We start from the raw sequence: 56,413 nt of genomic DNA, 5'->3' as shown, positions 1-56,413 counted from the left end.
CCCGCCAGCAGCGGGAAGGTCGCCAGGACGATCGGCACCGCGCCGCGCAGGCCCACCCACGCCACCATGCTCTTCTCGTTCAGCGGCATCTTCGCGCGGGCCAGCGCCAGGTACACGCTGACCGGCCGCGCCAGGAACACCAGCACGAGCGCGCACGCGATCGCCAGGCCCGCCGTGGGCAGGAGGTCGTGCGGGTTCACGAGCAGACCCAGCGTGAGGAACATCGCCACCTGCATCAGCCACGACAGCCCATCGTGGAAGCCGATCAGGGACCGCTTGTGGATGAAGTCCGCGTTGCCCAGGATCACGCCCGCGATGTAGATCGCCAGGAAGCCGCTGCCGCCCGCGACCGCCGTGCCCGCGAAGATCGTCAGGGCCAGCGCCAGCGACAGCACCGAGTACAGGCCCTCGAACTGCAGCTGCAGGCGGTTCAGGACCCACAGCGCCGCGCGGCCCAGCACCACCCCGAACACGGCGCCCAGCAGCATCTGCTTGACGAACAGCGGCACGATGCTCAGCACGCCCAGCCCCGGATTCGCGATCAGTTCCAGCAGGCCCACCGTCAGGAAGACCGCCATCGGGTCGTTCCCGCCGGACTCGAACTCCAGCAGCGGCGCCACGTCCCCCTTCAGGCCCAGCTGCCGCTCCTTGAGGACGCTGAACACCGCGCTGGCGTCCGTGCTGCTGACCACCGCGCCCAGCAGCCACGCCGTCAGCCAGGGAAAGCCGAACGCGTAGTGCACGAACGCCGCCATGATCCCGGCGGTGCCCAGTACCCCCACCGTCGCCAGACTCAGGCCGCGGCGCACCACGGGCCGCGTGTGCGCCCAGTTCGTGTCCAGTCCGCCCTGGAACAGGATGAAGCACAGCGCCACCGTCCCGATTGCCTGCGCCAGCCGGTAATCGTGAAACTGGATGCCCAGCCCGTCGGACCCGGCCAGCATGCCCACCCCCAGGAACAGGAGCAGGCCCGGGATGCCCAGGCGCCCCCCGATGCGGCTCATGAGCAGGCTGCCCAGCAGCAGCACCCCGACAATCAGCAGGAACAGTTCGGCGTGTACTTCACCCATGCGGTCTCCAGATCATGTGTGTCATCTTTTCATGCGCCTGGACACGCAAAACAGGACCGGCCGCCCAGAAGCGGGCCGCCGGTCAGGAACGTGAAGACTAGATGAAGATCAGAGGTCCTTCGCCAGCCAGCGCACGATGTTCTTACCCATCGTGGCGTTGCTGAGGTTCGGCCAGTTGTTGTACGTGCCGGTGCTGCCGTCCGAGTACGTGTTGTCCCCGAAGGTGCTGCTGTCGCCCCACATCGCCACGCGGCCCGACCCGACGCTGTTCACCGCGAGGTACGTCTTGCCGCCCGTGCCCATCAGCGCCGTGCCCGCCAGGACGTCCACGCTGGTGCCCACGTACACCCCGGCGCTGCTCACGCCGTTGAGGATCGGGTGCGTGGTGACGGGGGTCGCCGTGAGGACCGGGTCGCTGAAGCTGGAGTTGAACGACGCGTTCAGCCCGAAGATCACGTCACTGTTCAGGCTCGCCTGCAGGCTCGTACTGACGCTGGCGGGCGTGCTGCCGTCCCAGCCGTCGAACACTTCCGGGCTGTCCCAGCCGCTGTTGTTGCGGTCGCTGACGCGGTGATCGGTGATCATGAACACCCCACCGCCGTTCTGCACGAAGGTCTGGATCGCGGCGCGCTCCGCGTCGCTGAACGGGTTCTGCGGCTCGGGAATGACCAGCACCGACGCGCCCGACAGGCTGGTCGAGGTGATGCTCGTCCCCGTGATGCTGCTCACCGTGTACCCCAGGCCGCGCAGAGCGTTCGCGTAATCGCTGTACGCCCCGTCGATGCGCCAGTCGGCGTTCCCGGCGTCCTCGGCCTTCGTCAGGTCGAACAGGACCTTCTTCCCGGTCGTGCCGCCCCCGCCGCCGGTCCCGCCCCCGTTCGCCGAGCCCGGCGTGGCGGCCTGGACCTTGAAATCAACGCTGTTCGCGTTCGTGTCCGACCCGTCCGGCACGCGCGCCAGGGCGCTGCCCGCCCCGGTCGTGGGCGCCGAGCTGCCCTCGCCCTTGTTGCTGGTGGGCGAGCCGTACGCCACCGCGTCGATGATCGTGGTGCTCTTCAGCAGGCGCAGGCTCCCCGCCCCGTTGTTCAGGTCCGCGCCCGCATTCACCAGATTCCGGCTCGCGACCGTCGTGTCCTGCGCCACCACGAAGTACCCGCTCGCCGGGATCGTCCCGGACAGGGTGATCGTGCGGTACTGCGTGCCCGCCGTATCGAACGCCGCCAGCGTGTACCCGCTCAGGCTCGCGCCCGCCGGGCCCTTCAGTTCGATGAACGTCCCGGCGTCCGTGCCCGGCGAGTCGTAGTACAGCTCGTTGATGACCGGCTCGCCCGCCGCCGCCAGGGCAGACAGGTTCGGCGCCGCCGAGGCGGGAGTGCGACCACAGGAAGACAACGCAAGGGAAACGGAGGCCAGCAGCACGAAGCCGCGCCGGACAGTTGAATTGAACATCGGAATACCATTCTGCCCCCAGTTGTCAAGCAGATGTCAACACCGTCCGGTCACTTGTGCCCCGCCCGCCCCCGGACCTGCTACCCTGAACCCCATGACGCCCCGGACCGGTACACCTTCGCCGTTTACCCGCACCGGGGTCACGCTCGCCTGAACAGGTCGCAGCGCGTCACCCCGCCCGCACCCGCGAGGCGGGGCTTTTCATTGCCAGACTGTTCATTCCCCCCACCGGAGGACCCATGCAGCACGAAGCCATTCCCGAAATCCAGGCGGCCACCACCCTCGAAGCCCTGCAAGCCGTCAAGACCAAATACGTCGGCAAGAGCGGCCTCGTCACCCGCGAACTCGGCACCCTCGGCAAACTCCCCCCCGAGGAACGCAAGACCCGCGGCGCCGAAATCAACGCCGTCCGGCAGGCCATCCAGGACGCCCTCGACACCCGCGAAACCACCCTGAAACGCGAAGCGCTCGACGCCCAGCTGGCCAGCGAAGCCATCGACGTCACCCTCCCCGGCCTCCCCCTCCCAGCAGGCGGCCTGCACCCCATCAACCGCGTCTACGACGACCTCACCGGCATCTACGAACGCCTCGGGTACACCGTCGTCGAAGGCCCCGAAGTCGAGGACGAACACCACAACTTCGAAGCCCTGAACGTCCCCTGGTACCACCCCGCCCGCGACCTCCAGGACACCTTCTGGCTCGAGGACGGCCGCCTGCTGCGCACCCACACCAGCCCCATGCAGATCCGCTACATGGTCGACCACGAACCCGACCTCAAGATCGTCGTGCGCGGCAAGGTCTACCGCTACGAAGCCACCGACGCCACCCACGAAAGCATGTTCCACCAGCTCGAAGGCCTCGTCGTCGGCGACCACATCAACATGGCCGACCTGAAAGGCACCATCGCCGAGATGGCCCGCGGCCTCTACGGCCCCCGCGCCAAGGTCCGCTTCCAGCCCAGCTACTACCCCTTCGTCGAACCCGGCGCGGACTTCGCCGTGTACTGGGACAACCCCCGCGGCGAGAGCAAATGGCTCGAACTCGGCGGATGCGGCATGGTCCACCCCAACGTCTTCAAAGCCGTCGACGACCTCCGCGAAGCCCAGGGCAAGGAGCGCGTGTACGAAGGCAAGACCGGCTTCGCATTCGGCCTCGGCCCGGAACGCATCGCCATGCTCAAGTACAAGATCCCCGACATCCGCTACTTCTACGCCAACGACCCCCGCGTCATCGGACAGTTCCGGGGAGAACTGGAGTGAGAGCCCGCGCCGTCGCCATCATCCTGAACGACGCCACCACCGACAGCGCCGAGGTGCTCCTCATGCTCCGGCGCAAGGCGGGCCGCGCGTACGCCACGCTGCCCGGCGGCGGCATCGAAGATGGCGAGACGCCTGCCCAGGCCTGCGTCCGTGAGGTGCTGGAGGAAGTGAACCTGACCGTCGCCGTCGGCCCCGAACTGCTCGTGCTGGAGAACATCGGCAACCTGGAGCACTACTTCCAGGCGCAGGTGCAGTCCGGTGAGATGCGCCTCGGCGACGGCCCCGAAGCGATCCGCAGCAGCGACGAGAACTGGTACTCGCCGCAGTGGGTGCCCCTCACGGACCTGGAAAGCGTGAACCTCGTGCCCGAGCGGGCGAGGGAACTCGTGCGCGAGGTGGCGCACGGACCCCTCACCCCAACCCCTCTCCCCACGGGAGAGGGACTGACAGAAAGCTGAAGCCAGAGCGTTTTTCTCCCTCTCCCCAAGGGAGAGGGCCGGGGTGAGGGGTTCCCTACCCCCCGACCAACTCAAGAGGTTACTCAATGAAAATTCCGTATTCGTGGTTGAAGGAACTGGTGCCGGGTCTGCCGGTGGTGTCGGAGCTGGAGCCGATTTTCGCGCAGTTGGGTCTGCCGCTGGAGGGTGTGGAGGAGGTCGCCGCGCCGCCTGCGGGGGTGTTGCTGGTGGCCGTGAAGGCGGCGGAGGCGATGCCGGGCACGCAGTTGACGCGCCTGACGCTGGATGTCGGTGAGCATGGCGAGCGGGTCATCGCGTCGGGTGCGGGGAACGCGGTGGGGCTGCCGGCGGGGACGATGCTGGCGCTGGTATCGCCGGGCACGGAGCTGGGCGGCATGACGTATGGCGTGCGGGCGTTGCAGGGCGTGGAGTCCTGGGGCATGGCGGCGAGCGCGAAGGAGCTGGGCCTGGGCGAGAGCAGCGCGGGGCTGATGCTGTTCCCGGCCGGGACGGCGAAACCGGGGACGCCCATGCGGGAGCTGTGGGCGGCGGATCACGTGCTGGACGTGGAGGTCACCCCGAACCGCGCGGACGTGCTGAGTGCGCTGGGGTTGGCGCGGGATCTGGCGGCGTTCCTGAAACTGGATCTGGTGCAGCCCCCGATGGGGCCACAGGCGGTGGGGGAGGGCGAGATCCGCGTGTCCCTGCCGGAGAAGGGCATCCGCATCGAGCGGGACCCGACGCAGAAGCTGCGTTTCGGCTGCGACCGCTTCGTGGCCCGCACGGTCGGCGGCCTGCGGAACGGCCCGGCGCCGCTGTGGATGCAGCGCCGCGTGACCCTGTCCGGCATGCGCTCGATTGACCTGATCGTGGATACCAGCAATTACGTGATGCTGGAACTGGGCCAGCCGACGGCGCTGTACGACCGCCGGGACGTGCGTGGCGATCAGATTCTCGTGGCGTTCGGGCTGCGGCAGGGCGAGCGGGTGCGGGACCTGATGGGCGGCGAGCATGAGGTCGGCCCGGAGGACCTGCTGATCCTCGACGGCGCGCAGCCCGAGGTCTCCACCGTCGCGGAGGCCTTCGAGACCGCCGGGCAGCCCAGGCCGGGCGACACGGTGCTGGGCATCGCGGGCATCATGGGCGGCGATCACGGGCACGTGCGCGCCGACACGACGGACGTGGTGATCGAGGTCGCGCACTTCGACCCGGTCCTGCTGCGCCGCACGAGCACCCGCCTGGGCCTGAAGACCGACGCCGTGTACCGCTACGAGCGCGGTGTGGACCCCCTGCTGCCCGAACGCGCGGCGGCCCGACTGGTGGGCCTGCTGGGCGACGCGGGCGGGCAGGTGCACCCCGGCGCGACCGTCGTGGGCGACCCCGAGATTCCGGGCCGGATCGAGGCGACGGGCGAGCAGATCCGCGCGCTGCTGGGCATGCCGGTGGACACCGACGAGATGCGCGGCATCCTCACCCGCCTCGGGTGCGTCGTGGAGGGCGAGGGGGACGCCCTGAGTGTCGTGCCGCCCTCATGGCGGGTGGACATGGCGATCTGGCAGGACCTCGCCGAGGAGGTCGCGCGCCTGCACGGCTACTCACATCTGCCCGAGAGCCTCCCCACCCTGCGCGTCCACGAGAGCAACGTCGGCGCGGAGAGGGAGGGCGTGGCCCGCGCGACGCTGCGCCGCACCCTGGCCGGACTGGGCGCGCAGGAGGTCGTCACGTACACCTTCACCAGCGACGAGGAAGCCGGGAAGGCCCGCACCGAGCGGCCCGGCGTGCGCCTGCGCAACCCCCTGACCGCCGACCGGACCGGCATGCGCACCGCGCTGTACCCCAGCCTCGTGAAGGCCGCGCAGGCCCACGCGAAAGGCGACCGCGTGCTGATCTTCGAGATGGGCCGCATCTTCCCCACCAGCGGCGAAACGGAACGCGTCGGCCTGCTCATGCGCGGCCCGCTGGCGCCCCGAACCGATCAGGCGGGCATTGCCGGAGACTTCCGGGCGTTCAAGGGCCTCGTCGAATCGCTGGCGGGCACCCTGGGCGCCAGCTTCGAACTGCGCCAACTGCGCGGCGAGGCCGTCCCTGCGGCCCTGCACCCCGGCATCGCGGGCGAGGTCGTCTGGAACGGGCAGAGCGTCGGCTGGCTCGGCGCGCTGCACCCCGAGATCGCCCAGGCATTCGGCCTGAAGGGCGACACCTTCCTGATGGAAGCCGCGCTGCCCCTGCCGGGCCGCGAATGGGCATTCCGCGACCCCAGCCGCGCGCCCGCCGCGTGGCGCGACCTCGCCGTCATCACCCCCGCAGGCGTCAGCTACGGCGAGATCGCCGCCCTGCTGCGCGAACACGGCGGCACCCTGCTCGAAAGCGTGGAACCCTTCGACGTGTTCACCGGCGAGCAGATCGGCGCAGGCAACCGCTCCGTCGCCGTGCGCCTCGTCTTCCGCGGCGACAGGACCCTCACCGACGCCGAGGTGGACCCCGTCATGGACGCCCTCATGAACGCGGTGCGCGCGCAGGGCTGGAGCATCCGCGAGAAATAACGGGCTGTGCGCTCTGAGCCACGAGCTCTGAGCAGGCAGAGGAGGCCAGGGCCGCGTGCTCTGGCCTCCTTCCCATGCAGGTGCAGCGGCGGGGCTGCGCGGGGGCGGGTAGGCTCGGGCATGACTTCCGAGACGGTGACGGCAGACGTGCGCGGCTTCCAGGGTGAGGCGCTGCCCTGCATGGTGAACCGCCACCCGCCGGGCGAGGCGGTGGGGGCGGCGCTCCTGCTGCCGGGGCTGAGGTACGGGGCGCGGCAGCCGGGCCTGCTGTACCCGGCGCTCCTGCTGGATGAACTGGGCTTCGACACGCTGGCGCTCGACACCCGCTGGAACGTCCCGGCGTTCATGGACGCCCCGCCGGAGGAGCGATTGGCGTGGCTGCGGGAGGACGTGCTGGCCGCCTGCCACGCGATCCTGCCGGAACCGGGGGGCGCGTGCGTGGTGGCGAAATCCATCGGGACCCTGGGCCTGACCCTGCTGCTGCACGGGGGAGCGGTGCCGCCCGGCGCGCGGCTGGTGTGGCTCACGCCGCTGCTGGAACGCCCGGAGGTCCGCGCGGCCATCGCGGCGCACGCGGCGACCTCGCTGGTCGTGATCGGCACCCAGGACGGCCAGTACCGCCCCGAGTGGATCACGGAACTGACCGGCGCGGGCGTGCGGGTGCTCGTGCTGGACGGCGTGAATCACGGCCTTCAGGTCGAGGGGAACGTGGTCGGCACGCTGGGGGCGCTGCACGCCCTCATGCGGGAACTCCGCGCGTTCCTGACCGGGCAGGCGGGGTGAGGGCCCGCCCGCTGAGTCGGGTCAGCCGTGCGTGCGCCACCAGCGGAGGTTGGCGCGGATCAGTTCGCCGCTCAGTTCGTTTTCGGGGGGGAGGTCGTCGGGGCTGAACCAGCCGACGTCCAGTACCTCGCCGTCCTGCGGGGTGAGGGTGCCGGTGACGCCGTGGGCGCGGTACAGGACCGACACGAAGTCCACGACGTGTCCGTTGGGGTACGTGAAGCGGTACTCGGGTCCGGCGAACAGGTGCAGCGGGTCCAGGTGGGCGGCGCGCAGGCCGGTCTCCTCGTGCAGTTCCCGCGCGGCGGTCTGGGCGAAGGTCTCGCCGGGTTCCAGGCTGCCGCCGGGGAGCGTCCACAGGCGGGTGTGCCCGTGCCGCAGCAGCAGGAGGCGGCCCCCGTCGTCGGTGACGAGGACGTTCGAGCCGGGCGCGAACCAGGGGCGCGGGCCGATCACGCGCCGCAAGTCCATCAGGAAATTCCCGACCGGTGGCGCGGGTGGCGTGGGCATCAGCGGCAGGGGCGGCAGGCCCGCGCGGGCACGCAGGACGTTCAGGCTGGCGCGGTTGGCGTTGTTGCTGAGGTCCGGCAGGGCGTCCAGCGGGAACCACTGGAGTTCCAGCGTCTCGCCGCTGTCGTCCGGCGCGGCCCGTTCCAGCGCGGCGGCGGGGAGCGTGCCGTGGGCGCGCATCCCGATGATGTAGATCTCGTGCCCGTTCGGGTAGCGGTGGAACAGCTCCGGGCCGTCCTGAAGCCCCTCGGGCAGCGGCAGCAGCGTCAGGTTCGGGCAGTCCAGGCCGGTCTCCTCCAGCAGTTCGCGGCGGGCGCCGGTCAGGAAGTCCTCGCCGGGTTCCAGCGCGCCGCCCGGTTCGCTCCACAGGCCGTCGTCGCCGCGGCGTTGCAGCAGCACCCGGCCGTGCTCGTCCTGGAGCAGGACGCCCACGGCGGCGGCCATCAGGGGGCGGTTGCCCCATACCTCACGCAGTTGCATCAGGGTCATCAGGGCTTACGGTACCCTGGCGTTCGATGAGGACCGATGCTGCGCCGCTGCGCGTGCTGTTCGTGACCGACGCGCCCGCCGTGGGCGGCAGCGAGGTCTACATGCGCGAGATCATTCCCCCCATGCGCGCCCACGGGGTGCACGCCGAGGTCGCCATGCCGGACGTGCCGGGCACCGCCGACTTCCGCGCGCAGCTGCAGGAACGCGGCATTCCCGTGCACGCCTACCGCACCCTGGACGAGGTGGCCCGCGTGGAGCGTGCGGGGCAGGGCTTTGATCTGACGATCCTGAGCAGCTGGAATCCGCGCGGGTACCGCAAGTACTACCGCGCGCTGCGCGGGCCGTTCGTGTCGCTGGTGCACGATCAGCTGATGCTGCACATTCCGGGCCTGCCGCAGGGCGTGTACCGCGCGTGCTACGAGTGGTTGCAGGCGGGGGACATCCGCGGCGCGCAGCACGTGATCACCGTGTCCGAGTGGGGTGCCGAGTATCTGCGGCGGCACCACCGCATGACCCAGGTGCACGCGGTCCCGAACGGCGTGGACACCGTGAAGTTCCGCCCCGGCGACCCGCAGGAACGCGCCGCGCTGCGTGAGCGGCTGGGCTTCAAAGGGTTCACGGTGCTGAACCCGGCCCGCATGAGCATCGAGAAGAACCACCCGGCGGTCATCGCCACGGCGTGGCAGGCGCCGGAACTGCACTTCGTGCTGGTCGGCACCGGGTACCTGGAACCCGCCCTGAAACGCGCGGCGCCGCGCAACGTGACGTTCCTGGGCAAACGGCACGACATGCCGGACCTGTACCGCGCGGCGGACGTGGTGCTGCAACCCACCATCGCGGAGAACCAGTCCCTGGCGACCCTGGAGGCATTGAGCAGCGGCACGCCGGTCGTCACGAACGACATTCCCGCGCAGCGCGAACTGATCCGCATGGGCCAGGAGGGCCTGCTCGTGCGCGGCGGCGCCCCCGGCTACGCGGCGGCCCTGCGCGCCCTGGCCGCCCACCCGGACGCCCTGTGCCGTATGGGCTTCGCCGCGCGCCAGAGCGTGCTGGAGGGGCACACGCTGGACGGCAACGCCCGGCACCTCGCCACGCTGCTGAAGGAACTGGCTCAGGCGGAAAGGGTCGGGCGCTGACCGCGCGGGACAGTCACTGATACGGATTCCGTCTGTTTCGTTGACAACCCGGAACCACACCGGGTTGCCAACTCCACGCCCGGAACCCGTTTTTCTCCCACTCGCTCCGCTCGGATTGAACGGCTTTGTCAGCCATTCAATCGGAGTCCGTATGAGTCTCAGCCGTCGTAGAAGGTCTCGATGCGCTGGCGGGCCAGTTCGGGGCTGAGTTTCAGGGCGGCGTTGCGCAGCAGCCGGGCCGGGCCGCGCAGCTGGCCGATCTGGCCCAGGTGCCGGGACTGCTGCACCATGCTGTTCGCGGTGCCCTCCCGGGCGCGCTGGTAGGCGGGCAGCGCCAGCGAGAGCGGCAGCCCGCTGCACAGCGCCTGCGCCAGGGCGTCGGCGTCCTGCAGGGCCTGCGCGGCGCCCTGCCCGAGATTCGGGGTGGTGGCGTGCGCGGCGTCCCCGATCAGGACGGCCCGGCCCCGGTGCCAGTGGGGCAGCGGGTCGATGTCGCTGAGTTCCACCGGGTGGATGTGGTCCTCCTGCGTGTGGGCGATGAGTTCGATCACCTGGTCGGGGAAGTCGCGGTACTCGCGCAGCAGGTCGGTCTTCCTGCGGGTCTGCCCGGGGGCCGTGTGGATGGGGGCGTGCCAGTACGTGACGCCGGGCGCGATCCGGAAGAACGTGAAGCGGTGCCCGCGTCCCCAGAACTCCACGAAGGAATCGCGGAATTCGGGCAGCGGGTCGATGTTCGTCAGGCCCCGGTACGCGATCTGCCCGGTGCTCACCAGTCGCGCCTCGGGCATCAGCAGGTCGCGGGCTCGGGAGACGCGGCCCTCGGCGTCCACGAGCAGCCCGGCGTTCACGCGGGTGCCGTCCGTGAAGGTCACGGCGACCTGATGCGCGTCCTGCGTGAGGCCCAGCAGGCGGCGGCCGGTGTGCACCGTGCCGTCCGGGAGGCTGGCGGCCAGCGCGCGGTGCAGCGCCGTTCTGGAGATCGCGTACAGGCCGCGGCCGTGCGTGCGGGCCACCTCGCGCTGGTCGCGGTGGTACAGCACGCGCCCGCCCGCGTCGATGATCTGCATGTCGCGCAGGGGGAGCCCGTGGGTGTCCAGCACGTCCGCCACGCCCAGCCGTTCCAGGATGCGGGCGCTGTTCGGCGGGATGATCAGCCCGCCCCCGATGGACTGGAGCTGCGGCGCGGCCTCGTGCACGTGGATGGACTGGCCGCGCAGGATCATGGCGCGGGCGAAGGCCAGGCCGCTGATACCGGCCCCGACGACGTGAATGTTCATGGGCACCCTCCAGGGGTGGGAATGGCGAAGGCAGGCGCGGCTTTTCGCCGTGCTGGACGTTGTTAAGCTCAGTATTCGCCCGGGCGGGTGGGCCGGTTGTCCCGCCCTGGCGCCGGCGCGAACCTGCGCCCGCTCACACCTGACCCTGGGCGCGGCTGTTATGCTGCTGTGCTTGAGGCGAGGCCCCCACGGGTGGCCCGCGCGTGCAGGTGCAGTGATGCAGGTGAGGGGCCGCCACAGCGTCCCGAAAAGGGGTGAAGTGACGTGACGGCAGCCGAACAGATTCAGGATCAGGTGTTTCCCGCGCCCATCAAGACCGTGGAGGCGGGCAGCGCCGCCGAACGTGCGGGCGTGCGCCCCGGCGACGTGCTGCTGCGCGTGAACGGGCAGGCGGTCACGGACGTCCTCGCGTACCGCCACCTGCTCTCGCAGGGGAAGGCGACGCTGGAGATCGCCCGCCCGCAGGAGGCGCCGCGCGTCATGACCGGCGTGCCCGGCACCGCGCAGGACCACCACCGCCTCTTCCTGACGGCGGCGCCCAGCCTGGACGACACGTTCACGTTCAGCGTCGAGTGGGAGGACCCGGGCCTGGAGTTCGAGGAGGTGCTGTTCGACGGCATCAAGAAGTGCGCGAACAAGTGCGACTTCTGCTACGTGCACCAGATGCCGCGCGGCTTCCGCAAGAGTCTGTACATCATGGACGACGACTACCGTCTGAGCTTCCTGTACGGCTCGTTCGTGACCCTGACGAACCTCTCCGAAAACGACATCCGGCGGATCGAGGACGAGAACCTCTCGCCGCTGTACGTGTCGGTGCACACCGCGAACCAGGACCTGCGCCAGGACATGATGAAGTGGTGGCGCCTGAAGGTGAAGGACCCGCAGGCGGTGCAGATCCGGAGCATGATCGAGCGGCTGGAGCAGATCGACCTGTACACGCAGATCGTGCTGGTCCCCGAACGCAACGACCGCGAGAACCTCGACGAGACCGTCGAGTACCTGTCCAGCCGCCCGAACGTGATCAGCGCGGCGGTCGTGCCGATCGGCCTGACCAGCCACCGCACGAACCTCCCGGACGTGCGCGTGTTCTCCCGCGAGGAAGCGCAGGACACCCTTCGCCGCCTGAACGTGTGGCGCAGGCAGTTCCTCGCCGAGCGCGGCACCCGCTTCGTGTTCCCGTCCGACGAACTGTACCTGCTGGCCGGCGAGCCGCTCCCCACCGAGGAGGAATACGAGGGCTTCCCCATGCTGGAAAACGGCGTGGGCATGATCCGTGATTTCCTCACCGAGGGGATTCCGGACCTGCCCGACGCGCTGCCCGAACCCCGGCGTGTGATCCTGGGCACCGGCACGCTGTTCGCAGAGTCCCTGGACCGCGCCGTGGAACCCCTGCGCGCCATCAGGAACCTGACGGTCGAGGTACGCGCCGTCGAGAACAAGACCTTCGGCAAGGTCACGACCGTCGCGGGCCTCCTCACGGGCCGCTGCTTCCGGCACGCCATCAAGCCCGGCGAGGCCGACCTGCTGATCGTGCCACCCACCACCCTGCGTTACGGCACGGAACTCATGCTGGACGACGTCAGCCTGAGCGAACTGCGCGCCGAACTGCGCATGGACATCCGCGCGGGTGGGTCCACGCTGGGCGAACTGACCCGCGTGATCCTCCAGGGCGCGCAGAGCAGCGGCCCGCAGTTCGGCATGAGCGCCCACGCCGTCAAGGACACCGCCGAACCCATCTCGGTGCAGGTCGCCGAGCAGAACATGCGCGGGCAGGCCTAACACGGATTCCGTCTGTTTCGTTGACAGATCGGAACACCACCGACCTGCCAACTCCACGCCCGGAACCCGTGTTTCTCCTGCTCGCTCCGCTCGGGTTGAAAGATTTGGCAAACCTTTCAACCGGAGTCCGTATAAGCGGTCGTCACGTCCGGCCCGCCGCCTCCAGAACGGGGTGACGGGCCGGACGCGTCTGGCCGGGGGCTGCCTGGCGGGATGCCCCCGCCGGGGGAGCAGGTGCGGTGGGGGTCTGCGCTCGCTGCGTCGTATAGCACGAAAAATGGATCAGGAACCCGAAAAAATTCATACTGTCGAGAAATCTGACTAGGCAACTCGCTGAGTGGCGGATTGCTGAACGCTGAACGACCTGACACACTCCGGGCATGATCAGCGGATTCCAGAAGTTCCTCCTGCGCGGCAACCTCATCGACCTGGCGGTGGGCGTCATCATCGGCGCGGCGTTCAGCGGCGTCGTCAAGACCTTCACCGAGGGCGTCATCATGCCGATCATCGGCATCTTCGGCGGCGTCCCGAACTTCGACGCGCTGCAGTTCACGGTGAATGGCAGCATTTTCAAGTACGGCCAGTTCCTCACTGCGCTCGTCAGCTTCCTGATCACCGCGACCGTCATCTACTTCTTCGTGATCACGCCCTTCAACCGCCTGATGGAACGCTTCAAGCGCGAGGAGAAACCCGCCGTCGCCGAACCCAGCAACGAGGAAAAACTGCTTGCCGAGATCCGCGACGAACTGCGCCGCCGCCCCTGAGCAGCGCTCCAGCGACGTCCCCCGGTGCCCATCGGCCCGGGGGACGTTCCCGCTGTTCAGCGCCGTGGGATCACCGCAGGAGATCCAGGGTCGCGCCGTACAGCCCAATAAAGGCGTCCTCCTGCAGGGGCCCCGGGGCGTTCCAGGTGGCACTCACGCAGTACGTACGGCCAGTCAGGGTGGTGACCTGCGTGGTCAGGTTCAGCACACCGGGCTCACTGCCGCCCTTGTAGCTCACGCTGCGGAAGCGAGCCGGGTCGGCCACGCCGGGGTTCAGCTGCGTCTCCTTCAGGGCCGCGACCTCGTTCATCAGGCGGCACAGCGTGGCCGGTGTAGCGAACCACTCCACGTCCCGCGCCAGAGTCCCGCCACCTGCGAAGTCGGCGGCGGCGGGCAGCGGCGCCATGCGGGCGCGGTCCAGCACCGCGCGGCGCGCGGGCACGTTCAGGACGGCGGCGCGGTACCCGGCGAGCAGCGCGGCGTTCGCGGGATTCTTCAGGGCGAAGGCCTCACGGGTGCTCGGGAAGGGCCGCTGGCCGAAGCGGGCCTCCACGCCCGCGCGGCCCACCACGCCCAGCAGCAGGTCGGTGGCGGTGTTGTCACTCTGCGCGATCATCCGCGCCGCCAGGTCCCGCAGCGTGTAGCGGCTGCCGGTGGGGGCGTCCTGCAGGGTGCCGCTGGGCAGGCTGCGGTCTGCGTCGGTGAGGGTCACCTCGTCCGTCCACTGTTTCTGCCCGGCGCTCACCTGTGCTTGCAGTTCGGCCAGGATCGCCAGCTTGAACGTGGACCCGACCGCCAGGGGCCGCGTGACGTTCAGCGCGGCGGCGGGCGTGCGCGCACCGACCTCCTGCACGAGCAGGCTGACCTGACCGGGCAGCGCCGCGAAGGCCGCGCGGGCCTCGTCCAGCGACGTGAAGACCGGCGGGGGCGGCGTGAGGAGCAGTCCCGTCACGCGGCCCTGGTCGTCCAGCGAGAACTGTGTCACGTTCAGCTGCCCCCGCTCGAAGATCAGGGCCGCCATCTGCGCGCCGATCTGCACGTCCTTCAGGGCGCCGAACTGCGCCGTGACGTCCGCCAGCAGGGCGCGCAGCTGCGCTTCCGGCACGGCCGCCAGGAAGGACGGGGCGAACAGCGAGACGTCGAACGGCCCGCTGAAGATGCGGGTCAGCACCTCGCGCGGCGAACCCACCCCGGGAGCCTGGGCCGTCGCCAGAAGCGGCGTGAAGCGCAGGCCCGTGAAGCGCCCCTGGTCGTCCAGCGCCGCCAGCACGTTCAGGTCACCGCGCTCGAACACCGCCACGAGCAGGTCCCCGCGCGCCTCGGTCCGCACGAACGCGCCCAGCTGGGCGGTCAGGCCGTCCAGCGCCGCCTGGAGGCCGTCGGCGGGCAGGGCCGCCAGGAAGGACGGCGCCAGCCACGCCGACTGCACCGGCCCGCTGAACAGGCGCGTCACGGCGGCCGCCGGGTTGGATGGCGTCTGGGTGGGCGTCTGGGCCTGCGCGGGCAGGGCGGCGGTCAGGACGATCAGGGCAGCGGTGAGGGGGCGCATGTCAGGCACTACGCCAGTGGGCGGGTGCGGGTTCCGGGGGTGGCGACTCTATACTTCTGGGCATGATTGACGCGGCCCAGATCGACCACCTCGCGCAGCTCGCGCGGCTGCACCTGACCCCGGAGGAACGCGCGGCCATGCAGGCCGACCTCACCCGCGTGCTCGGCTACTTCGAACAGCTCAGCGAGGTGAACACCGACGGCGTGCAGGAGATGCAGCGCCCCGTGAACCTCGTGAACGTCCTGCGCGACGACGTCGCGGGCGACGTGTTCCCCGTGGCGACCGTCACCGCGCTGGCGCCCGAGAGCATGCCCGACGGGCACATCCGCGTCCCCCGTACCGTGGAGACCGACTGATGACGGGCAAGACGCTCAGGGGCGGCCCCTCGCTTGACTTGATGGTCACCGACCGTCTCTGGAGGCTGTGATGCTCGACCTCAAATTCATCCGCGAGAACGCCGGAGCCGTGAAGCACGCCGTGGACGTCAAGGGCGTGAACCTCGACATCGACGAGCTGCTGCGCCTCGACCGCGAACTGGTGGACCTCAAGCAGCGCGTGGAGGCCATGCAGGCCGAACGCAACGCCAACGCGAAACTGGTGCCCAGGGCGACGCCCGAGGAGCGCCCCACCCTGATCCAGCGCGGCAAGGACCTCGCCGAGGAGATCAAGGCGCTCGACCCGGCCCTGCGTGCCCACGAGGACAACCTCAGGCAGCTGCTGCTGCGCGTGCCGAACATCCCGCACGCCTCGGTGCCGGTCGGCAAGGACGACAATGACAACGTCGAGCTGCGCCGCGAGGGACAGCTCCCCGCGTTCGAGTTCACGCCGCGCGATCAGGTGGACCTGCTCGAAGGTCAGGGCTGGAGCGACTTCGAGCGGGTGGCGCGCGTGTCCGGGAGCCGCAGCTACCTCCTGAAGGGCGAGGGCGCGCTGCTGGAGATGGCCGTGCAGATGTTCGCCATGAGCTTCCTGGCGGGGCGGGGCTTCACGCCGCTGAGCACGACCGCGCTCGTGCGCCCCGAGACGCTCGTGAACTCCGGGCACTTCCCCGGCGACGAGGAGAGCGTGTACAAGCTCGAGGGCGACGAGCTGATGCTGGCCGGGACCGCCGAGGTGCCCGTGAACAGCCTGTACGCCGGGGAGCAGCTGAACGCCGAGGAGCTGCCGATGGCGTTCTCCGCGATCAGCGGCGCGTTCCGCCGCGAGGCCGGGAGCGCCGGGCGGGACGTGCGCGGCCTGATCCGCGTGCACGAGTTCCGCAAGGTCGAGCAGTACGTCATCTGCCGCGCCGACGAGCAGGAGGGCCTGAAGTGGTTCGAGACCCTGCTCGGCAACGCCGAGGCGATCCTGCAGGCGCTGGAACTCCCGTACCGGGTCGTGCAGAACTGCACGGGCGACATGGGCGCGGGCAAGGTGCTGATGTACGACATCGAGACCTGGGTGCCCAGCGAGCAGAAGTACCGCGAGACGCACTCCTGCTCGTACCTGGGCGACTGGCAGGCGCGCCGCACCGGCCTGCGCTACCGCGACGAGACCGGCAAGCTGGTGTACGCGCATACCCTGAACAACACCGGGATCGCCACGCCGCGCATTCTCGTGCCGCTGCTGGAAAACCACCAGCGGGCCGACGGGACCATCCACGTGCCGGGGGCGCTGCGCCCGTACCTGGGCGGGAAGGCCGTCCTGGGTCAGCCCATCCGCTGACTTCAGGACCGGGGGAGAGGGGGGCCGCGCTGACCTGCGGCCCCCCTCCTCATGCGTGCCCGCTACCCTGTCAGGATGAAGGCTGCCGGTCTGAACCTCCTGCGCGCCGCCCTGCTGCCGCTGCTCCTGCTCACGCCCGCGCAGGCCGGGGGCGCGGCGCAGCCCGCCTGGATCGGCCGCGCGGTGGACGTACCCGCCACGCCGCTGTGCCGGGCGCTGCGCTGCACCCTCCAGACCGTCCGCGAGAACACCCCGGACACCATGGGCTGGCATGACGGCCAGCAGCGCACCTACCGCACCGCGAGCGGCTGGCGGCTGGAGGTGGACGTCCGCCCCGGCGGCCACGTCAGCGGCGCGCGCCTGCTGCGCCCCGGCGCCCCACGCGGCACGCGCCTGACCGCCGCGCAGACCCGCGAGGCCGCCGCGTTCCTGAGCGCCCTGACCGGACGGAGCTTCCGACCACAGGCCGTGCAGGACTGCGTCACCGCCGGGCTGGCCGCGCAGGACCGGGACTTCGACGCCTACGGGCCCGCCGAGCCCCTGAGCCGCTGGAGCACGCCCGCCGGGTGGCCGTTCCGGGCCCGCTGCGGCGTGGCGGGCGCGGGCGCGCTGGGCGTGTGGGCCGGGTGGATGCAGGGCTGATCCGGATTCCGTCTGTTTCGTTCACACCCCGGAAGGACACCGGGTTGCCAACTCCACGCCCGGAGGGGCGTTTCTCTTCTGCTCGCTCTGCTTCGCAGCTCTCCGAGTCCGCTCGGGTTGAACGTTGTTGCAACCCGTTCAACCGGAGTGCGTATGACCGCGCCGGGCCGCGCGGCGTACACTGCCCGCATGACCAAACCGCTGCTGGACCCGGCCGCCCTGGCCCCCATGGGCGCCACGCCCGAGGACGTCCGCGCCCGTCTGGACCGCGAACTCGACCTGTTCCACGCGCACCTGCGCACCCGCGCAGATGACTGGACCCGCACCCAGCCGGGCCGCGACTGGAGCCCCGCGCAGGAGGCCGAGCACGTCCTGAAGATCAACGACTCCATCGCGCGCGGCGTGGGCCTGCTGCTGTCCGAACGGGAACTGCGCCCCATGCCGCAGACGCCCGGTGAACTCACGCCCGACGGCCGCCGCGTCGCCCCGCCCCACACCCAGCCCAGCGCTGCGGGCCTCGCGTGGGACGACCTGGACGCCACCTGGACGCACAGCCGCGCGGGCCTGAGCACCGTCACGGGCGCGCTGCGCGCCACGCCGGGCCGGACCCTCTGGCACCCGTTCTTCGGTGAACTCGACGCGCTCGACTGGACGCGCATGGTCGCCGCGCACCTGTACCAGCACCGCAAGGCCCTGGAACGGAGCGCTCAGCCGTGACGGCCCCGACCTCCCGCACGGACAAGGGCACGCGCGGGTTCGACATCGACCTGCACGTCACCTTCACCCGCCCGCTGCCCGAAGCGCAGGCCCGCGCGGCGCTGCTGGCCCTGCCGGGCTTCACGGTGGACCTGTACCGCCCGCACCCCAACCCCACCGGCCAGACCTCCACCGGACAGACCCCCACCCAGACGCCGGAGGAGGCGCCGGGCGTGCCCTCCGCGCGCCTGACCGGCCCCCTGACCGACCCGGACGCCGTCCGCGCCGGACTCGCCGCGCTGCTGGGCGGCGACGCCCGTTACGTCGAGGTCGGCCTGCGCGGCTTCCTGCGCAGCGCCCAGGGGCAGACCGAATGGATGCCCTGGCGAAAAAACGTCGTCCTGCCGCGCGCCGACGTCGCCCGCGTCACCTTCGAGGAGAGCATCCGCTTCGTGCTGGAGTAGCGTGCTGCCGGACGGGCACGGGTCAGGCCAGCAGTGCGCCCAGCGCCGCGCAGGCGGGCACGACCACCCACGCGGGCACCCGCCCCGCTGTCAGCGCCGCGTACGCCAGCAGCACGCCCGCCAGATCGGCCGGGCCGCGCACCGCGCCCGTGAACACCGGCGTGTACAGCGCCGCCAGCAGCAGGCCCACCACGCCCGCGTTCACGCCCGCCAGCGCGGCCCGCGCGCCTGCGCGGCCACTCAGCGCGGACCAGAACGGCAGCGCGCCCAGCATCAGCAGCGCGCCTGGCAGGAAGATCCCCAGCGTGCCCAGCAGCGCTCCCAGGCCCGCCCCCAGCCCCAGGGCAGGCGCGGCGGCGGCCCCCAGGTACGACGCGAAGGTGAACAGCGGCCCCGGCATGGCGTTCGCCGCGCCGTACCCCGCCACGAACACCCCCTCTGGCAGCAGGCCCGGTACGAACGCGGGTTCCAGCAGCGGCAGCACCACGTGCCCCCCGCCGAACACCAGCGCGCCCGCCCGGAACGTCGCCCACAGCAACTCCCACCCGCCCCCCAGCGCCGACAGCGCCGCGAAGGTGGCCGCCAGCACCGCGGCCAGCGCCAGCAGCGTCCCACCCACTCGGCGGGACACCGGCACGCGCAGCGCCCCCGCCCCGGACGCCGCGCCGCTCGGCACTCGCCAGCCGATCAGCGCGCACAGCCCCAGCACGCCCAGCGTCCCCCAGCCACCCGCGCCCGGCCACCACGCAGGCAGGACCAGCAGCGCCGCCGCCGCGCCCAGCGCCAGTCCCGCCCGCACCCGGTCCGTCACCAGCGCGCCCCACATGCCCGCCACCGCCTGCGCGACGACCGCCACGGCCGCCAGTTTCACGCCCTGCACCCACCCCGCCCCGTCCGCCGCGCCGCCCGCCAGCGTGCCGCCCAGCAGCGCCATGAGCAGCGCGCTGGGCAGTGTGAAGCCCAGCCACGCCGCGCCAGCCCCCACCCACCCCGCCCGGTGCAGGCCCACCGCCAGCCCCACCTGCGAACTGCTCGGCCCCGGCAGGAAGTTTGCCACCGCCACCAGCTCCGCGTACTCCGCGTCACCCAGCCAAGCGCGGCGCTCCACGAACTCGGCCCGGAAGAAGCCCAGGTGCGCGACCGGTCCCCCGAAACTCGACAGGCCCAGCCGCAGGAACACCGTGAAGACCTCCAGAGCGCGCATGCCGAACAGCGTACCGGACGTCCTGTCAGGGCCACCTCCGGCCCCGGACCGCTCCTCACTCGGGAATGCACGAGAATGCCGGGTATGACCGCAGCCCCCACCCCCACGCCCGCCAACCGCTCCCGCGTGCCCAAGACCGTCTGGGACCTGATCTTCACGCTGGTGATCCCCATCATGATCCTCAGCCCGAACATCCTCGGCAGCGGCATCAGCGTCGCCGAGCAGGTGTTCGGGGGCGGCACCACCGGCAACGTCCGCGCGTACCTCCTGGCCGCGCTGATCCCCGTCGCGTACGTCCTGTGGGACCTCCTCGTGAACCGCAACGTCAGCCCCGTCGCCCTGATCGGCGGGGCAGGCGCGATCTTCAGCGGCGCGCTGGCCTTCTGGTACGTGGACGGCTTCTGGTACGCCATCAAGGACAGCGCCCGCTCGTACCTCGTGGGCCTGCTGTTCCTGATCAGCGCCGCCACCAGCGTCCCGCTGTTCCGCGTCTTCCTGGACGCCACCAGCATCGGCGAGAGCCCCGAACACCGCGCCGCCACCCAGACCGCCATGCGCGACCCCATCGTGAAACGCGGCCTGGTGCAGGGCACCGTCGTGTTCGCTGTGGTGGACCTGATCGGCGGCGTCGTGAACAGCGTCGTGAACTACCAGCGCGTCACCGCGAAGTTCGGTACCGACGACTTCAACGCCCAGATCGCCGCCGTGAACGCCGTCATGCGCGTCCCGGGCCTGGTCATCAGCCTCGTGGGCGTCGCGGGCGCCGTGTGGCTCCTGAACCGCGCCGTGACCGCCCGTTACGGCGCGGGCGCCAGCCTCTTCGAACCCGGCAAGCTCGCCGAGCGCCTGCGCGAACGCGGCGAAACGCCCGCCTGAATCACCCCCACGGGCCGCGCCGGGGGAGGGTGCCCCGGCGCGGCCCTTCCACGTCCGACGCCGGGGGGTGTTGACAGTTTCGGCACTCGCCTATAAAGTAAGCGAGCCCTGAAACGCGCCCGAGCGCGGGCGAGAATACCAAAGGTGTGCCGAGGTGGCGGAATTGGTAGACGCACTAGTTTCAGGGACTAGCGCCGCGAGGCGTGTGGGTTCAAGTCCCATCTTCGGCACCACACAGAAGACCCCAGCAGCAATGCCGGGGTCTTCCTGTCTTGCATGACGATCCAGCAGCGGAGGGGAGACCAGTCCGGCCTCCCCTCCGCTGCGGCGTTCCCTACCGTCGTCTGCGGCGGATGACGTCCTCGTACACGGCTTCCAGCGCGGCGGCGCGGGTGGTCAGGTCGTACTGCGCGGCGCTGGCCCGCGCCCCGGCCTGGAGCGTGGGCAGCCGGGCGGGCATCAGGGTGTCGAGCAGGCCCTCGGCGAGTGCGTCGGGCGTGGCGGTGCGGACGGTGCCGTTCACGCCCTCCTGGATCAGGTCCAGCGCGGCGGGACTCTGCGCGGCGACCAGGGGCGCGCCCGCCGCGAGGGCCTCGATCATGCTCATGGGGAGGACCTCGCTGGTGCTGGCCGTGATGAACACGTCTGCGGCCGCCAGCGCCTCGGGCACCCGCTCGTAGGGGACCGGGCCGGTGAAGGTGACGCCCTCGGGGGCCGACTGTTCCAGCGCGGCGCGGCTGGGGCCGTCCCCGACGACCAGCAGGCGCAGGTCCGGGCGGCTGGCGCGCGCGCGGTCGAAGGCGCGCAGCATCACGTCCAGGTTCTTCTCGGGGGCCAGTCGGCCCAGCGACACGACGAGCGGCGCGTCCGGCGCCACGTGGTACGCCTCGCGGAACGCCGCGCCGGTGGCGGCGCGGAACGCGGCGAGGTCCACCGGGTTCGGCATCAGGTTCACGGGGCCCTGGAAGCCGTACTCGCGCAGCATGTCCACCATCGCCCGGCCCGGCGCGAGGACGGCGTCCACGCGGCGCGCGAAGGCACTCACGTGCGGGCGCAGCACCGCGCGGCCCACCCGCCCCGGCATCGGCGCGTAGTGCAGGTACTGGTCGTACTGCGTGTGCGCCGTGTACACCACGGGCGCCCCGGACAGCCGCGCCCACTTCAGGGCCAGCTGGCCCGCCAGGAACGGGTGCATGGTGTGCAGCACGTCCAGCCCCCGCAGGGGCAGCCGCGAGGTGAGCAGCGGGCCCGGCGCGAGCATCACGGGGTAGTCCGCCGGGGCGCCCAGCGCCCGCGCGCCCGCGAACGAGGAATTCAGGCGGTACACGCCGTCCTCGCGTGGGGGCATCAGCGGGTGGCGGGGCGCGAAGATCCGCACCTCGTGCCCGCGTTCACGCAGGCCCCGCGCGAACAGCGCCGTGCTGGTCGCCACCCCGTTCCGGGACGGCAGGTAGGTCGCAGTGACAATCCCGACGCGCACCCGCGCAGTGTAGCCCCGCAGGCGTCCCCGCGCGAGCCGGCCCCGTATCCTGTGGCCCATGCAAGAGCCGCTCATCATTCCCTGCGTGGACATCCAGTCCGGGCGCGCCGTGCGCCTGTTCGAGGGCGACCCGGACCGCGAGACCGTGTACTTCGACTCCCCCCTGGACGCCGCCCGGCACTGGGTGCGCCTGGGCGCTGGCCTCGTGCACCTCGTGGACCTGGACGCCGCCACGGGCCGCGGCGAGAACCGCGCCGTGATCGCGCAGATCACGCAGGAACTCGGCGTGCCGGTCGAGGTGGGCGGCGGCATCCGCAGCCGCGAGGCCGCCGAGGACCTGCTGCGCCTGGGCGTGGACCGCGTCGTGATCGGCACCGCCGCCGTGAAGCAGCCGGAACTCGTGCGGGCATTGATCGCCGCGCACGGCCCCGAGCGGGTGGTCGTCAGCCTGGACGCGCGCGGGCTGGAGGTCGCCACGCACGGCTGGGCGCAGGGCAGCGGCGTCATGGTCGCCGACCTGACCCCCACCCTGGCCGACGCGGGCCTGGAGACCCTGATCTTCACGGACGTCACCCGCGACGGCACGCTGCGCGGCCTGAACCGCGACCTGATGGCCCAGGTCCGCCGTCTCTGGACGAACACCCTGATCGTGGGCGGCGGCGTCGCCAACCTCGACGACGTGCGCCTGCTGCGCGAGGAACACATCGAGGGCGCCATCGTGGGCCGCGCCATCTACGAGGGCACCCTGCCGTTCCCCGCCGCGCTCGACTGATCTGCCGCACAGGGAGCGGGGCGGAGGTCGTGGGTCACCTCCGCCCCGCTCCCCGCGTCCTTACCTGCGGCGGCCGCCGGTGATGCCCAGCAGGCGCAGCACGATCACGACGGGCACGGCGAGCACGGCAGTCACGGCGTTCCACAGGGCGGCGCGGACGGTGGGGAGCATGCGGCCCTCCTCGCGGCGCGGCACCTGCCTGAGCACACGCGGCAGTTTCGGGACCGTCACGCCCAGCACGCGGCCCCGGGCGTCCTGCGCGGGGCGCCCGGCGGCGTCCTTCGCGTCGCGTTCCTGGGCGCTCTCGGTGGGGTCGATGTCCACGCCCTGCGCGGCCAGCGCTTCCTTCTTCGCGGTGTTCGCGGCGCCCCCGGCATGCGTGCCGAACTTCTGCGAGTACACCCAGGTCACTTCCGCGCCGAAGAAGAAGATCATTGCGGAGTAGTAGATCCACAGCAGCAGCACGATCAGGGTCGCGGCCGCCCCGAAGGCGCTGCCGGGCGCCGCCTGACCCAGGTACAGGCCGATGCCCAGCTGGCCCAGCGTGAACAGCGTGGACGTGAAGAAGCCCCCCACCCACACCTCGTGCCACTGGAGTTTCACGTCGGGCAGCACCTTGTACACGCCCGCGAAGACCGGCGCGAGGAACAGCGTGGACAGCAGTGCCGTGCCCAGCCGCACGAAGAACGCGCCCGCGCCGATGGTGTCCCCCAGGGTCTGCGCGATGGCGGACAGGTACGTGTTCAGGCCCAGGAACACGATCAGCAGCAGGCCGATCACGATGATCATCAGGAACGACTTCACGCGCGTCCACAGGATGTTCACGATGCCCTGCGGCGGGGCCGGGTCGGCGCCCCACATGGAGTTCAGGGCGTCCTGCACCTGCACGAACAGGCCCGTGGCGCCCATGAACAGCGTCACGAACGCCGCGATGGTCGCCACGAGGCTCCCCTTGAGCAGGCTGTCGGGTTTGATCAGGCCGCGCAGGAACTCGGCGGTGTCGGTGCCGAGGTTCTGCGACACCAGCCCCGCCGGCCCGAACAGCTGATCCAGGACGGCCGAGTCGGTCAGGAACCGCCCGGCGACCGCCACGGCCAGCAGCAGGAGCGGCGCGATGCTGAACATGGCGTAGTAGGCGATCGCGGCGGCGAGGCGCGGGGCCTTGTCCTGCCCGAAGGCCAGGAAGGCCTCGCGCAGCAGGGTGAACAGGTCGGCAGGCTTGAGCCTCATCCCGGCAGTCTACGGACGCGCGCGGCAGGTGTCCGCATGAGCGGGATTCACGCTTTTCCCATACTGCCCCGGCCCTGCTAGCCTGCCTCTCATGCACGCCATCCCGGAAGGCTTCACGCAGACCCTGACCGTGACCGTCACCGACGACATGACCGTCGACTTCGGTGAGCTGGGCCGCCTGCACCCCGTGTACGCCACGTATTGGATGGCCAAACACTTCGAGGAGGCCGGACGCAAGATCATCCTGCCCTTCCTGGAGGACGGCGAGGGCGGCATCGGGACACAGGTGGACGTCACCCACACCGCGTCCGCGCTGCCCGGCATGACCGTCACCGTGACCGCCACCTTCGACCGGATGGAGGGGCGGCGCATCGTCGCCCGGATGCGCGCCGTGAACGAACTCGGCGACGAGATCGGCCAAGGCAGCACCACGCAGATGGTCCTGGCGCAGTCGCGCATCGACGCGGGCTTCGACACGCTGCGCGCCCGCTGGGCAGAGAAGGTCAATGGTTGATCGGTGATGGGTGATGGAGAGGTGGACGGTTCCCGCCTCTGCCCCCCTTCTGTTCACGGCCTGAACTGAGGTGCGGGCCTGCCTGGGCGGCGGCGTGCGTTTCGTGCGCGCCTTTCCTGGACCGGGTGCAGCGGGGGGCCGCTATGCTGGAGCGTCATGCCGAAATCTCTTCCCGTGTCCCGGTACTACGACGTGCAGCGCGATGAGGCCGGTCAGCGTTTCATCCGCGTGAACGTGACGGGCCTGGCCCTGCTGCAGAACCCCCTGCTGAACAAGACCACCGCCTTCACGCCCCAGGAACGGCGCGAACTGCACCTCGAGGGCCTCGTGCCGCCCCACACCAGCACCTTCGAGGAGCAGAAGGAACGCACGTACCTGCGCTACCTGAAGTGCGGCTCGGACCTGGAAAAGCACGAGTACCTGCGCGCCCTGCAGGACCGCAACGAGGTGCTGTTCTACGCGATCCTCGAAGATCACCTCGAGGAGATGCTGCCCATCATCTACACGCCCACCGTGGGCGAGGCGGTGCGGAACTACTCCAGCAACTACCGCTACCCGCGCGGGTTCACGGTCAGCACCGGCGACATCGACCGGGTGGACGACATGCTGGAGAACGTCACCGTGAACGACGTCCGCATGATCGTCGCGACCGACAGCAGCGCCATCCTCGGCATCGGCGACCAGGGCTTCGGCGGCATGGCGATCAGCATCGGGAAACTGTCGCTGTACACCGCCGCCGGGGGCGTCGGCCCCGACAAGACCCTCCCCGTGGAACTGGACGTCGGCACGAACCGCCAGGACCTCATCGACGACCCGCTGTACCTGGGTGTGCACCACCAGCGCCTCACCGGGGCGGCGTACGACGAGTTCCTGGACGCGTTCGTGGAGGCCGTGTCGCACCGCTACCCGAAGGCGATCATCCAGTGGGAGGACTTCAGCCGCGGCACCGCCTTCCGCGTGCTCGAACGCTACCGCCGGGTGGTGCCCAGCTTCAACGACGACATCCAGGGCACGGGCGCCATGGCGCTGGCGGGCCTGATGCGCGCCGCGCAGATCAAGGGCGAGCGGCTGGAGGACCAGGTGTTCGTGATCGTCGGCGCGGGCGCCGCCGGGATCGGCGTGGCCATGGCGATCCGGCAGGGCCTGATGACCTGGGGCGGCCTGAGCTTTGCTGACGCGAACGCCCGCGTGTTCGTCGTGGACCGCCACGGCCTGCTTATGCACGGTCAGCCGGACCTGGAGGAACAGCAGCTCAGCTTCGTGCGCCGCCCCGAGGACCTTCAGGGCTGGACGTACGAGGGCGAGTACCCCAGCATGCACGACGTCCTCGTGAACGCGCGCGCCACGGCGCTGCTGGGCTTCACCGGCGTGCCCGGCCTGTTCCGCCAGGAGAGCATCCAGGCAATGCTGGAGAGCACCCCGCGGCCCATCGTATTCCCGCTCAGCAACCCCAGCAGCCACGTCGAGGCCCGCCCCGCCGACGTCATCCACTGGACGCACGGCGGCGCCATCGTCGCGTCCGGCAGCCCCTTCCCCGACGTCGAGTACGACGGGCAGCGCCACCCCATCGGGCAGGGCAACAACGCGTTCATCTTCCCCGGCCTGGGCTTCGGCGCGATCGCCAGCCGCGCCCGCGAGATCACCGACACCATGGTCATGGAAGCCGCCCGCACCCTCGCCGAATTCACCGCGCAGTACGGCGAGCGCGTCTACCCGCCCATCAGCGACCTGCGCGAACTGAGCATCCAGGTGGCCGTGAACGTCGCCCTGCAATCCATACGCGACGGCGTGTGCGCCGAACGCCGCATCCGCAACATGACCAGAGACGAACTCGAACAGGTCATCCGCGACCGCGCCTGGGAACCCCGCTACCTGCCGCTGCGCAAGGGGTGATGGTTGAAAGGTGATGGGTGATGGGGGGGCTGCTCTCCGTCACCCATCAACTCTGCCTCGCGTCACCGCGCCGCTTCCCGCCTGGGCTCTAGAATGGTGAGGTGAAGCGGCGTGCGTGCAGGGTGGGGCTTGAGTTGAGCGGCGACAGGCCGCGGGGTTCAGCGTTCGAGCCGCTCCTGCGCCGCGCCGCCCGGGGGCGCGCGTGAGTGCCATCTACCAGCGGGCCCGCCCGGTCCGGTGGGAGGACGTGGTCGGGCAGGAGCACGTCAAGGACGTCCTCAAGGCCGCGCTGGAGCAGGGCCGCGTCGGGCACGCGTACCTGTTCAGCGGGCCGCGCGGGGTGGGGAAGACCACCACCGCCCGATTGATCGCCATGACCGCCAACTGCACCGGCCCGACGCCGAAACCCTGCGGCGAGTGCGAGTCGTGCCTGAGCGTCCGCGCCGGATCGCACCCGGACGTCATGGAGATCGACGCGGCCAGCAACAACAGCGTCGACGACGTCCGCGACCTGCGCGAGAAGGTCGGCCTGGCCGCCATGCGCGGCGGGAAGAAGATCTACATCCTGGACGAGGCGCACATGATGAGCCGCGCCGCGTTCAACGCGCTCCTCAAGACGCTGGAGGAACCACCCGGTCACGTCATCTTCATCCTGGCGACCACCGAACCGGAGAAGATCATCCCCACGATCCTCTCGCGCTGCCAGCATTACCGCTTCCGCCGCCTGACCCCGGAGGAGATCGCCGGGAAGCTCGCCGGACTCGCCCAGCGCGAGGGCGTGCGCGCCGAGGGCGACGCGCTGCAACTCATTGGGCGACTGGCCGACGGCGCCATGCGCGACGGCGAGAGCCTGCTGGAACGCATGCTGGCCGCTGGCACGGCCGTGACCCGCGCGGGTGTGGAGGAGGCGCTGGGTCTCCCGCCCGGCGAGCGCGTGCGCGGCATCGCCGCCGCCCTGGTGAGCGGGGACGCGGGCGCGGCCCTGAGTGGTGCGGGGCACCTGTACCGCGACGGCTTCGCGGCCCGCACGGTCGTCGAGGGCCTTGTCGCGGCGCTGGGCGCGGCCCTGCACGCCGAACTGGGCCTGAACCCCGACGGTCGCCTGGACGGCGCGGACATTCCCCGCCTGCTGAAACTCCAGGCGGCCCTCGACGAACAGGAATCCCGCTTCGCCCGCGCGGCCGACCAGCAGAGCCTCGAACTGGCCCTCACGCACGCCCTGCTGGCCGCCGATACCGTGACCGGCGGCAGCGCCCCGGCCAGCGCGGGCGCGGGGGCCGCTATGCCTGCCGACCTCGCGCAGCGCCTGAACCGCCTGGAGAAGGAACTCGCCACGCTGCGCGCCAACCCGCCCGCCGCGCCGTCCGGCCCGGTGGGAGAGGCCCGCCGCGCGCCCGCCCCCGCGCCCGGCGGTGCAGGCCTCGGCCCGCGCGCTGCCAGCCCCGACCCCGCCCAGCCCGTCCCCGCCCCGACGGGGGGCAGCTGGGCGGACGTGACCCGGCAGGCCAGCATGCAGCTGCGCGCGTTCCTGAAACCCGCCCGGCAGCACGCCGAACCCGGCTACGTCAGCCTCGGGTACGACGACCGCAACGCCTTCCACGCCAAACAGGTCGCCGCGAAATTCGACGACATCGCCAAGATCGTTCTGAGCGTGTTCGGCCCGGTCACCTTCGAACTGATCGCGCCGGAAGGCAGCCGCCGCGTGAACCTCGGCGGGGGGCAATCCGGTGGGGGACAGGCAGGCAGCGCGCCAGCCCCCACGCCCGACCCCACCCCACCCGCCCCAGCCCCGGCCCGCGCCGCGCCTCCCATGCGCGAGCCTGCGCCGGACCATGGAGCCGCGCCGGACGTCGCGCCGTTCGACCCGACCCGCAGCGCCCCCCGCCGCCCCGCGGGCACGCGCAGCCCGGACTTCGCGCCCATCGACCCGCCGCAGGCCCAGGCCAGCCAGGCGCAACCCACCCAGGTCCAGCCCATGCAGGCGCCACAGCCGCAGGCCACCCCGCCGACCCAGCCCGCGCAGACCCAGGCCGCCCCGCCCCCACGCGCCAGCGTCGCCACGCTCCCCCCACCCCTCCCCGAACGGCGCGTGCCCCCCGCCAGCCCGGACGACGCCGCGCCCGCCCCGCTGGCCGACCTCGACCCCGGACGCTGGGACGACACGCCCGCCGCGCAGCCCGCCAGCACCCCCCGTGACGCCGGGCCGCCCCCGCGCAGCGAACGGAACCTCTACCTGGGTGAAGTCATCACCGAGGAACCCGACTGGAACGCCTTCGGCGGCCCCGACCTGCTGGGCGACCTGCCGCCCGAGGAGGACATGCCCTTCGCGGACCTCAGCGTCCCCCGCCCCGCCCCGAAACCCACCCCGGCCCCCGCACCCGCCCCGCAGGACGCGAAAGCCCCCCCGCAGGACGCCCGGGCGACCCCCGGACGGCCCGGCGACATCCGCGCGCACCCCGTCTACGAGGACATCCGCACCCGCTTCAGCGGCCGCGTGCGCGAGATCGGCAAGAACCGCAACGCCCCACCCGCCCCCGACACCCTGGGCGCCGACCTTCCCGAAGAGGACGACGAGTAAACGGAACAGCAGCCCCCAGCGTTGGCCGGGGGCTGCTGCCGTTCACAGATCCGCGCGGGTCAGCCGCACGTGCCAGAGCTTCGCGTCCTGCAACGTGGGCAGCTCCGGCGTGTGGCCCAGCACCACCGCGTCGAACGCGGCGCGCATCTGCCGGGCGCACACGTCCGGCGCTATGCGGCCAATCGCGGTGCCCAGCCCCGGACACGCCACCCGCCGGATGGGCGGCCCAACCGACGCGTTGTGCGCCTGCACTGCCAGCAGCGCCGCCCGGAACGCCAGGAACGCATTCGGCGTGCCGGACACGTCTGCCGGGACGCGCATGGTCGGCGCGCAGATCAGGTGCGGCCACACCGCGTCCAGCGTCGGCACGATAAGCGCCTGCCCGACCAGCAACTCCCCGTGATAGTCCCGGCGGATGCGCTCCTGCACGCGCGCCTGCAGGTCCCACCCGAACTGCTCACTGAACGCCAGATCGATCCCGCCGTCCATGAACCCGAAACTGTTCGCGGGGCTGACCAGCGCGTCCGCCTCATCCTGAAAAATGTCCCCCGGCTGCACGCGCACCTGCTCCACACCCGCGAAATGCGCTCCCCAGGCCTCCACGACCGCCGGGTGGCGATCCCGGAGGTCGAAGCGGACGCCTGTGAGATTCATGGCTTAGCCGCGCCCCCGGATCGTGTCCAGCGTGTCGCGGACGAGCAGTTCGCCGTCCTTGTACACGGTGCGCATGAGGCTGCCGGGGAAGTCGGTGTCGAAGGTCTTGTATGCCCTTGTGACCATGCGGCCGCCTTCCTGCACGAGGTCGAGGACGCCGTCTTTGCTGCGTTTGCCGGGGTCGGTGACGGGGTCCTTGTAGATGCCGCGGTACGCGCCGTCGATCTGGCCGGCGCTGGCCTTGTACGCGAAGCGCTGGGTGTCGCGGTCGACTTTCTGCAGGAGGGCACCGCCCATGCCGAAGCTCACGTTTTCGGCGCTGTAGCCGTCCACGTCGAGGTTCCCGAGAATCTGGCGGATGGTCTGTTCGTCGATACCGTCGCCCTGGATGACGCGGACGTGGTTCAGGACCTTGTAGCCTTTGCTGTTGGTGGTGGTGCCGTACTTGGCGGCCAGGGCGTTCACGGCGAGGCGGACCATGGCGGGTGGTTCGCCGCTGTCGGGCCGGACGACCAGGGTGCCGCCCGAGGCGATGACGTCGGCCTTGAGTTCTTCGCCCCAGAGGGTGTTGATGGCGTTCTTGAGGTCGTAGCTGTCGCTGACGACGGCGTAGATGCTGCCGGGGCGGCTGAACTGCGTGATCATGTTGCGGTACGCGTCGACCTCGTGTTCCTTGCCCCAGCTGGTGATGGTGCTGTGTTCGGCGGCGGGGATGGAAAACGCGGCGATGTCGGCGCCGTAGTGGTTCCGGGCGACCCGCAGGGCCTCCAGCGTGTCGCTGCCCTGGAAGTTGATGAGGTGCGCGAGGCCACCGATGCCTGCGCTCTCGCGGCTGCTGACGCCCCTGGACCCGAAGTCGTGCAGTTTGAACGGGAGTTCCTCCGCCGGGCGGTCGCTGGTCTTTTCGAGGGCGGCGCGGATGATCTCGCGGATGTGCCAGCTCTGCGTGGCGACGGTGGTGGGGTACCAGACGCGCATCAGCATCGTCTCGAACCAGCCGACCAGCCAGGGGAGTTCCGGGTCGGTGTTCGTGCAGCTCAGGAGGACGTTGTGGATGGGCACCAGCGTGCCTTCCGGGACGGCACGGATGTGCAGGGGCAGGCGGCCACCGTGGACGTTCACGACGCGCATCCAGCCGTCGTAGGGGAAGGGCTCGCCGTGCGCCTCGATCAGTGCGCGGGCCTCCTCGACCATCTCGGCGGTGACGCGGGTGGTCAGGTAGCGGTCGAGGATGTACTGCAGGCCGAAGAAGCGCGTCTGGGGGTACTTGCCGCCGCGACTTTCCAGGTAGCTGAAGAGGCGGGTGGTGCCACTGGGGTACTGGAGGAAGTGGCTGCTCTTGTAGGAGTCGGTGTCGAGGATGATGTTGCGGTCGTTCAGCGGAGTGGTCATGGGGTACCTCCTATGGTGCAACCTCTTGCTTTGCTCATAATCCAGAAATCCATTATGAAAACTATGAGTAAGGGGATGCGTGAGGTTCAGGCAGTCGTGACCTCGCGCCAGATCGCCGGGTGCTTCAGCCGGGGAACCTGTCCCAGACGACCTTCGCGCGCGTCTGCACAGCGGTGGGGAAGAGGTGCGAAGTCCTTCACGCCACCCTGCTGACCGTGCGTTTATCATTCCTTCATGCCCGCGCGCCGCTCCGCGACCGTCCTGCTCCTCACGGCCCTCCTGACCGCCTGCGGCTCGGGTTCCGGCGGCAGCGGCACCACCCCCGCCCCCACGCCGACGCCCACCCCCACGCCCAGCCCGACCCCCACGCTTTCCAGCGTGAAATGGAGCGACCCCGCTACCTGGGGCGGCACGCTGCCCGCCGCCGGGCAGAAGGTCACCCTCCCCGCCGGGAAACGCGTGCTGCTGGACACCACCCCGCCCGACCTGGGCGGCCTGACCGTCCCCACCGGCAGCGCCCTGGAGTTCGAGGACAGTGCCGACCGCACCCTGCGCGCCGAGTGGATCATGGTGCACGGCGAACTCCGCGTGGGCAGCGAGGCGAAACCCTTCACGCACCACGCCGAGATCCTCCTGACGAACACGGTCCCCAGCGAGGACGTGATGGGTATGGGCGACCGCGTGCTGGGCGTCATGGACGGCACCCTGGAACTCCACGGTCAACCCCGCCTCGCCTGGACGCGCCTGAACGCCACCGCCCGCCGGGGCAGCAGCACCTTGACCCTGGACCGCGCGCCCGACTGGCAGCCCGGCGACAGCCTCACGCTGACCAGCACGGACTTTGGCGCGAATCAGACCGAGCAGGTCACCGTGCAGCGCGTCAGCGGCACGGCCGTCACCCTGGCCGCGCCGCTGAAATACACGCACTGGGGCGACCCGATCACCGTCGCGGGTCTGAGCGTGAACGAACGCGCCGAGGTGGGCCTCCTGACCCGCAACGTCGTCGTGGCCGCCACGGACGACGCCGCGCAGACCGGCGTGGGCGCGCACGTCATGATCATGGGCACCAGCACCGCCCGCATCGAGGGCACGGAATTCACTCGCGTGGGGCAGCTGAACACCCTGCGCCGCTACCCCGTGCACTTCCACCAGCTGGGCAGCGACCCCGCCTCGTACCTGCGGGGCAGCAGCGTCCACGAGTCGTACAACCGCTGCGTCGTCGTACACGGCACCCGTGACCTGCGCGTGCAGGACAACGTCACCTTCGACAACATCGGCCACTGCCTCTTCCTGGAAGACGGCGACGAGACCGGCAACACCCTCAGCGGAAACCTCGTCACGCGCGTCAAGGCGCCCGACGCCAAGCAGGGGCAGACGCCGCTGCTCGACAGCGACAAACGCCCCGCCGCGTACTGGATCACCCACCCCGCCAACACCGTCAGGAACAACGTGGCCGCCGGGGTGGACGGCACCGGCTTCTGGCTCGCATTCCCCGAACACCCCACCGGCCTCGCCGCCACGAAGACCGACCTCTGGCCCCGCCGCACCCCGCTGGGCGACTTCAGCGGCAACGTCGCCCACAGCACCGACCGCGGCCTGAACCTCGACAACGGCCCGAAAGCGGACGGCACCACCGAGGTCACCTATTACGCGCCCGTCACCACGCCCAGCGACCCCAGGAGCGCGCCCGTCACCGCCACCCTGGACACCTTCACCGCGTACAAGAACCGCGACCACGGCGTGTGGCTGCGCGGGAAGGGCCACGTCCTGCTGAACGCCACCCTCGCCGACAACGGCGTCGGCGCGACCTTCGCCAGCGACGACAGCACCCTCCGGGGCGGCATCCTGATCGGCGAGACGCCCAACCTCGGCCAGCCCGAAAGCTGGGAACCCACCGGCACCGGCGGCCGCGCCCTCCCACGCCCCTGGGACCCCAGCTTCCCCATCCGTGGCTACCAGTTCTACGACGGGCACGTCACCATCGACGGCGCCACCCTCGCCGGATTCACACCCGACGCCACCCGGCAGGCCAGCGGCCTCGGGTACCTCACGAAGAACGCCTTCAGCCTCGTCCCCACCAACAACGCCCTGAACCTCCGCTGGGCCGACGCCAGCCCCCGCGTGTACTTCCCGGCCGCGCAACCCGACAAGGACGGCGACAAGGCCGCCACGTTCCTCGACACCGACGGCACCGTCACCGGCACGGCCGGACTGACCGTCACCGCCAGCCCCCTCCTGAAAGGCGCGCCCGACTGCACCCCCAACGCCGACTGGAACGCCAGCACCTGCCCCGGCACGTACACCCGCCTGTGGCTCCAGGACGTTCGCGGCGGCAAGCTCGCCCCCATCACCGTGACCGGCCCGCACGGTACCGTCAGCCTCACCGGCACGCCGGGCACCTTCACCAGTTTCAGCACCAGCGCCCGCCTGAACCAGACCTACACCCTGACCCCCAGCGCCGCCAGCCCCCACCTGCGCCTCGGCCTCCAGAACCGCCAGCCCGGCGACACCCTGACCGTCACCCTGCCCGCCGCCACGGAGCCCCGCATCTACCGCGACTGGTGGATCGACAACCGCAACCTCCTGAAGAAAGTCACCCCCGCCGCCCTGCCGGGCACCACCGGCGACAGCTACACCTACGAGAACGGCCAGCTCACCCTGAAACTCGTCGTGCAGGCCAGCCGGGACTACGCCCAGGTGGAGATCTGCACCACCGACCTGTGCAAGTAAAGAGGAGGGGAGCCCCCAGCCCCTACAGGTAGACCTGACAGCCCCGCGCGATCAGCGTGTCGAAGGCGTCCGGCAGCTGCTCGATGCGGTTCCAGCGCAGGTCGAGTTTCCGCAACCCCGGCAGGTGCGCCAGCCCCTCGGGGAGGCTGGTCAGTTCGTTGGCGCGCAGGTCGAGGGTGTGCAGCGCGTGCAGGTCGCCCAGCGAGTCTGGCAGGTGCGTCAGCGCGTTGAAGCGCAGGTTCAGCGTGGTCAGGCGGGAGAGGTGCCCCAGCGAGTCCGGCAGTGCCGTCAGTGCGTTGCCCTGAAGGTCCAGGACCTCCAGCGCCCCGCACCCGCCCAGGCTGGTGGGCACCCCGGTCAGGCGGGCGTTCATGACGTGCAGTTCCCGCAGTGAGCCCAGCGCCCCGAGTCCGTCCGGCAGGGCCTCCAGCGGGTTGCCGTACAGCCGCAGCTCGGTCAGGGCGCGCAGGTCGCCCAGCCAGTCCGGCAGGCGCGTCAGGGCGTTGTCCGTCACGTTCAGGTACGTCAGCGACCCCAGGTGACGCAGGGACTCCGGCAGCTCCGTCAGGCGGTTGTGGCTCAGGTACAGGAACGCCAACTGCCCCAGCCCGCCGAACACGTCCGGCAGGGCATCCAGCTCGTTGTGGCCCAGGTCCAGCATCCGCAGCTCACGCAGGTCACCCAGCGCGTCCGGCAGCCTCTGGAACTGGTTCGCGGACAGGTTCAGCGTCCGGAGTCCCCGCCGCGTCCACACCCAGTCCGGCACGTCCGTCAGCGCGTTGTCGTACACGCTGAAGACCGTCAGGTCCGGCGCGGCCTCCCGCCCCGGCAGGGCCTCCAGACCCAGCCCGTCCAGATTCACGCGCCGCACTCCCGACCAGTCCGGCAGATTCAGCAGGGCCGCCCCGCGCAGATCCGAGAGGTGCTGGTGAACGGGCATGGGGACAGCAGACATGCCCGCAGTGTAACGGCAGCGGGCACGGCGCGGGCATGCACATGAGCTGTGGGCTCGGAGGATGCCTGCTCATGCCTCACAGCCCACAGCCCGGATCAGTCTTTCTTGGGCAGGGCGAGGCCCATCTGCTGGTACATCTGGTACTGGGGGGCGCCGCCGAGCATGTTCTGGCCGCCGTCGACGGGCAGGATGACGCCCGTGACGTAGCTGGCGGCGTCACTCACGAGGAACAGGGCGGCGTTGGCGATGTCCTGCGGGATGCCGAAGCGGCCCAGGGGAACGGTGCTCATGAATTTCTGGCGGGTCTTCTCGTCGGGGGCGAGGCGGGCCATGCCCTCGGTGCCGTCGATGGGGCCGGGGATGATGGCGTTCACGCGGATGCCGCGCAGGCCCCACTCGACGGCGAGGGTGCGGGTCAGGGCGTCCACGCCGGCCTTCGCGGCGACGACGTGCGCCTGCATGGGAACGGGGACGCCGTATGCGCTGATCGAGAGGACGTTCCCGCCGGGGGTGGTCAGGTGGGGCGCGCAGGCCTTGATGGTGTTGTACGTGCCGAGCAGGTCGATGTCCACGACGGTCTTGAAGCCGTTGGGGCTGATGCCGTCCACGGGCGCGGGGAAGTTCCCGGCGGCGCCCGCCAGGACGATGTCGATGGGGCCGAAGGCTTCGACGGCCTGCGCGGCGGCGGCCTGCATGGCGGCGATGTCGCGCACGTCGGCACTGACGCCGATGGCCTGCCCGCCCGCGTCATTGATGCCCTGCGCGGCCGTCTGGGCTTTCTCGAGGTTGCGGCCCAGGATGGTCACCCGGCAGCCGTGCGCGGCGAAACTCTGCGCGATGCCGAGGTTGATGCCGCTGCCGCCCCCGGTGATCAGGGCGTGCTTGCCCTGCAGGAGGTCGGGGCGGAAGGTGCTGTCGGCGGTGCCGGGCTGGAGGGTACCGGGATTCTGGCTCATGGTGGGGCTCCTTGAGGGGGTCTGAGGGGCGGAGGGTCTAAAGGTCTAAGGGTCTCAGCGGTCCAGGTCGAGGGTCTTCGACTCTTCGACCCTCGTCCCTCGACCCTACTTCAGCGCCTGGGCGAGGCCGTCGGTGGTCATGTGCTGGGCGTTCCAGCGCACGGCCTGTTCGAGGCTCTGCGCGTGGGACAGGTGCGCGTGGAGGGTGCGTTTGGTGCCTTCGACCGCGCGGGGCGGCAGTGCGGCCAGCCCCGTGGCGAGGGCGTTCGCCCGCTCGAACAGCGCGTCCGGGGTGGGGAGGAGTTCCGTGATCAGCCCCCAGCGTTCGGCGGTGGGCGCGTCGATGGGGTCGCCGGTCAGGGCGAGGTGCGCCGTGCGGCCGGTGCCGATCAGGTGGGGGAGGCGTTGCAGGCCGCCCAGGTCGGCGGTGATGCCGAGTTTCACCTCGGGGAGGCTGAAGCGGGCGTCCGCGCTGGCGACGCGGATGTCGCAGGCGCTGATGAGTTCCAGGCCTGCGCCGATGCACCAACCGTGCACGGCGGCGATCACCGGGATGGGCAGCGCGGCGAACGCGTCGATGGCGGCGTGCATCTCGGCGACGACCGCCGCGAAGGCGCCTGGGTCGCCCAGGGTGGGGGCGATGACGGGGGCGCTGGCGCGGACGTCCAGTCCGGCGCTGAACAGGTCCTGGCCGCGCAGGATCAGCGCGCGGGCGCCGCCCAGTTCGGTCAGGACGCGGGGAATTTCGGGCCAGAAGGTCGGGCCCATGCTGCCCTTCTTGCTCGTCAGGGTCAGCGTGGCGACCTCACCCGCGTGGGTGAGATTCACGTTCTGGAATGTCATGCGTCCACTCTACCCCGCGCGGTGGACCGGGTTCAAAATTCCCCGCGCGGGTCCGGCTGCGCGGGCCGCACAGGTGCGCGCCGCTGCACTAGAATGCCCGGCGATGTCGGCCGTTCCCGTCCCTGCCGAGCCCGCCCCGGTCCCGGCGCAGGGCGCCGCGCACGCCCCCAGCCTGCGGCAGGTGCTGCTGCGCCCGTTCGTGCTGCCGTTCGCGCTGCTGCTCGGGGTGGGCAGCCTGGTCGCGTACGGCGTGAACCAGAACGACGAGGCACTCCAGCAGGTTCTCGACGCGCAGACCCGACTGCAGCTCATCACGGATCTCTCGCAGCAGGTCTCCCTGATGGAAAACGGGCAGCGGGGCTTCGTGATCACGGGACAGAACGACTTCCTGCACCCCTACGAGGACGGCAAACTGGCCTTCCAGGCCGACGTCTTCGCGCTGCACGACCTGAGCGTCACCGCGCAGCAGCGCACGAATCTGGCCCGGGTGCAGGCAGCGGTGGCCCGCTGGGACGAGGTGGCCGCGCAGCCGGAGATCGGCGTGCGCCGCGACTCGCTGGAACGCGCCGCCGCGCGGGTCGGCAACGGCGTGGGGCGCACGCTGCTGGACGACGCCCGCCGCGTCCTGACGATCATGGCGACGAACGAAACGGCGCGCCTGAACGCCGCGACCGACCGCAGCAGCGTCCTGCTGAGCCGCGTGCGGCTGGTGACCGTGGGGGGGCTGCTGCTCAGCATCGCCCTGCTGCTCGTCACGGCGTACCGCGTCACCCGCACCGTGAACCGCACCGTGCTGGAACTCAACGGCGCGGCGCAGGCCATCGCGCAGGGCGAGTACGCACGCCGCACGCCCCCCATGCCCGTGCGGGAACTGGCGCAGCTGGGCGCGCAGTTCGACGCCATGGCCGCTGCCGTGCAGGACCGCGAGGCGCAGCTGCGCGCCACCGCCGAGGCCCTGCAGGCCAGCAACATGCACCTGGAACGCAGCAACCGCGAACTCGAACAGTTCGCGTACGTCGCCAGTCACGACCTGCAAGAACCCCTGCGGACCATCGGCAGCTACACCGAACTGCTCGCCCGCCGCTACCACGGCAAGCTGGACGACCGCGCCGACCAGTACATCGCCTTCACGACCTCCGCCACGCTGCGCATGAAGACCCTGATCCAGGACCTCCTCGCGTACTCCCGCGTGCGCAAGGCGCCGCGCACCACGCACGACGTGAACCTGGGTGACCTGACCCGCGACATCGTGGCGGACCTGGCCGTGCAGATCGAGGGCCTGGGCGCGCAGGTGGACGTCGGCCCGCTCCCCACCGTGCACAGCAACCCCGAACTGCTGCGCCACGCCCTACAGAACCTCATCGGGAACGCCCTGAAATTCCAGCAGCCCGGCGTGCCCCCCCGCGTGCGCGTCACTGCCGAGCGCGAGGCGCGCCGCTGGGTGATTCACGTGCAGGACAACGGCATCGGCATCGCGCCGGAGTACCACGAGCGGATCTTCGGGGTGTTCCAGCGCCTGCACGGCATGGACGAGTACGCGGGCAGCGGCATCGGCCTGGCCGTCACCCGTAGCGCCGCCGAACAGCTCGACGGGGACCTGTGGCTGGACAGCACCCCCGGCCAGGGCAGTACATTTCATCTGGCACTGCCGCTGACGCCCGCCCACACCGGAGACCCCCTATGACCACCAGACCAGTCGAGATCCTGCTCGTCGAGGACAACCCCGCCGACGTCCTGCTCACCCAGGAAGCCTTCGAGGAAGCGGACTTCCCGCACCACCTCAGCCACGCCCGCGACGGCGTGGACGCCCTGAACTTCCTGCGCCGCAGCGAGGACCACGCAGGCGCGCCCCGACCCGACGTGATCCTGATGGATCTGAACATGCCCCGCATGACCGGCCTGGAACTGCTGGACGTCCTCAAGGAGGACGACGAGCTGCGCAGCATTCCCGTGATCGTGCTGACCACCAGCCGCGCCGAGAGCGACATCTGGCGCAGTTACAACCTGCACGCCAACGCGTACATTCCCAAGCCCGTGTCCATCGCGGAATTCGTGGAGGTCATCCAGTCGCTGGAGAACTTCTGGTTCCGCAAGGTGGCGTTGCCGCACCCTCCCCGCCCCTCCTGACGGCAAAGAAGCACGGCCCCCGGATCCGCATCCGGGGGCCGTGCCATGGGGTGGTTTACATCGAGGCGACGTAGTCCGAGCGGCGCGCGCCGCTGTCCACGATCTCGCCGCCGTGACGGGCAACGGCGTCCATCAGGACGTCCTGGGGCACACTGTCATGCACGGCCACCACGCGGCCACCACTGTTGATGGTGCTGTCCATGCGGTCGTAGTAGGTATCGTCCACGTCGTAACGGTCATCCACCTTGCCGGTCTCATCGACGCCCATCGCGCCGCCGGTCGCGCCGACCGCCGCGCCCACGCCCGAGCCCAGCGCCGCCATGCCCAGGATCACCGGGAGGGCCAGGCCGCCCGTGGCGATGGTCGCGCCGGTCGCCAGGATGCCCGCCGCGGCGCCCACCACGGCGCCCACGCCCGTGCCCTTTACGGCGCCCGCACCGGCGTCCTCGGGGGTGCCGCCCACGCCGTCGGCATCCATGGTGAGGCTGCCGGGGCCGTCAGCGCGCGTATCGGCCACGTCGGTCGCGGCGCTGCGGCGGGTGTAGGTGCTGCTGCCCATCGTGGGGGCGATGACGCCCTGGGCCTGGAGGTCAGCGGTGAACGCATCGGCCGCAGCCGCCGTCGGGAACAGAATGTGTTTCATGCCTGTCAGTCTTCGCTGCCGCCTTCCCGGAACCATGAGAGTGCCCGCAACAGCCATTGGGCTGACCCTGAACGGACACTGAGACGGGACTCATACGGACTCCGATTGAATGGCTTATGAAGCCGTTCAATCCGAGCGGATGCGAGGAAGAGAGAAACGGATTCCGGACGTGGAGTTGGCAGATCGGTGGCGTTCCGATCTGTCAACGAAACAAACGGAATCCGTATCACAAAGTGGTGGCTCAGCCGACCTGTTGCGCTTCGAACAGCCGTGCGGGTTTCAGGAACTCGTCCTGCGCGGCGACGAGCTGAATCTCGCGGGTGCCCGCCACGTGCGTGCGTTGCAGCAGGGCGTACAGGGCGCTCATGGACAGGCTCAGGGCCTGCGCGGCGTCCCCGCCCCGCAGGTAATGACCCAGGAACAGCGCCGCGATGGCGTCCCCGGTCCCGTTGCGTGGCGGGTCCAGCGGCAGCAGGGGCGTGCGGCACAGCCACGCGCCGCCGTCCGTGACGACCAGCGTTTCGATGCTGCCCTCCGGCGCGCCGCTGCGGACCAGACTGGTCACCACGACGATCCTCGGCCCACCGGCGCGCAGCCGCTCCCGCAGGGCGCGGGCGGCCTCCAGCGCGTGCTCCAGCGTGTCCACCGTGTGCCCGGTCAGGAGTTCCAGTTCGAACTGGTTCGGCGTGACGACATCCGCCTCGGGAATCGCCTGCGCGGCGATCAGGTCCGGCAGTTCCGGGCGCACGAACACGCCGCGCCCCACGTCGCCCATCACCGGGTCGCAGGCGTACAGCGCGCCCGGGTTCGCCACGCGCACGCGCCGCACGGCGTCCACGACCGCCGCGACCGTGCCCTCGCTGCCCATGTACCCGCTCAGGACCGCGTTGCAGTCGCCCAGCGCGCCGCGCGCCTCGATCCCGTCGATCAGGTCCGCGACCTGTTCGGGCGGGAACACCGCGCCCGTCCACGCGCCGTACCCGGTGTGGTTGCTGAACTGCACCGTGTGGATCGCCCAGACCTCGAACCCCAGGCGCTGCAGCGGAAACACGGCGGCGGCGTTCCCCACGTGCCCGTACGCCACCCATGACTGGATGCTCAGGATGTTCTGAGGCAGTGCCGGAGAGGTGACGGCCGGTGACAGTGCAGGCTGGGCGGCGGGCGGGGCGTCCTTCATGCCGCCCAGCATACCCGCCCCCAGGCGCTGACCGTGATTCCCGGCGTGCTACTCGGCCTTCAGGGTCAGCGGGCCGAACGCGCGGGCCCACACGTCCGCCTTCTCACGCGCACCCTCCAGATCCAGCGGCGTGGCCCCCTGCACGCCCAGCTGCCAGCCGTCACGCGTGCGGGTCAGGCCGGTCACGCGCGCCGCGCCCGCATGCGAGCGGTCCAGGCCGTCCGCGACCCGCAGGATGCCCACCCAGCGCGTCACGAGCGCCTGATCCGCTGCGCTGAGCGCCGCGAACTCCGGATGCGACAGCTTGGGCGCACTCTTGCGGTGGTAGCGCGACAGCAGCGCCACCAGCTCGATCTCCCGCGGCGTGAACCCCCGCAACTCCGCGTGCCGGATCAGGTACGCCGAATGCTTGTGATGCGCGCTCTGCGCCACGATCTGCCCCACCTCATGCAGCGCGCCCGCCGCCGTCAGGACGCTGCGCGCCTCACCCTCCGCCCCCAGGTCCACGCCCAGCGCCCGCAGGCGCGCCAGGAGCTCACGGGCCAGGGCCGCCACCTGCCGCGAATGCGACAGATTCGCCCCGAATCGCTCCGCCATGCCCAGCACGCTGCGCTGCCGCGCACTGATCGACGAACTGTACGCCTCCAGCCGCGTCAATTCCTCGATCAGCATGCCCTCACGCAGCGCACCCTCGCTGACCGTGAACTCCTGCGCGCCCAGCACGCCCAGCGCCGCGTGCAGCGTCGCCAGCCCCGCCACGACCGTGTCCGCCCGGCGCTCCAGGCCCGGCACCCGCGCCCGCGCCGCGCCCTTCAGGCCCCGCACGTACTCCAGCAACTCGCCCAGTTCCGTGACGCTCAGGCGCGTGCCGTTCACGCCACGCGCCTCCTCGCCCCGCCGCGCCAGGATCGCCTCGGCCGCCGCCTCCGCCGTACCGCTCGACAGCACCACCCGCGTCCCCGGCCGCACCCGGAAGCGCCCCACATGCGGCTCCAGCGCCTCCCGCACCGCCGCGTCCAGCGCCGCCAGCTCCCGCCGCCCCGGTGGGTCCGCGCGCAGGAACGCGTCCCGCATCCGGATCGCCCCCAGCGGCAGGCTCAGCACGTCCAGCGCCCGCGCCGCGTCCCCCCGCGCGAACTCCAGACTCCCCCCACCCAGATCCAGCAGCACGCTGTCCGCCCCCAGCTCCACCGCATGCGCCGCGCCCAGGTACGTCAACTCCCCCTCACGCACCCCACTAATGATCACCGGATACACCCCGGTCCGCGCCAGCATCCGCGACGCGACCTCCGGCCCGTTCGGCGCCTCCCGCAGCGCACTCGTCGCGCACACGTGAATCTCCGCCACGCCCGCCCCCGACGCCAGCGCCCGGAACCGCGTCAACGCCGACGCCAGCCGGTCCTCACCCTCCGGCGTCAGGTTCCCCAACCCGTCCAGGCACTCGCCCAGCCGCGTGCGGTCCTTCAGGGCGTCCAGCACCCGGTACCCGCCCGCATCCCCACGCGCCGCCTCCGCGATGAGCAGGTGACTGGAATTGGTACCCACATCCGCAACGGCAACCCTCATGGGCAGCAGCGTAGCGCAGCGCGCCTCAGGGCCTCACGTCCCCCAGCCACAGCCGCTTGAAATCAATCCGGCCGTACGCGTCCGGATGCACGTCCCGGATCAGCGGATGCACCGCGCGGCGCTTGACGCGGTGATGCGTGAGGTGCAGGTGATGCCCGCCCAGCAACCTGGCCTCCACGCGGGTCATCAGGGCCTCCAGCGCCGCCGCGTCGGGAGCCACGCGGTACCCGTCCAGCAGGGCGTCCACGTCGCGCAGCACGTCGGCGGGCAGCAGGCGGCGGAACAGCAGCTCCGGCTGCTTCAGCGCCGACCAGAACGACAGGTGCTCGTCCGACCCGGCGATCTCACCCATGAACGCCAGATCCACGTCGTCCCCGGCGTCCGGCAGGGCGTCCAGCGGCGCCGGAACGACCTGCATCGGCAGGCCCAGGCGGGCGGCCCGCGCGGCCAGCCAGTCGGCCTCCTGCCGCGCGCCCGGCAGGTCCAGCACCCACACGCGCAGCGGCGGCCCGGCGTACGCGGCCCGTGCCAGCAGCGCCTGCGCCCGTGCCAGCGAGTGCCCACGCGGCGGACGGTTCAGGCTGCGGCGCGGCAGGAACGACGTGGCCGGCAGCAGCCGCTCGGCGCGGCCCGATTCGTGCCAGAACGCGCGGATGTCGTGCAGTTCGACCACCGCCGCGCGCAGCGCCGCCGACCGCGCGGCGGGCCGGTGGGCGTTCCAGATCAGGAAATGCACGCTGTTCTCCGGCACCCAGCGCTCGACCGGGTCCTCCGGCACACCCGATACGTCCAGGGCAGGCGGCGCGTCCCCACGCAGCTCGGGCACCAGGAACACCTCCACCTCGTCGATCAGCGGCCGCCCCGCGAAGTGTGCGTCGAAGGCCTCCAGCCGGAACCCGCCGTCCAGCGCGTGCCAGCGGAACGCCCCAGTCCCGACCGGGCGGCGCTCGTCGAACGGCACGTCCCACGGGAGGATCAGCGCCTGCTCGTGCGCCAGCCGCCGCGGGAAGAACAGGTCCGGCCGGTCCAGCGTGACCTGCACCGTGAACGGCGCGATCTCCCGCACGTCCAGCACGCCGCCCAGGTACCACGGCGCGCCACGCCGCACCCGCTCCAGCGTGAAGCACACGTCCTGCGCGTCCAGCGTCCGCCCGTGATGGAACTGCACGCCCTTACGCAGGTGAAACACCCAGCGGCGCCCCCCGTCCGGCGTGCCCCAGTGATGCGCCAGATGAGGCCGCAACGTCCCCGCCAGCGGATCGAAGAGCAGCAGCGGGTCCAGCACCTGCGTCAGCAGATGCGCCTCCGCCGCCGAGTTCACCGTCAGCGGATCCAGACTGGTCAGGGGCCGCGTCACCACCGTCCGCAGGCGATCCGTGCCCGCCGGACCCACCCCCAGCCCGAACGTGCCACGCACCGCGTCCGTCAGCACCCACGCCCGCGGAAAGCCCAGCCGCGAGAGGCGCGCCAGATCCGCCGCCGCGCCTGCGGCCGCCAGACCCGCCGTCAGGGCCGCCAGTTCCCCCTCCATCCCCGTCGCGAACGCCACCCGCGACGTGTTCCCCCGCCCGCGCCCCGGCGTGTACACCAGCCGCCCCGAAGCGTGCAACCGCGCCAGCTGCCGTTTCGCCGTCCGGTCACTGCACCCCCACCACCCCTGCGCGTCCGCCAGCGTCACCCGATGCCAGTCCCGCACCCCATCCCGCGCGTGCAGCGCCGCCCGCAGCGACAGGTACGGCCAGTCCGGCACACGCGAATCAACAGGAAAAGGGGACACCATCACGCCACTATGCGTCTTTTTTCCCCCTTTCCACCTGCGCCACCCTGAACGCATGTGGCGCACCCTGCACCCCAACGTGAAAACCCGCATCACCACGTCATTCCTCAGCCGCGTCGTCGGCAGCATGGTCTTCCCCTTCATGGCCATCTACTTCACCGCCCACCTCGGCGCCGCACTCGCCGGAACACTGCTGCTCGTGGCAGGCATCGTGCAGTTCCTCGCGGGCCTATACGGCGGCGCCCTCGCCGACGCCCTCGGCCGCCGCCGCACCCTCCTGACCGGCGAAGGCCTGAAACTCCTCGCCTTCACCCTCATGCTCCTCGGCAACCTTCACGGCCCCAACCCCTGGCTCACCTTCGCCGCGCTGCTCCTCGTCAACGTCTCCGGCGGCCTCATCAACCCCGCCGCCGAAGCCATGCTCGTCGACGTCAGCACCCCCGACACCCGCACCTTCATGTACGCCGTCAACTACTGGGCCGTGAACCTCAGCATCCTGATTGGCACCCTCATCGGCGGCTGGCTGTACCACGACCACTTCACGCTCCTGCTCGCCCTGCTCGTCGGCATGAGCGTCCTCACCGCCGCCCTCTGCACCGCCCTCATGACCGAAACGCGCGCCGCCAGCCCCACCGCCCGCACCGACCTCGGCCTCAAACCCCTCCTGCGCAGCTACGCGCAGGTCATCACCGACCGCCCCTTCCTCCTCTTCGTCCTCGGCGGCATCCTCATCCTCAGCATCGAATTCACCCGCACCAACCACATCGCCGTGCACCTCGCCCAGCACTTCCCCCACACCGACTGGCACGGCCTCACCCTCGACGGCATCCGCGCCGCCAGCGTCCTCACCGCCATCAACACCCTCCTCATCGTCGCCCTCACCGCCCCCGTCGCCCGCTGGCTCACCGGCCGCGACCCGCACCGACCCATGCACGCCGGCTTCGCCCTCTTCGCCCTCGGCTTCGCCGGACTGGCCTACAGCACCCACCTCCCCACCCTGGTCGCCGCCACCGTCATCCTCAGCATCGGCGAACTGCTCTACGTCCCCACCCGTCAGGCCCTCCTCGCCGACCTCATCCCCGAAGAACGCCGCGGCGCGTACCTCGCCACGCACGGGCAAGTCTTCACGATCAGCAAATGGGTGGCCGCACTGGGCCTCCCCTTCGGCGCCGCCATCGGCGGGGCAGGCATGGCTGCCGCACTGCTGCTGCTCGGCGCGCTGGGGAGCCTGTTCACCGCGCTGGCGCTGCGTCCGGGAGCGGGGGGGAGGCTGGCACGGGCTTGAACGGTGGAATGTGGGCGCCTGCGGCGGGCCTCCCCACCCCCCAGCCCCCTACCCCAGAGGGGCAGGGGGAGCAGCGTTGCACTGGGCAAGGTATTTCTCGGGCTTGGCGTGTGGGTAATCGGCGGGGACGGCCACTGATGGGGCTGCATGCCTCCGGGTTCGCCGCGTTCGCCCCGCGCGCTGCGCGCACGACGGGCTCGGTTGCCACGACGATGGGTTGGCCCTACATCGTGGTGCGACCCGGAAGGTTCTACTTTTTGGGCTATTGCAGAAGCGGTCTTTTCAAAGTCGATCAGCGGATCCCTGCAAGTTGCCCAGCCAACGACCGCAGACCACCACCGGCCGTCGTGCGCGCAGCGCGCGGGCCTTGCGGGGGGGCGGCAGGATGGCGTCGAAGCCAGACACGTCACCGCCCATTACAAGACCGCCGCACCAGAAACAACTCTTGCCCAGTGCAACGTAAGCCCCCCCTGCCCCTCTGGGGTAGGGGGCTGGGGGGTGGGGAGGCCCGCCGCAGGCGCAGCCACACAACATCAAACTCGGCGTTACGCCCGCTTCAGCTGCCACTCCGTGAAGCTGCTGTACGGCGTGAAGCCGAGTGCGACGTTGATGCCGAGCATTGGGGGCGTTTTCGTTGGCGTTGTTCGTCTGGATCCAGCGGGCGCCGGGGCAGGCGTGCAGGACGTGGTCGAGCATGGCGGCTTTGACCCATTTGCCGAGGCCCTGCCCGCGCGCGGAGGGTCGCACGGCGGTCGCGCCCTGGTAGACGAGGGTGGCGCGTTCCGGCATCCAGAAGACCTCGCTGTACGCGTCGAGCCTTCCAGTGCGGGTGTCCTCGACGGCGAGCATGTGGCGGGTCTCGTTGGCTTCCTCGATCATGGTTTCCCAGGAGCGGATCATGTCGGGCGTGATCGTCCAGTCGTGTTGTTCCAGGTCGCCGCGGGGGGCGGTGTTCATGACCATCATCATGTCGGCGACGCGGGTCAGGTACTCGTCGGGGACGCGCTGCCAGAGGTGCAGGCGGAACGGGTCACCGTCGGGGCGGGCCTGCCAGCGGCTCAGGAGGTCGTGGTCGAGGGTGGTGAGGTCCAGGCGACTCTGGCGCATGGGGAGGGCGGGTTGCGCGCCCAGTGCGGTCGCGAAGGCTTCGCCGGCGGGGCTGCGACTGCTCGTGCCGAAGGTGAGGGTGCCGCGTTCCAGCTTGTCGGCGTGGGTGAGGAGCTGGGTCATGACGGCGCGGCCCAGGCCCTGGCGGCGGGCGGTGGGGTGGACGGTGAGGCGCAGGTGGGCCATGTGGGTGTTCTGCTCGAGGTCGTAGGACAGGCTGCCCCAGGCCAGCGCGTGCTCGCCGTTCCACACGGCGTAGTGCGCGGTGCGTTCGGTGGGCAGCTGGTGCGTGAGGCCCACGGCTTCGGTTTCGGGCAGGAGGGCCGGGTCGTCCGGGTGGGTGTGCGCGAAGGCGTCGGCGAGGCGTTGCCCGACGGCGAGGCGTTGCGCGGGGGTGGCCGCGTGCGGGTCGAAGGGGGTCACGGTGGGCCAGCCGGGTGCCGGTTGGGCCTGGGGTTCCGGGGTGGTCTGGGGCGCGGTGGAGGTCATGTTCGCAGTGTGCGCCCCGCCGGTCAGCGCGGCATGCGCCGGATGGCGGAGGGGATGAGTAGGCCAGATCGGCGCTTGCGGGGCGCTACGCTGCGGGTGTGTTCGCGCATGCCATCGGGTTTGACGACGCGCCCTTCGCGCATGGCTGGCGGGGCGACGTGCCGGTGATCGGGACCGTGTACGCCCGCGCCACCCTGCATGGGGTCGTCAGTGGCCGCGTGAGGCGTGACGGGCGCAACAGCACGGCCGAACTGGCGCGGCTGGTGAACCAGTCTCCGGAGCACATTCAGCTGATCCTGCTGCAGGGCATCGCGCTGGCGGGCTTCAACGTCGTGGACCTGCACGCGCTGCACGCGCAGACGGGAAAGCCCGTGCTGGTCGTCGCGCGGCGCGCCCCGGACCTGGATCGCATCCGCGCGGCGCTGCTGACGCGCGTGCCGGGCGGGGCGCGCAAGTGGGCGCTGATCGGGGCGGCCGGGCCGATGGAACCCTGCGCGGGGGTGTTCGTGCAGCGTGCCGGGCTCACGTTGGCGCAGGCGCAGGGGGCGCTGGAGGCGTTCACGGTCACGGGCTGCGTTCCGGAGCCGCTGCGGGCCGCGCACCTGATCGCGCGTGGGGTCACGCAGGGGCACAGCCGGGGTGGACGCGTCTGAATGGTCCTCACATCTGACCCGGCTGGAACTTCACCTGAGGGGCGGGGCGCGGGCGCGATCCGGGCAGTGCGCGCGGCACCGTCCCCGTAGGCTTGGCAGGACTTCACGCTTTCCTGAACTCTCAAGGCTTCCATCAGGTGCGGTCAGCCTGCCGTCACGCGTTCGCCGCAGACTTGATCTCATGAAAAGCAACCTGACCGCCCTGCTCGCCCTCGGGACCGCCGCCGCCATCAGCACCGCCGGTGCCCAGGCGAAGATCAGCGCCCAGAGCATCATCGTGAACCCCACCCAGCCTGACCTGAGCGTCAGCGTCCGCATCAACAAGGACACGACCGGCAACCAGAACCCCGCGTACCGCATCGACGAGCCGATCAGCGTCAGCACCACCGTCAACCGTGACGCGTACGTGTACCTGTTCAACGTGAACCCCGACGGCAGCGTCGATCAGATCCTCCCCAACCGCCTGAGCGGCGAGAACTTCGTCAAGGCGAACACCACCACCACCTTCCCCGCCGCCGGCGCGAACTTCACGTACACCGTGGGCGGCCCCATCGGGCAGAACAAGGTCCTGGCCCTGGCCAGCCTCACCCCGCTGAACCTCTCGCAGATCAGCGAGTTCAAGACCGCGCAGGACCAGTTCGCGACCGTCAAGACCCAGGGCGGCCAGACCGGCCTCGCCCAGGCGCTGAGCATCGTCGTCAATCCCCTGCCGCAGAACAGCTGGGTCAGTGACACCGCGTTCTACACGGTCGCTGCGCAGAACCCTGTCAGCACCGGCAGCCTGTTCGTCGGGACGAACGTCGGCAACGCGACCGTGATCCTGAACGGTCAGCGTCTGGGCGGCGCGAACGTCACCTACAGCAACCTCCGCGCCGGGACGTACCCCGTTCGCGTGCAGGCCCCCGGCTTTACCGATTTCACCACCACGGTCACGGTCCGCGCTGGCGGCACCACGAACCTGAACGTCGAGTTCGCCCGTCCCATCGCCGCCCCCGCCCCCACCAGCGGCAACCCGGTCCTCGACCTGATCGGCAACCTGCTCGGCGCGATCGCCGGGACGACCATCCAGGATCCCGCCCGCAGCGCCTACGACCAGAAGGTCCGCGACCTGCAGAACATGGGCTACACTCTGCAGCAGACCCGTCAGACGACCACCGGGTACACCGGCACGCTCGTGAAGGGTGCGACGACCGCGACCCTGACCGTGGACCGCGGCGCGAACCGCACCGTGCGTGTGAACGTCAGCGAGAGCACCACCTACCAGTACTGATCCACCACATGAAGGGGGGCCGCGCAGCGAATGTGCGGCCCCCCTTCTGTTGGTGCTTCCCGGTGCCGCTGGTCAGGCCTGCATCTGCCCGCGCAGGAACGCCATCAGGCCCCGGATGTGCTCGCGGTCGAAGCGGAACTCCACGCCCGCCGCGCGGTACAGCTCGGGCACGCTGACGGTGCTGCCCAGGCGCAGGCTGGCGCGGTAGCGGTCCAGGGCACCTGCGGCGTCGGCCTGCGCGGCGCGCCAGATGCCGGTCGCCGCGAGGTAACACATGGCGTACTCGATGTAGTAGAAGGGCACCTGGAACACGTGGTAGTACTGCCAGCCCTTCGCGCGGGCCCGTTCGTCCAGCCCGTCCCAGTTCACGAACGGGTGGAAGGTCCGGTCCAGTTCCAGCCACTTCGCGTCCAGCGCCTCGATGCTCACGTCCTCTGGGGCCTCGGCGTACAGCCAGTGCTGGAAGGCGTCCATCTGCGCCGCCCACGGCAGGAACGCGATCACGCCCTCCAGCTGCTTCTGGCGGTAGCGGGCCAGTTCCTCAGGCGTGAAGGCGTGCCCCAGGTGATCCAGGGTCAGGAACTCCATGGCCATGCTGGGAATCTCCACGAACTCGATGGGACTCCAGCGGTTCCACACGAGGGGCTGCGCGTCCCCGCTGTAGAAGCCGTGGAAGGCGTGCCCCATCTCGTGGAACAGCACGCGGACGTCCTCGGCGGTGCCCACCACGTTCATCAGCACGAACGGTTCGTTGTGCGTGGGGAAGTACTGGCAGTACGCGTGCGTCATCTTGCCCGGGCGGGATTCCAGATCCAGCAGGCCACCCGCGCGCATCTGCCCGAAGCGCGCGCCCAGGCCCGCGTCGAGCGCGTCGAAGGTCACCTGCGCCAGCGTCTCCAGCTGCGCGCCCGTCTGGAAAGGCGCCAGCGGCGCGCGGCCCCGCGGGTCGAGCAGGTTGTTGCGGTTGTAATCCCAGGGGCGCACCGAGTCCAGGCCCAGCTGCGCGGCGATGTCCCCGGCCAGCTGCGCGGTCAGCGGCACGACCTCGTCCCGCACCGCCTCGTGGAACGCGGCGCAGTCGGCGGGGGTGTAGTCCACGCGGTCGAGGACCTTCCACTGGTAGTCGCGGAAGTTCACCTCGTCCGCGTTGCGCGCCAGCTGCCAGCGCGTGGCGAGCAGGTCCCGCATCACGCCGTCCAGGTCGGCGGCCACGCCCAGGTTGCTCGCGGTCAGGGCGCGCCACACCCCCTCACGCTCGGCGCGCTCGGGGTGGTCGAGGCGCTGCCTGGCCTGCGGGATGGTCAGCGCCTCGCCGCGCAGCGTGACCCCCTGGTTGCCCGTGATCACCGAGTGGCGGTTCTTCTGCTCCTCGTGCGTGACGCCCAGCGCCACGTTCGCCTCGCGGTACAGCGCCGCCTCGTCCCGCATGCGGCGGTACGTCAGCGCGAAACCGGCGTCCGGCACGTAGTCCGGCACGGCCAGCAGCTTCTCCTTCAGGGCCTGCTCGGCCCGTGCCGCCTCGGGCATCACGGTCCCCGTGAACGCCTGGAAGCGCGATTGCACGTCCGGCTGATCGGTGTGCAGGTCGGCGTGCGTCGCGAGTTTCGCCGCGACGCTGTGCAGCTCGCCGCTCAGGTCACTCCACGTGCTCAGCCACGCCGGCACGTCCGCCGCGCTCAGCGGAGCGTCCAGCAGGGCCTGCACGCGCGGCGCGAACGCCTCCCAGCGGGCCAGGGCGTCCGGGACGGCCAGGGTGGCTTCAACGGCACTCAGATCTGTGGCGGTCATTGGCGCGAGTGTACCGTCCGGGCCGTGAACCCCGTCATTCTCGCGGCTGCGCGCGATTCGGCCTGCCCGGACGACCCCCACCCCGGCCGGTGTCGGGCAGCGCCTTGATCTCCGCGTCCGTCAGGCGGCGCAGTTCCGCGGCGGGCACGTCGGTCAGGACGCCCTGATCGGTCGTGACGTCCACCGTCCCGACCAGCGGGTGCAGCTTCGTGACCTTCCCGCACGCGCCGCTCCCCTCATGGCACACCCGGGCGTTCTTGCGCGGCAGGTCCTTCAGGAGGTCGAGGTACTGGGTGTGCTCGAACTGCAGGCAGCACAGCAGCCGCCCGCACGGCCCGGACAGTTTCTCCGGGTTCAGCGGGAGCTGCTGGTCGCGCGCCATGCGGATACTGACCGGCGCGAAGTCCTGCAGGTGCGTCGAGGAGCAGTTCTCGCGGCCACATGCGCCGAGCGTGCCGATCATCTGCGCCTGCTCGCGCGGGCCGACCGCCGCGAAGTTCACCCGGGCGCGCGTGTGCCCGCGCAGCTCGCTGATCAATCCGGTCAGTTCGATGCGTTCCTCGGCGCTGTAGCTGACCGTCACCAGGCTCTCGTCGAGCGTGAACTCGACCGCCACGACCTTCACCGGGAGGCTGCGCTGCCGGGCGCGGGCGCGCAGCAGCCACTTCAGGTCCTCGCCGGTGGCATGGAGTTCCTCCCAGCGGCTCAGGTCCTCGGGCGTGGCGGCGCGCAGCACCGCGCCGTAGCGCTCCTGCTCCTGCGGCGGGGTGGGTTCGCCGCGCACGGTCGCGACCTCGGGGCCGCGTTTGCCCTGCACGACCACGCGGGTGCCCACCGGGTGCGCGACCTCGCTCAGCATGGGGTGCAGGCGGGGACTGCGCTCGAAACGGATGGGCAGGACGACCATGACGCGCAGGATGTCACGCCACGCGGGGGGCCGTCGAGACCCCGTGCACAAAGCCCCCACCACGCACAGGGCGGGGCAGGGGAGAGCCGCAGGTCAGAGGATGCGCTGCCCGAGCAGGCTGGCGGCCATGCCCACCATGACCTCCGCCGTCTGGTTGCGGGTGTCGAGGATCGGGTTGACCTCCACGATGTCCATGCTCGTCACGCGGCCCGACTCGGACAGCAGTTCCATCAGGAGGTGACCCTCGCGGTACGTCAGGCCGCCGGGGACGGGCGTGCCGACGCCGGGGCACACGCTGGGGTCCAGCGCGTCCGCGTCGAAGGACACGTGCAGCCGCTGGGTGCCGCTCAGGCGCTCCAGGGTCTCCTCGTGGATGCGGGTGATGCCCAGCTGGTCCACGTCCTTCATGGTGTACGCCTTGATCCCGGCCTCGCGCAGCAGGTCGCGTTCATGGGGGTCCACGCTGCGGATGCCGATCATGACGATGTCCTCGGGGCGCATGTGCCAGCCGCCGCCCAGCCCGGTCAGGCGCGGGTCGCCCAGCCCGGTCAGGTGCGCGACCGGCATGCCGTGAATGTTGCCGCTGGGGCTGCTGCCCGGCGTGTTGTAGTCGGTGTGCGCGTCCACCCAGATCAGGCCCATGCGCGCCCCGCCCGGGGTGCCGCGCAGGGCGTTGCCGGTCACGGTGCCCATGCTGACGCTGTGATCCCCGCCGATCGTCAGCGGGAAGGTATCAGCGGGCAGCGCCGCGAGGCGGTCACGGGTGCCCTGGCAGGCGTCCAGGATGGACTCCAGGAACACCATGCCCCCTTCCTCCAGCTTGTCCACGCTCTCGGGCAGCGCCACGCGCACGTCGCCCAGGTCGGTCACGCGGTGGCCGAGGTCGCGCAGCGCGCGGGTCAGGTGGGCGTTGCGCAGCGCGGACGGGCCCATGTCCACGCCACGGCGGCCCGCCCCGAGGTCCATCGGGATACCCAGAATCGAGAGGTTCATGCACTCCAGCCTAAGGGGTCCGGGGCGGTATGCCTCACGCCTGCAACATTATTTCCACGCGGCGCGTTCAGATGAGAGGCGCTGAGTATTCAGGTGAATATTCATGCTGGGCGGTAGTCATCCGGTGCTGCTCAGGTGGCGGCGTGCGCCCACAGGATCAGCGGGCCATCCTCGTCGCTGTCTCCGCGGCCCACCTGCCGGAAGCCCAGCTTCGTCAGGACCCGCGCGCTGGCCGGGTTGTCCACGGCGGTCTCAGCCGTGACGGCTCGCACGTGCGGCCCCGCGTGCAGGTACGTCACCAGCGCACCCACGCCCTCGGTGGCGAGGCCCTGCCCCCACACTGCCGGGTTGAAGCCGTACCCGATCTCCAGCGCCCCCTCCGGCGAGGCGGGCCCCTTCGTGCCCAGCATCCCGACCGCCTCGCCGGTGTCCCGCTGCACGGCGATGAACGAGCCCGCTACCTCGGCCTGTTGCCCGGTCATGGCTGCCAGCATCCCCGGAAAGACGGGGAGCGGATCGCCCGGCCACTCCGGCTCGAACGTCACGTCCAGCGGCCCGTCCGGCCCGGGCAGGGGCAGCGTGAACGCTTCGGCCTCCAAGCGGCGCGCGATCACCGCGCGGGACAGGGGCAGCAGCAGCAGGCGGGGCGTCTGGAGGACCGGCACGCCCGCACGCTAGCGCGACCCCTCTCCCCGGAGTGTCGCGCGGGGGTACACTCGTCCATCACGCGCAGTACCCCCGGTCTGGCCGCCTTCGGACCACCCTCATCCTGACCATGACGCCGCCCGCCCTGCCCCCCCTGTCCCGCGCCCCGCTGGGGAAGCGCGTCATGGTGCTGGCCGATCACGTCCACCCGTTCGTGTACCGCTCGGCGTTCCCGCAGGGCGTGCCCCCGGTGGACGCGGTACTGGCCGCCGGGGACCTGCCCGGCTACTACCTGGAGTTCCTGGCGACGAAACTCACGGTGCCCATCATCTACGTGCACGGCAACCACGAGAACGAGTACGTGAACGAGGGCGAGGGCCGCATTCCCCCGCGCGGCGTGATTGCCGCGCACGGCCGCGTGATCGAGGAGGCCGGGCTGCGCGTGGCGGGCTGGGGCGGCGTGCCCCGCTACCGCACAGACGGCGAGGGGCAGTACACCCGCGCGCAGGCCCGCTGGGGGCTGGGGCGGCTGGCGTGGCAGGCGCGGCGCGGCGTGGACGTCCTGCTGACGCACGCGCCCCCCACCGGCCCGCACGCCGGGAGTGACTACGCGCACCGGGGCTGCCCGGACATCAGCGCGTTCATGGCCCGCCGTCACCCCCGCCTGGTCGTGCACGGGCACATCCACGAGTACGAGGGGAAGAAACTGGAGTACCTGGACCCCGAGAGCGGCGCGCGGGTCATCAACGCGTACGGGTACCACATCGTGGACCTGTAGCGGCTGAATGAGTTGGTGTCGTCTGGAACAGTGTTCCCTCTGCGCCATTTTGCTTAAGGCCCGCTGTAGATCCGGCACATGCGGCGCTGACACTGGCGGGGCATACTTCGCCTCGGCCTGGTGAGGTCGCCCCCCACGGGGCGAAGGCCGAGAGGGAGACGCCCACCTCTTCACCAACGGGCGCGCGAGCAGGTCGCAGGCCACCCGGCCAGCGCGCGGAAGGTGCAAGTCCTTCAACCTGACCCAACCAGAGTTTTCCCTGACCGCCCCGGACCCCACCTCCGGGGCGGCGGTCTGTTGCGACCCCGCACGCCACTGGCTGTTGCTAGGCTGCCCGGTATGCGCCCGCTGCCGCTCCTGCTGGTCCCACTGCTGCTGAGTGCGGGCGTCGCCGGGGCCGCCCCCCTGACCGTGGAGGTGAGGTTCGACCTGCGGGCCGTTCTGGTGAACCGCGAGGCCCCCAGCGCCCTGACCCTGCACGCCCCGGGCCGCGCGCCGCTGCCCGTGCGGCTGAGTGGCCCGGCCAGCGTCACCCACCCGGAATCCTTCGGGCTGCTGCTGCCCGTCCGCGTGACCCTGCCCGCCGCGCCCGCCGGGGAGCTGCGCCTGCGCGGCCCGCTGTTCGTGTGCGGCCTGCGCGAACGCGTGTGCCGCCGCGTGGACCTGAACCTCCCCGTGCCCGTCACAGCGGGCGCGGCGCGCGTGACCGTCACGGACGCCGACCTCGCCCCACGCCGCAGCCTGTGGCCGGGCCGTTAGCATGACCGGATGACCAGTCATGCCCCCAAAACGAACGCCCGCCACCTGCGCGACTTCCACGACGCCATCGGCGAGGACCGCCGTGACACCCCCACGCCCCCCGACCGCGCCCTGCTGACGCTGCGCCGCACCCTCATCCAGGAGGAGGCGGCCGAGGTGGACGTCGAATTCCAGGCCCTCGCCGCCCGCCTGGACGCCGGGGAGACCCTGGCCGCGCACGACCTGACCGCCCTGGCGCACGAACTGGCCGACCTGCTGTACGTCACGTACGGCGCCTTCGACCGCCTGGGACTGGATGCCGACGCCGTGTTCGCCGAGGTCCACCGCGCGAACCTGACCAAGGCCAGCGGGCCGCGCCGCGCCGACGGGAAGATCCTCAAACCCGAAGGGTGGCAGCCCGCCGACGTGCGCTCGGTGATCGAACGGGCAGTGGGCGGTAGGTAGAGGGGAGTGGGCAGGAGGGAGTGGGAAAAGAGGAAGGGCACCGCCGATCTGGGGTGCCCTTTTTCTGTGGTGTTCCTACACCCCACAGCCCACAACCCACAACCTCCTCAGAATGGCGGTTCGTCGTCTGCGCGTGCCGGGGCGGGGCGGGCTGGTGCGGGGGCCGGGCGGGTGGGGGCGGGCCGCGCGGCCTGGGTGGGGGCCTGCGTGGGCGTGCCGGGGCGGGCGCCGGGCGTGGCGTAGCGGTCCTGGCGGCGGCCGCCGCGGAAGATGGCGAGGGTCACGTACTCGAATTCGCCGTCGCTCTTCTCGCGGATGTGCTCGGGGTCGGTGCTTTTCGCGCCGCGGGAGTACTTGACGGCGGCGGGGAGTTTCATCTTACGGCTGTCGACCGCTTCGAGTTCGCGGCGGCGGTAGGCGTGCCCCTTGTGGATGACGAGGTCCTCGCCGTCGGGGCTGGTCCACTTGCGCGCGCCGATGAGGTGCCAGTCGAAGTCGGGTTCGTTCTCCAACGGGAACTGGTAGCCGCCGCTGGGGATCTCGCCGCTGGTCCAGCCGAGGCGGCCGTACTGCCGCTGGGTGTCGAGGAGTGCCGAGGCGTTCTCGACGTCCACGGTGACTTTGGCGCCCAGGTCGGTGGTGAATTCAATATGTAACATCTGACCTCCTTATGTAAATAACATAACATGGCCTGGGGGTTCTGAACAGTGGCCGCTCAACCTTCCCGGCGCAGCACGTAGAAGGCCCGCTCATCCTCCCGCGCCAGATCCACCACCGCGAACCCCCGCGCCAGCGCGCCGCCCAGCACGTCACGCAGTGCCAGCCGCCACGCCCGCCGCACCGGCTCCGGCAGAGCGTCCACGCGCAGCGGCACCTCGGCCAGCAACGTCGGGGCGATCAGGACCTCGCCCTCCAGGGGCAGAGGCACGCCCGGCCCGTCGCCCAACGCCTCCAGGACCCGCAGTCCCTCCGGTCGCGGGGCCGGACGTTCCACTGGGCCGCGCGCCAGATCCCACTCGATCAGCAGGCGGTCCGCCGGAAACGCCCCGGCACGGTCCTCCTCCAGCGCGTACCAGTCCGGCAGGTACGTCCGCGCGGTGGCCCCCAGCTTCCCCAGGTTCAGGCGGGCATTCCTCGTCACCAGCGGATCGAAGGTCCACGTCATGCGGGTTAGGCCCTGCGCCAGTGCCAGCCGCCGCTGCACGTCCTTCAGCGCCACCGCCAGCCCCGAGCCCCGGCAGGCCGGATCAACGGCCAGCAGGTGCGAGTGATGCCACACCGCGCCATCCCGCAGCGCCGGGAAGCCGAACGCCAGCCCCACCGGCCGCTCCGGCTGATCCAGCGGGTACGCGCCCAGCA

The 56,413-nt window shown here is 70.9% G+C and carries 50 protein-coding genes and 1 tRNA gene (2 of these 51 running past the window's edge); 27 read left to right on the top strand and 24 right to left on the bottom strand.

Annotated features, from left to right (window positions below; genetic code table 11):
• Positions 1-1,070, bottom strand: the 5' portion of a protein-coding gene (locus tag DEIGR_RS13860) for a potassium/proton antiporter (RefSeq protein WP_058978156.1). The gene continues 400 nt to the left of window position 1, outside the view; only the first 1,070 of its 1,470 coding nucleotides appear in the window; the start codon lies at positions 1,068-1,070; its stop codon lies beyond the left edge, outside the window.
• 108 nt (positions 1,071-1,178) lie between these two features.
• Positions 1,179-2,519, bottom strand: coding sequence for a lamin tail domain-containing protein (locus DEIGR_RS13855; RefSeq protein WP_058978154.1), 1,341 nt, complete (start codon positions 2,517-2,519; stop codon positions 1,179-1,181).
• A gap of 239 nt (positions 2,520-2,758) precedes the next feature.
• Here DEIGR_RS13855 and pheS point away from each other — a divergent pair, with 239 nt between their 5' ends.
• The 4 genes from pheS (at position 2,759) to DEIGR_RS20890 (ending at position 7,562) form a co-directional block, all read left to right on the top strand.
• Positions 2,759-3,778 (top strand): phenylalanine--tRNA ligase subunit alpha, encoded by a 1,020-nt coding sequence (pheS, locus tag DEIGR_RS13850; RefSeq protein WP_058978152.1) that lies wholly within the window; start codon positions 2,759-2,761, stop codon positions 3,776-3,778.
• Positions 3,775-4,236 carry an NUDIX hydrolase gene (locus tag DEIGR_RS13845; protein ID WP_058978151.1) on the top strand — a complete coding sequence of 154 codons (462 nt, stop codon included), beginning with the start codon at positions 3,775-3,777 and terminating at the stop codon, positions 4,234-4,236. Before pheS ends, DEIGR_RS13845 begins: the two co-directional genes overlap by 4 nt.
• A gap of 86 nt (positions 4,237-4,322) precedes the next feature.
• Positions 4,323-6,779, top strand: a complete 2,457-nt coding sequence (locus DEIGR_RS13840; RefSeq protein ID WP_058978150.1) for a phenylalanine--tRNA ligase subunit beta — start codon at positions 4,323-4,325, stop codon at positions 6,777-6,779.
• Positions 6,780-6,899: 120 nt separating this feature from the next.
• Complete coding sequence (locus DEIGR_RS20890; RefSeq protein ID WP_058978148.1) at positions 6,900-7,562, top strand: hypothetical protein; 663 nt, start codon at positions 6,900-6,902, stop codon at positions 7,560-7,562.
• A 21-nt stretch (positions 7,563-7,583) separates the two neighbouring features.
• On the opposite strand, the gene DEIGR_RS13830 is transcribed toward DEIGR_RS20890, so the two are convergent.
• Positions 7,584-8,558 carry an NUDIX domain-containing protein gene (locus tag DEIGR_RS13830; RefSeq protein ID WP_058978146.1) on the bottom strand — a complete coding sequence of 325 codons (975 nt, stop codon included), beginning with the start codon at positions 8,556-8,558 and terminating at the stop codon, positions 7,584-7,586.
• A gap of 26 nt (positions 8,559-8,584) precedes the next feature.
• Between DEIGR_RS13830 and DEIGR_RS13825 the strand changes: the two genes are divergently transcribed.
• On the top strand, positions 8,585-9,694 hold the full coding sequence (locus tag DEIGR_RS13825) for a glycosyltransferase family 4 protein (protein WP_058978145.1): 1,110 nt from the start codon (positions 8,585-8,587) through the stop codon (positions 9,692-9,694).
• Positions 9,695-9,852: 158 nt separating this feature from the next.
• Here the strand turns inward: DEIGR_RS13825 and DEIGR_RS13820 are convergent, their stop codons facing one another.
• Positions 9,853-10,971, bottom strand: coding sequence for an FAD-dependent monooxygenase (locus DEIGR_RS13820; RefSeq protein ID WP_058978143.1), 1,119 nt, complete (start codon positions 10,969-10,971; stop codon positions 9,853-9,855).
• A gap of 264 nt (positions 10,972-11,235) precedes the next feature.
• Here DEIGR_RS13820 and DEIGR_RS13815 point away from each other — a divergent pair, with 264 nt between their 5' ends.
• Both DEIGR_RS13815 and mscL read left to right on the top strand, forming a co-directional pair.
• Positions 11,236-12,750, top strand: a complete 1,515-nt coding sequence (locus DEIGR_RS13815) for a DUF512 domain-containing protein (protein WP_058978141.1) — start codon at positions 11,236-11,238, stop codon at positions 12,748-12,750.
• Between the two features lie 380 nt (positions 12,751-13,130).
• The gene (gene mscL / locus DEIGR_RS13810) at positions 13,131-13,514 is read left to right on the top strand and encodes a large conductance mechanosensitive channel protein MscL (RefSeq protein WP_058978140.1); all 384 of its coding nucleotides are present in this window, start codon (positions 13,131-13,133) and stop codon (positions 13,512-13,514) included.
• Positions 13,515-13,584: 70 nt separating this feature from the next.
• On the opposite strand, the gene DEIGR_RS13805 is transcribed toward mscL, so the two are convergent.
• Entirely contained in the window at positions 13,585-15,063 is a 1,479-nt protein-coding gene (locus DEIGR_RS13805; RefSeq protein ID WP_058978138.1) for a serine hydrolase, read from the bottom strand.
• A 62-nt stretch (positions 15,064-15,125) separates the two neighbouring features.
• On the opposite strand from DEIGR_RS13805, the gene gatC reads away from it, so the two are divergent.
• The 5 genes from gatC (at position 15,126) to DEIGR_RS13780 (ending at position 18,569) form a co-directional block, all read left to right on the top strand.
• Positions 15,126-15,419, top strand: a complete 294-nt coding sequence (gene gatC, locus DEIGR_RS13800) for an Asp-tRNA(Asn)/Glu-tRNA(Gln) amidotransferase subunit GatC (protein WP_058978136.1) — start codon at positions 15,126-15,128, stop codon at positions 15,417-15,419.
• A gap of 70 nt (positions 15,420-15,489) precedes the next feature.
• On the top strand, positions 15,490-16,767 hold the full coding sequence (gene serS / locus DEIGR_RS13795; RefSeq protein ID WP_058978134.1) for a serine--tRNA ligase: 1,278 nt from the start codon (positions 15,490-15,492) through the stop codon (positions 16,765-16,767).
• Between the two features lie 75 nt (positions 16,768-16,842).
• Positions 16,843-17,409, top strand: coding sequence for a hypothetical protein (locus DEIGR_RS13790; protein WP_058978132.1), 567 nt, complete (start codon positions 16,843-16,845; stop codon positions 17,407-17,409).
• Positions 17,410-17,598: 189 nt separating this feature from the next.
• Positions 17,599-18,126 carry a DinB family protein gene (locus DEIGR_RS13785; protein WP_058978130.1) on the top strand — a complete coding sequence of 176 codons (528 nt, stop codon included), beginning with the start codon at positions 17,599-17,601 and terminating at the stop codon, positions 18,124-18,126.
• Positions 18,123-18,569, top strand: coding sequence for a hypothetical protein (locus tag DEIGR_RS13780; protein WP_058978128.1), 447 nt, complete (start codon positions 18,123-18,125; stop codon positions 18,567-18,569). The genes DEIGR_RS13785 and DEIGR_RS13780 overlap by 4 nt, the downstream gene beginning before the upstream one ends.
• Positions 18,570-18,591: 22 nt before the next feature.
• On the opposite strand, the gene chrA is transcribed toward DEIGR_RS13780, so the two are convergent.
• Entirely contained in the window at positions 18,592-19,773 is a 1,182-nt protein-coding gene (gene chrA / locus DEIGR_RS13775; RefSeq protein ID WP_083524068.1) for a chromate efflux transporter, read from the bottom strand.
• Positions 19,774-19,857: 84 nt separating this feature from the next.
• Between chrA and DEIGR_RS13770 the strand changes: the two genes are divergently transcribed.
• Together DEIGR_RS13770 and DEIGR_RS13765 are read left to right on the top strand one after the other, a co-directional pair.
• A complete protein-coding gene (locus tag DEIGR_RS13770; protein ID WP_153013750.1) occupies positions 19,858-20,649 on the top strand; it encodes a VC0807 family protein in 792 nt (263 codons plus the stop codon).
• 148 nt (positions 20,650-20,797) lie between these two features.
• A tRNA-Leu gene (locus DEIGR_RS13765) sits at positions 20,798-20,882 on the top strand.
• A gap of 101 nt (positions 20,883-20,983) precedes the next feature.
• Here DEIGR_RS13765 and DEIGR_RS13760 read toward each other — a convergent pair.
• Entirely contained in the window at positions 20,984-22,129 is a 1,146-nt protein-coding gene (locus DEIGR_RS13760; RefSeq protein WP_058978124.1) for a glycosyltransferase family 4 protein, read from the bottom strand.
• 58 nt (positions 22,130-22,187) lie between these two features.
• Here DEIGR_RS13760 and hisA point away from each other — a divergent pair, with 58 nt between their 5' ends.
• Positions 22,188-22,901, top strand: a complete 714-nt coding sequence (hisA, locus tag DEIGR_RS13755; RefSeq protein WP_058978122.1) for a 1-(5-phosphoribosyl)-5-[(5-phosphoribosylamino)methylideneamino]imidazole-4-carboxamide isomerase — start codon at positions 22,188-22,190, stop codon at positions 22,899-22,901.
• 60 nt (positions 22,902-22,961) lie between these two features.
• On the opposite strand, the gene DEIGR_RS13750 is transcribed toward hisA, so the two are convergent.
• Positions 22,962-24,131, bottom strand: coding sequence for a YihY/virulence factor BrkB family protein (locus DEIGR_RS13750; protein ID WP_058978120.1), 1,170 nt, complete (start codon positions 24,129-24,131; stop codon positions 22,962-22,964).
• 91 nt (positions 24,132-24,222) lie between these two features.
• Here DEIGR_RS13750 and DEIGR_RS13745 point away from each other — a divergent pair, with 91 nt between their 5' ends.
• The 3 genes from DEIGR_RS13745 to dnaX all read left to right on the top strand — a co-directional run bounded on the left by DEIGR_RS13745 (position 24,223) and on the right by dnaX (position 29,116).
• The gene (locus tag DEIGR_RS13745) at positions 24,223-24,645 is read left to right on the top strand and encodes a thioesterase family protein (protein ID WP_058978118.1); all 423 of its coding nucleotides are present in this window, start codon (positions 24,223-24,225) and stop codon (positions 24,643-24,645) included.
• Between the two features lie 156 nt (positions 24,646-24,801).
• A complete protein-coding gene (locus DEIGR_RS13740; RefSeq protein WP_058978116.1) occupies positions 24,802-26,538 on the top strand; it encodes an NAD-dependent malic enzyme in 1,737 nt (578 codons plus the stop codon).
• Between the two features lie 202 nt (positions 26,539-26,740).
• On the top strand, positions 26,741-29,116 hold the full coding sequence (gene dnaX / locus DEIGR_RS13735; protein ID WP_058978114.1) for a DNA polymerase III subunit gamma/tau: 2,376 nt from the start codon (positions 26,741-26,743) through the stop codon (positions 29,114-29,116).
• A 42-nt stretch (positions 29,117-29,158) separates the two neighbouring features.
• Here dnaX and DEIGR_RS13730 read toward each other — a convergent pair whose 3' ends face one another.
• Both DEIGR_RS13730 and DEIGR_RS13725 read right to left on the bottom strand, forming a co-directional pair.
• A complete protein-coding gene (locus DEIGR_RS13730) occupies positions 29,159-29,770 on the bottom strand; it encodes a macro domain-containing protein (RefSeq protein ID WP_058978112.1) in 612 nt (203 codons plus the stop codon).
• A 3-nt stretch (positions 29,771-29,773) separates the two neighbouring features.
• A complete protein-coding gene (locus tag DEIGR_RS13725) occupies positions 29,774-31,162 on the bottom strand; it encodes a nicotinate phosphoribosyltransferase (RefSeq protein WP_058978110.1) in 1,389 nt (462 codons plus the stop codon).
• Positions 31,163-31,396: 234 nt separating this feature from the next.
• Between DEIGR_RS13725 and DEIGR_RS13720 the strand changes: the two genes are divergently transcribed.
• Positions 31,397-33,892 (top strand): G8 domain-containing protein, encoded by a 2,496-nt coding sequence (locus tag DEIGR_RS13720; RefSeq protein ID WP_058978108.1) that lies wholly within the window; start codon positions 31,397-31,399, stop codon positions 33,890-33,892.
• Between the two features lie 22 nt (positions 33,893-33,914).
• Here the strand turns inward: DEIGR_RS13720 and DEIGR_RS13715 are convergent, their stop codons facing one another.
• From DEIGR_RS13715 to DEIGR_RS13705, 3 genes are all read right to left on the bottom strand, one after another.
• Entirely contained in the window at positions 33,915-34,847 is a 933-nt protein-coding gene (locus DEIGR_RS13715; RefSeq protein WP_083524067.1) for a leucine-rich repeat domain-containing protein, read from the bottom strand.
• A gap of 95 nt (positions 34,848-34,942) precedes the next feature.
• Positions 34,943-35,803 carry an SDR family oxidoreductase gene (locus tag DEIGR_RS13710; protein ID WP_058978104.1) on the bottom strand — a complete coding sequence of 287 codons (861 nt, stop codon included), beginning with the start codon at positions 35,801-35,803 and terminating at the stop codon, positions 34,943-34,945.
• 105 nt (positions 35,804-35,908) lie between these two features.
• Positions 35,909-36,646 carry an enoyl-CoA hydratase-related protein gene (locus DEIGR_RS13705; protein ID WP_058978103.1) on the bottom strand — a complete coding sequence of 246 codons (738 nt, stop codon included), beginning with the start codon at positions 36,644-36,646 and terminating at the stop codon, positions 35,909-35,911.
• A 103-nt stretch (positions 36,647-36,749) separates the two neighbouring features.
• On the opposite strand from DEIGR_RS13705, the gene DEIGR_RS13700 reads away from it, so the two are divergent.
• Positions 36,750-38,330 (top strand): sensor histidine kinase, encoded by a 1,581-nt coding sequence (locus DEIGR_RS13700; RefSeq protein ID WP_058978100.1) that lies wholly within the window; start codon positions 36,750-36,752, stop codon positions 38,328-38,330.
• On the top strand, positions 38,327-38,773 hold the full coding sequence (locus DEIGR_RS13695; protein ID WP_058978099.1) for a response regulator: 447 nt from the start codon (positions 38,327-38,329) through the stop codon (positions 38,771-38,773). The genes DEIGR_RS13700 and DEIGR_RS13695 overlap by 4 nt, the downstream gene beginning before the upstream one ends.
• 55 nt (positions 38,774-38,828) lie before the next feature.
• Here the strand turns inward: DEIGR_RS13695 and DEIGR_RS13690 are convergent, their stop codons facing one another.
• From DEIGR_RS13690 to DEIGR_RS13675, 4 genes are all read right to left on the bottom strand, one after another.
• Complete coding sequence (locus tag DEIGR_RS13690) at positions 38,829-39,416, bottom strand: hypothetical protein (protein ID WP_058978097.1); 588 nt, start codon at positions 39,414-39,416, stop codon at positions 38,829-38,831.
• Positions 39,417-39,657: 241 nt separating this feature from the next.
• The gene (gene pdxY, locus DEIGR_RS13685) at positions 39,658-40,593 is read right to left on the bottom strand and encodes a pyridoxal kinase PdxY (protein WP_058978095.1); all 936 of its coding nucleotides are present in this window, start codon (positions 40,591-40,593) and stop codon (positions 39,658-39,660) included.
• A 48-nt stretch (positions 40,594-40,641) separates the two neighbouring features.
• Positions 40,642-42,159 carry a Ppx/GppA phosphatase family protein gene (locus DEIGR_RS13680; RefSeq protein ID WP_058978093.1) on the bottom strand — a complete coding sequence of 506 codons (1,518 nt, stop codon included), beginning with the start codon at positions 42,157-42,159 and terminating at the stop codon, positions 40,642-40,644.
• A gap of 25 nt (positions 42,160-42,184) precedes the next feature.
• Positions 42,185-43,909 (bottom strand): ABC transporter substrate-binding protein, encoded by a 1,725-nt coding sequence (locus DEIGR_RS13675; RefSeq protein ID WP_058978091.1) that lies wholly within the window; start codon positions 43,907-43,909, stop codon positions 42,185-42,187.
• Positions 43,910-43,991: 82 nt separating this feature from the next.
• On the opposite strand from DEIGR_RS13675, the gene DEIGR_RS13670 reads away from it, so the two are divergent.
• On the top strand, positions 43,992-45,221 hold the full coding sequence (locus tag DEIGR_RS13670; RefSeq protein ID WP_058978089.1) for an MDR family MFS transporter: 1,230 nt from the start codon (positions 43,992-43,994) through the stop codon (positions 45,219-45,221).
• Positions 45,222-45,503: 282 nt separating this feature from the next.
• Here the strand turns inward: DEIGR_RS13670 and DEIGR_RS13665 are convergent, their stop codons facing one another.
• Complete coding sequence (locus DEIGR_RS13665) at positions 45,504-46,817, bottom strand: GNAT family N-acetyltransferase (protein WP_236704752.1); 1,314 nt, start codon at positions 46,815-46,817, stop codon at positions 45,504-45,506.
• 98 nt (positions 46,818-46,915) lie between these two features.
• Here DEIGR_RS13665 and DEIGR_RS13660 point away from each other — a divergent pair, with 98 nt between their 5' ends.
• On the top strand, positions 46,916-47,470 hold the full coding sequence (locus DEIGR_RS13660) for an endonuclease dU (protein ID WP_058978086.1): 555 nt from the start codon (positions 46,916-46,918) through the stop codon (positions 47,468-47,470).
• A gap of 181 nt (positions 47,471-47,651) precedes the next feature.
• Entirely contained in the window at positions 47,652-48,740 is a 1,089-nt protein-coding gene (locus DEIGR_RS13655) for a DUF4384 domain-containing protein (RefSeq protein ID WP_058978084.1), read from the top strand.
• A 72-nt stretch (positions 48,741-48,812) separates the two neighbouring features.
• Here DEIGR_RS13655 and DEIGR_RS13650 read toward each other — a convergent pair whose 3' ends face one another.
• The 4 genes from DEIGR_RS13650 to DEIGR_RS13635 all read right to left on the bottom strand — a co-directional run bounded on the left by DEIGR_RS13650 (position 48,813) and on the right by DEIGR_RS13635 (position 53,093).
• Positions 48,813-50,528 (bottom strand): M3 family oligoendopeptidase, encoded by a 1,716-nt coding sequence (locus DEIGR_RS13650; RefSeq protein ID WP_058978082.1) that lies wholly within the window; start codon positions 50,526-50,528, stop codon positions 48,813-48,815.
• A 34-nt stretch (positions 50,529-50,562) separates the two neighbouring features.
• Positions 50,563-51,435 carry a PSP1 domain-containing protein gene (locus tag DEIGR_RS13645; protein WP_058978080.1) on the bottom strand — a complete coding sequence of 291 codons (873 nt, stop codon included), beginning with the start codon at positions 51,433-51,435 and terminating at the stop codon, positions 50,563-50,565.
• Positions 51,436-51,528: 93 nt separating this feature from the next.
• Positions 51,529-52,428 (bottom strand): arginase, encoded by a 900-nt coding sequence (rocF, locus tag DEIGR_RS13640; RefSeq protein WP_058978078.1) that lies wholly within the window; start codon positions 52,426-52,428, stop codon positions 51,529-51,531.
• 131 nt (positions 52,429-52,559) lie between these two features.
• Complete coding sequence (locus tag DEIGR_RS13635; protein WP_058978076.1) at positions 52,560-53,093, bottom strand: GNAT family N-acetyltransferase; 534 nt, start codon at positions 53,091-53,093, stop codon at positions 52,560-52,562.
• 110 nt (positions 53,094-53,203) lie between these two features.
• On the opposite strand from DEIGR_RS13635, the gene DEIGR_RS13630 reads away from it, so the two are divergent.
• The 3 genes from DEIGR_RS13630 to DEIGR_RS13620 all read left to right on the top strand — a co-directional run bounded on the left by DEIGR_RS13630 (position 53,204) and on the right by DEIGR_RS13620 (position 55,054).
• A complete protein-coding gene (locus DEIGR_RS13630) occupies positions 53,204-53,851 on the top strand; it encodes a metallophosphoesterase family protein (protein WP_058978075.1) in 648 nt (215 codons plus the stop codon).
• Positions 53,852-54,190: 339 nt separating this feature from the next.
• Positions 54,191-54,610, top strand: a complete 420-nt coding sequence (locus tag DEIGR_RS13625) for a hypothetical protein (protein ID WP_058978073.1) — start codon at positions 54,191-54,193, stop codon at positions 54,608-54,610.
• Between the two features lie 9 nt (positions 54,611-54,619).
• Positions 54,620-55,054, top strand: coding sequence for a pyrophosphohydrolase domain-containing protein (locus DEIGR_RS13620; RefSeq protein ID WP_058978072.1), 435 nt, complete (start codon positions 54,620-54,622; stop codon positions 55,052-55,054).
• Positions 55,055-55,161: 107 nt separating this feature from the next.
• Here DEIGR_RS13620 and DEIGR_RS13615 read toward each other — a convergent pair whose 3' ends face one another.
• The gene (locus DEIGR_RS13615; protein WP_058978070.1) at positions 55,162-55,713 is read right to left on the bottom strand and encodes a single-stranded DNA-binding protein; all 552 of its coding nucleotides are present in this window, start codon (positions 55,711-55,713) and stop codon (positions 55,162-55,164) included.
• A 56-nt stretch (positions 55,714-55,769) separates the two neighbouring features.
• Positions 55,770-56,413 carry the 3' portion of an acyl-CoA acyltransferase gene (locus tag DEIGR_RS13610; RefSeq protein ID WP_236704808.1) on the bottom strand. It continues 181 nt past the right edge of the window, so 644 of the gene's 825 nt are visible here — the last part of the coding sequence; its start codon lies off the right edge, out of view — the gene reads right to left on this strand; its stop codon occupies positions 55,770-55,772.

This window comes from Deinococcus grandis (assembly GCF_001485435.1).
GTDB lineage: Bacteria > Deinococcota > Deinococci > Deinococcales > Deinococcaceae > Deinococcus > Deinococcus grandis.
The sequence above is the reverse complement of the archived record's forward strand: the minus strand, read 5'-3'. Positions and strand labels throughout refer to the sequence as shown.

Bases quoted from the DNA above. Each gene is read 5' to 3' on its own strand.
- DEIGR_RS13855 (WP_058978154.1), bottom strand. From the start codon at position 2,519: ATGTTCAATTCAACTGTCCGGCGCGGCTTCGTGCTGCTGGCCTCCGTT.
- pheS (WP_058978152.1), top strand. From the start codon at position 2,759: ATGCAGCACGAAGCCATTCCCGAAATCCAGGCGGCCACCACCCTCGAA.
- DEIGR_RS13840 (WP_058978150.1), top strand. From the start codon at position 4,323: ATGAAAATTCCGTATTCGTGGTTGAAGGAACTGGTGCCGGGTCTGCCG.
- DEIGR_RS20890 (WP_058978148.1), top strand. From the start codon at position 6,900: ATGACTTCCGAGACGGTGACGGCAGACGTGCGCGGCTTCCAGGGTGAG.
- DEIGR_RS13830 (WP_058978146.1), bottom strand. From the start codon at position 8,558: ATGACCCTGATGCAACTGCGTGAGGTATGGGGCAACCGCCCCCTGATG.
- DEIGR_RS13825 (WP_058978145.1), top strand. From the start codon at position 8,585: ATGAGGACCGATGCTGCGCCGCTGCGCGTGCTGTTCGTGACCGACGCG.
- DEIGR_RS13820 (WP_058978143.1), bottom strand. From the start codon at position 10,971: ATGAACATTCACGTCGTCGGGGCCGGTATCAGCGGCCTGGCCTTCGCC.
- mscL (WP_058978140.1), top strand. From the start codon at position 13,131: ATGATCAGCGGATTCCAGAAGTTCCTCCTGCGCGGCAACCTCATCGAC.
- DEIGR_RS13805 (WP_058978138.1), bottom strand. From the start codon at position 15,063: ATGCGCCCCCTCACCGCTGCCCTGATCGTCCTGACCGCCGCCCTGCCC.
- gatC (WP_058978136.1), top strand. From the start codon at position 15,126: ATGATTGACGCGGCCCAGATCGACCACCTCGCGCAGCTCGCGCGGCTG.
- serS (WP_058978134.1), top strand. From the start codon at position 15,490: ATGCTCGACCTCAAATTCATCCGCGAGAACGCCGGAGCCGTGAAGCAC.
- DEIGR_RS13790 (WP_058978132.1), top strand. From the start codon at position 16,843: ATGAAGGCTGCCGGTCTGAACCTCCTGCGCGCCGCCCTGCTGCCGCTG.
- DEIGR_RS13785 (WP_058978130.1), top strand. From the start codon at position 17,599: ATGACCAAACCGCTGCTGGACCCGGCCGCCCTGGCCCCCATGGGCGCC.
- chrA (WP_083524068.1), bottom strand. From the start codon at position 19,773: ATGCGCGCTCTGGAGGTCTTCACGGTGTTCCTGCGGCTGGGCCTGTCG.
- DEIGR_RS13770 (WP_153013750.1), top strand. From the start codon at position 19,858: ATGACCGCAGCCCCCACCCCCACGCCCGCCAACCGCTCCCGCGTGCCC.
- hisA (WP_058978122.1), top strand. From the start codon at position 22,188: ATGCAAGAGCCGCTCATCATTCCCTGCGTGGACATCCAGTCCGGGCGC.
- DEIGR_RS13750 (WP_058978120.1), bottom strand. From the start codon at position 24,131: ATGAGGCTCAAGCCTGCCGACCTGTTCACCCTGCTGCGCGAGGCCTTC.
- DEIGR_RS13745 (WP_058978118.1), top strand. From the start codon at position 24,223: ATGCACGCCATCCCGGAAGGCTTCACGCAGACCCTGACCGTGACCGTC.
- DEIGR_RS13740 (WP_058978116.1), top strand. From the start codon at position 24,802: ATGCCGAAATCTCTTCCCGTGTCCCGGTACTACGACGTGCAGCGCGAT.
- DEIGR_RS13730 (WP_058978112.1), bottom strand. From the start codon at position 29,770: ATGAATCTCACAGGCGTCCGCTTCGACCTCCGGGATCGCCACCCGGCG.
- DEIGR_RS13725 (WP_058978110.1), bottom strand. From the start codon at position 31,162: ATGACCACTCCGCTGAACGACCGCAACATCATCCTCGACACCGACTCC.
- DEIGR_RS13720 (WP_058978108.1), top strand. From the start codon at position 31,397: ATGCCCGCGCGCCGCTCCGCGACCGTCCTGCTCCTCACGGCCCTCCTG.
- DEIGR_RS13715 (WP_083524067.1), bottom strand. From the start codon at position 34,847: ATGTCTGCTGTCCCCATGCCCGTTCACCAGCACCTCTCGGATCTGCGC.
- DEIGR_RS13710 (WP_058978104.1), bottom strand. From the start codon at position 35,803: ATGAGCCAGAATCCCGGTACCCTCCAGCCCGGCACCGCCGACAGCACC.
- DEIGR_RS13705 (WP_058978103.1), bottom strand. From the start codon at position 36,646: ATGACATTCCAGAACGTGAATCTCACCCACGCGGGTGAGGTCGCCACG.
- DEIGR_RS13700 (WP_058978100.1), top strand. From the start codon at position 36,750: ATGTCGGCCGTTCCCGTCCCTGCCGAGCCCGCCCCGGTCCCGGCGCAG.
- DEIGR_RS13695 (WP_058978099.1), top strand. From the start codon at position 38,327: ATGACCACCAGACCAGTCGAGATCCTGCTCGTCGAGGACAACCCCGCC.
- DEIGR_RS13690 (WP_058978097.1), bottom strand. From the start codon at position 39,416: ATGAAACACATTCTGTTCCCGACGGCGGCTGCGGCCGATGCGTTCACC.
- pdxY (WP_058978095.1), bottom strand. From the start codon at position 40,593: ATGAAGGACGCCCCGCCCGCCGCCCAGCCTGCACTGTCACCGGCCGTC.
- DEIGR_RS13680 (WP_058978093.1), bottom strand. From the start codon at position 42,159: ATGAGGGTTGCCGTTGCGGATGTGGGTACCAATTCCAGTCACCTGCTC.
- DEIGR_RS13670 (WP_058978089.1), top strand. From the start codon at position 43,992: ATGTGGCGCACCCTGCACCCCAACGTGAAAACCCGCATCACCACGTCA.
- DEIGR_RS13665 (WP_236704752.1), bottom strand. From the start codon at position 46,817: ATGACCTCCACCGCGCCCCAGACCACCCCGGAACCCCAGGCCCAACCG.
- DEIGR_RS13655 (WP_058978084.1), top strand. From the start codon at position 47,652: ATGAAAAGCAACCTGACCGCCCTGCTCGCCCTCGGGACCGCCGCCGCC.
- DEIGR_RS13650 (WP_058978082.1), bottom strand. From the start codon at position 50,528: ATGACCGCCACAGATCTGAGTGCCGTTGAAGCCACCCTGGCCGTCCCG.
- DEIGR_RS13645 (WP_058978080.1), bottom strand. From the start codon at position 51,435: ATGGTCGTCCTGCCCATCCGTTTCGAGCGCAGTCCCCGCCTGCACCCC.
- rocF (WP_058978078.1), bottom strand. From the start codon at position 52,428: ATGAACCTCTCGATTCTGGGTATCCCGATGGACCTCGGGGCGGGCCGC.
- DEIGR_RS13630 (WP_058978075.1), top strand. From the start codon at position 53,204: ATGACGCCGCCCGCCCTGCCCCCCCTGTCCCGCGCCCCGCTGGGGAAG.
- DEIGR_RS13625 (WP_058978073.1), top strand. From the start codon at position 54,191: ATGCGCCCGCTGCCGCTCCTGCTGGTCCCACTGCTGCTGAGTGCGGGC.
- DEIGR_RS13620 (WP_058978072.1), top strand. From the start codon at position 54,620: ATGACCAGTCATGCCCCCAAAACGAACGCCCGCCACCTGCGCGACTTC.
- DEIGR_RS13615 (WP_058978070.1), bottom strand. From the start codon at position 55,713: ATGTTACATATTGAATTCACCACCGACCTGGGCGCCAAAGTCACCGTG.